The organism is Thermodesulfobacteriota bacterium (assembly GCA_035325995.1).
Taxonomy (GTDB): Bacteria; Desulfobacterota_D; UBA1144; order Nemesobacterales; family UBA2774; genus JADLGH01.
In genome coordinates, this window is record DAOKYU010000002.1 from 1 (window position 1) to 56,532 (window position 56,532).

Consider the following 56,532-nt stretch of genomic DNA (forward strand, 5'->3'; position numbering starts at 1 on the left):
GGCAGAGTTCCTTAAATCCTGTCCCCGAATTACTTAACATCTACAGCAATGACGGCACCGGCGACGACGCGTCATTGCAAGGGAGCGCAGTATGCGACCGCGGCAATCTCACGGATATAAGCATCGTTGCCGAAGCACCATTAAGCCACCTGACGGATTTTACAGTTAGTGAGACAAACTTGTCATATACCCCTTCAGAATTTGAAGACCCCCCTTCAAATAATGAAGCCCCGGGGGTTCAAAATTTGAACCCTAAGGAATACACAGTTGAAGGAAGGCTCAGAAAGGAAAACACAGTAAAAGAAGAAGCACGCAAAAAGACAAAGCGCGTGCATGAAGAAGCTGGCGCTTCTTCGTCTCCGCCCTCTCGATTAGATGATAATAGTGTAACGCTGCTCGACGTGGCGAATCACATGGATACCCTCTCGCCGGAGGAGCGTAGAAGATTCGACGCCGAGGCATTCAGGCTCGGAAAGCCCGGCGAGCCCGACCCGGGGGAGAACCTGTGGCAGAAGCGGCTCCTGCGTGTGAGGCATTTGAAGAGGCTCAGGGAGGGGGGATACGAATGAAACTTCTGGTATGAACCACACAAAATATATTAATGATATAATCTGCAATTATGATAGTTCATTTTCTTCAATCAATTATAGGATCGTCATTATTTCAGGGGCTTGTTGGTGCAGCCACCATTCTTGGTTTTATCGCTATTTTTTTTCAGATGCGTCGCGATTCTATCGATGTTAGAGTTTCTAGGACAATGGATTTAAAATAAAGATTATCACGACCTCATCATGTGGCCAAAAGATGGCAAAATACCTGTGAAGCATGAACTAGAGGATTATAGAAAGAATTATGAGAAACAACTTAACTTTCTGTATGAACTGGCAAGGTACTGGGGAAGAGGCTTGGTAGACAAGCAGATTCTAAAAGATGAATTGGCTGCGAAAATTGCTTTTGAAACTTTTAATTTGTTAGACGCAAACCAAAGATTTTATAAGGATGAAACACAATATGTTGACCGACTTAAAATATTAGTGGAAATGAGAGATGAAATTGTGATGAAAGATCCAATGAATTATAAGCTCGTGAAATTCTGGAAAAGTTTAGGGGTTAAAAAATATTATTATCCTTAGTGTGAATAATTGAGCAGTTATCTTTCCCTATTATGGTTCCCTATTGAACCAAAACGCGGACGCTGTAAAATACATTCCTTCCTGTTATTATTTCCAGGTAGTTCGTGACATGTTGTCAGCCCGGGTGGCGGAATAGGTAGACGCAAGGGACTTAAAATCCCTCGGGTTCGCGCCCGTGCCGGTTCGAGTCCGGCCCCGGGCATGCAATGCCATCGGAGCAGGGGGAAATCATGGATCAGGCTACTACCGCAGTTAATCCTTCCGAAGAAATTATAAATATCGGCCCATTGGAGATCAGGTTTCTCCTCACGGGCGGAGATTGTAACGGCAGCGTTTCGATGTTCGAGGTGCTCGTCCCGGCGGGGCAGAAGCTGGCGGCGCCCGCCCACAGGAACGACGCCTTCGAGGAAATCCTCTACGGCGTCGAGGGCGTGCTGACCTGGACGGTGGACGGCGTCCCGATAGAGGTCGGCCCGGGGCAGTCGTTATGCATCCGTCCGGGGGCGCTCCACCGCTTCGATAATTTCACCGGCGAAGACGTAAAACAGCTCGTCGTCATCAGCCCCGCGATACTGGGCCCCGAGTACTTCCGCGAAGCCGCCGAAGTTATCAACGCCGCCGGCGGAGGGCCGCCCGACATTGCCGCGATGCTGGAAGTCTTCAGGCGTCACGGAATGACCGTACCCCCGCCGCCGAGTAAATAGCGGGCCCTGCCGGTTCGAGCCCGGCCTTGGGGCATGCGTTTTGATAGAGACAAAAATCTTCCTGTATATGGTCAAAAGGGATAAACGTATCTTTACAAAACAGACCCGGTGTCTTATATTAATTGATATATCATCCCTTAGAGCTATCGGCTTTAAGGCCCCGGGTTGCCTGTGCTCCCGGGTTTTTTATTTAATGACTACACCCTCCCAAAACGTTTCGACAGAAGAACGAGTTATATTTCTTGTCGATGGTTTCAATCTCTACCATGCCCTGGACTCAATGAGTTCCAAGCGCTCGGTATTCAAGACATATAAGTGGCTGGATTTAAGAGCCCTGTGTAGCAAATTCACAACCAGCAATCAGATTATCGAAGGTATTTTTTACTTTACTGCTTTAGCTCCATGGTCTCCTACTAAACGCATAAGGCATGAGATTTATATTTCCGCTCTTGAGTCCACCGGAGTCAGAACTGTATACGGAGATTTCAGGAGAGTAACAAGGCATTGCCCGAGATGCGGCGACTACGAGACTTACGAAGAGAAGAAGACCGACGTTAATATTGCGATTCATTTGTTTAAGCTCGCCTCGAAGAATAAATATGACAAATTAGTCCTCGTCACGGGCGATAGTGATATAATCCCCTCGATCGCGGCTGTAAGGGGTCTCTATCCTGAGAAAAAAGTCGGAGTCGCGATACCCATTGGCCGTAGGGCCGAAGATTTGAAAAGCAACTGCGACTTCAATTTCAAAATCAAGGAAAAACATTTGGCAACCAGCATTCTGCCCGACAGTATTACTTTGCAGAATGGAAGAATAATCACACGTCCTGTCGAGTGGACCTGACGCACCTCTCTTCGTCCACATCCCTGGCGGCCCCGGCCCCAGGCGTCTTCTTTTAATTCCGTGAAAATTGTTTTATCTGCCCGAAGGCGGGTCGCACGAAGTGCGTAAAAGCCTGCGTGTCCCGGCGCTCCATGTGTTAATATGGTTTCGTGAATGTTGCACGTACCATTGTGTTTTTCCTCGTTCTCGTCGTCTTCCTCGCGGGCGGGGCGTTCTGGCTGAGGAGCGCGTATTTCGGCGGGGACGCGGCCACGGAGGACTTTCTCTTCCGGCCCGCGAACAGCCTCGGCGACCCTCTTTTCGGCGTCTTCGAGGGCCGCGCGCCGTGCGGGAACGAGGACTGCAGCGCTCTCAAGATCGGGCTCGCGCTCTACCGGGACGACGTGACATGGGTGCCGACGACTTATCGGCTCGTCCGCGTATACGTCGGCAAGAGCGGCGAGCAGCACGTGAGCGAGGGCGGATGGAAGGTCGAGGGCGACGTCGAGGGCTATCCCGACTCGATGGTTTACGAGCTCGATGCGAACGCGCCCGCCGAGCTCAGGTCGTACTGGGCGATAAACGACGACCTCATTCTCATCCTCGACAAAAAGGGGAGGCCGCGCGTCGGCGACGCCGCGTTCGGATACCTGCTCAACAGGACGCAGTGAAATTCTCCGGTAATGCCGTGACCCGCCATGAGTGAATACGATCCGATAGATCTACTATTCGGCGGTATGCGCCAGCTCGGCCCCGGCGGGGACGTTTACACCCTCGCCGTCCTGCGCGGGCTTCCCGAAAGGCGGTACGGCGCCGTCGTAGACGCGGGCTCGGGCACGGGGCGGCAGACTATCGCGCTCGCGCGGGGGCTCGGCACGGTAGTCCACGCCGTCGATTCGCACGGGCCCTTCCTCGACGAGCTCCGCCGACGCGCGTCGGAAGCGGGCGTCGGGCGCCTCGTCGAAACGCACCTGATGGACATGGCGGACATACCGCGCGCGTTCGGCAATATAGACCTGCTATGGTCGGAGGGCGCGGCGTACGGCATCGGGTTCGAGAACGCGCTCCGCACATGGGCCCCCGCGGTCGGCGCGGGCGGGTTCATCGTCGCGAGCGAGCTTACGCTCCTGGACGGGGACCCTCCTCCGCGCGCGGCGAAATTCCTCGCGCGCGTGTATCCGGCTATACAAACCGTGGAGAAGAATGTCGAGGCCGGCCAGGCCGCCGGACTGAGAGCCGCCGCTACCCGCACGCTCCCCCGCGAGGCGTGGACCCGGGGCTACTACGACGCGCTCGGGCCGCGCGCGGAGAGCCTGAAAAATCATCCCGACGCTTCGGTGCGCGAGATGGCCGCCGAGACGCTGGAGGAGATAGAGGTATTCGAATCCTCCGGTGGAAGTTACGGCTACGTCTTCTACGGGTTCGAGCGCGTGTGACGCAATCACTCGCAACCTGAAAACCTGGCGAACCGCGCAATGTGCGATACAGCGAGCGCAGCGATAGTGAAAGCGCCCTCCGTATCGAAGAGCGCTTATCTTTTTGTCGGAATTGAAGTCGGAATTACGAAATTGAAATTTGTGTGGCCTTAGCTGGAAATGATGCGTGACGTATTAACGGATGGAAATCAGTTGATGATGTTTTTCTCTTCTTCCCGTCCCCATTCTTCGTCCTCGTCCTCATCATCTTCGTCGTCCCATTCTTCGTCGTCCTCATCGAACAGGTCGTCGTCTTCGTCCTCGTCCCAGGATTCTTCGTCCTCGTCCTCGTCCCAATCTTCCTCGTCGTCATCCCAGTCATCGTCTTTAACAAGCAATTCAAGTTCGATGTACATATGAAATCTCCCTGGAGCAATAATTTATCTGAAACGATACATCCTGACATGGAAAAGTCAAGAGAGTTTCGGGGGCCTGAACACGGCGCTAACACGTTTGAATTTTTGTGAAAATTTTGCGCATCCCGACGGGCCGCGGAAACGAGCGAAGGGCGTGATTTTTCCGCGTGGCGGGCCGTATTCGAGGGGCCTCCGAATGCGTCAGCAGCCGCCGAATTTCTGGATGAATTCCTCGGCCTTGAGGACCATATCCTCGGAGCCGATGAAGATGGGGGTGCGCTCGTGGAGCTCCGTCGGCTGTATGTCGAGGATCCTCCGCGCGCCGTCCGTCGCCCTGCCGCCCGCCTGCTCGACGACGAAGGCCATGGGGTTGCATTCGTAGAGGAGACGGAGCTTGCCCTTGGGGGCTTCCGTCGTGCCGGGGTACATGAATATGCCGCCCTGTATGATGTTCCTGTGGATGTCGGCGACCATGGATCCGATGTACCGCGCCGAGTAGGGGCGGTTCGTCGCCTTGTCGATGTCCCTGCAGTAGCGGAGGTATTGTTTCAGGCCCTCGGTGAAGCTGAGGAAGTTGCCCTGGTTTACGGAGTACGTCTTCCCCGTTTTCGGGATGATCATGTTCGGGTGCGAGAGGCAGAACTCGCCGATGGACGGGTCGAGCGTGAAGCCGTTCACGCCGTAGCCCGTCGTGTAGACGAGCATCGTGGACGAGCCGTATATAATGTACCCCGCGGCCGCCTGCCGGCTCCCCTTCTGGAGGAAATCCTCGATGGTGAGCGGGCCGTCTTCGGGCGACACCCTTTTGTATATGGAGAAGATCGTGCCGACGGAAATGTTGACGTCGATGTTGGACGAGCCGTCGAGCGGGTCGAGCGCGACGATATAGTTCGCGACCTTCGATACCTCGTCGTGGAAGGTGATGAAGTCCTTGTTCTCCTCGGAGGCGACGCCCCTGCACTGCCCGCCGAGCTCGAGCGCGGCGATGAATCTCGTGTTGGCGAAGACGTCGAGCTTCTTCACTTCCTCGCCCTGGACGTTCGTCATCCCGGCGCTGCCCAGAATATCGACGAGGCCGGCCTTGTTCACCTCGCGGTTCACCACCTTGGCCGCGAGGCCGAGGTCGCGGAGCAGCCTCGACAGGTCACCCCGCGCGTAGGGGTATTCCGTCTGTTTTCGTATTACGAATTCGTCCAGTGTCTCGACGCCTATCATAGCGCCTTAATATTACCAAAATTCGGGGACTTGTGAAACGGCCCGTGCGCGCGGCGGTGAAAACGCGAGGGCGCTGGCCGGGGGCGCGGGTGCGTTACTCCGCACCGCCCGCGGTATTCGGCCCGGGGGATTCCCCGGGCGGCGCGGACGGTGAACCCGTGGGTGTACCCGGCGGTGCTCCGGGGAGCGCGCCGCCGCCGAGGATTTCCTTTAGGGCGTCCGAATCCGTGAGCCTCATCGCGGCCTCGAATCCCTCCTTCCGAATCAGCTCCCTCGCCTTTTCGACGCTCGCGCCGAGGTCTTCGGGCAAAAGCGCCTTGGCCACGCGCGAGCCTTCGTCGAGATGCGGGAGGACCACGGAATCCTCGAACACGGGATTATCTTGCGAATAGAAGAAGCCGAGGGCCGAGACGAGCATGAGCGCCGTCATCGCCCCGAAGACGGCCCCGAGCGCGCCGCCCGCGAGCCTGTTCAAAAGCCCGAGCCGGAGGGCGCCCGTCAGCTTCGCCGTTAGCCAGCCGATGAGCTGTACCGCAATATAGAACAGGACGACGAGCGCGGCGAAGCCTATGACGTTCGCCATGGGCTCGTTTTCCACGACGCCGCGCGCCGTGAGCTCCCGCCCGAGGGCGCCGTAGAACATGATCCCCGCTGCGAGGCCGGCGACGAGCGCGAGGACGGAGAAGACCTGGCTTATGAGGCCGCGCCGGATTCCGACGAGGGTGAAGACAGTGATTATCGCGAGGAGCGTGATGTCGAGCCAGTGCATGGGGGTGCGTGTAATTTTAGCTGATTATACCGCGCCGTGTCATCGCCGCACGCGATTGTTCGTGAGATAATTTTATCGTGAAATACCGCCCGGTTATATTTATTTTGACTTATATATGCAGTTCAGATAATTTAACAGGCGATGGATTTTTCCGAAATCATCTCCGTCGTAAATCCAGAGCTGGACGAGGTTGAGCAGGAGCTCGAGCTCAACATCAAGTCGCCCGTTCCGCTGGTCTACGAGATCTCGAAATACCTCCTCGGGAGCGGGGGCAAGAGGCTCCGTCCGTCCGTGGTCCTCCTCGCGAGCGGCGCGTGCGGGCTAACGGGGGGTGCGGAAAGGGTTTACGCCGGGGCGGCGCTGGAGCTTATCCACACCGCTACGCTCCTCCACGACGACGTCGTGGACGAGGCGAATCTCAGGCGCGGCAGGCCCGCGTCGAACGTCGTATGGGGGAACAAGGCCACGGTGCTCGTCGGCGACTTCATGCTGGCGAGATCGCTCGGGCTCATACAGGCGTGCGGGAGCCTCGAGCTCATAAAGGCCGTGACGGACGCGGCGGCCAGGCTCGCCGAGGGGCAGGTGCTTGAAGTGATGAGCGCCAGCAACATGCTCGAAGTGTCCGAAGAGGTCTGCTTCGGGATAATCGAGAACAAGACGGCGTCCCTCATCGAAAGCTGCGGGCGCGTGGGCGCGGTCCTCGCCGGGGCGGACGAAGGGGCGAAGAGCGCGCTTTCGGCGTACGGGTTCGACATAGGCGTCGCGTTTCAATTAGTCGATGACGCGCTCGATTATTCGTCCACCGAGAAGGAGTTCGGGAAGGGCGTCGGGCAGGACCTCGTCGAGGGGAAGATGACGCTCCCGCTCCTGTATTCGCTGGGGCAGTCCACGGAGGCCGAGAGGGAGAAGGCGGACGCTATTCTCTCGGACGGGGACGGATTTTCGGACGAGGACCTTGCGTTCGTAAGGGGGCTCGTCGATAAGTACCGCGGGGTGGACAGGACGATAGACGCCGCGAAGGATTTCATACACAAGGCCCGGACGGCCGCGTCCGCGCTGCCCGAGAACGGCTATAAAAAATCACTCCTCATGCTTGCCGATTACGTCGCCGAGAGGAAGAGCTAGGCTTCCTTCTTTTTCAGATCGTACATCATGACGTAGGCGTCTTCGCCCGTGTCGGAATAGTATTTCCGCCTCGTGTGAATGGTGCGGAACCCGAGCTTTTCGTAGAGCGTCCTCGCGCCGAGGTTCGACACCCTGACTTCGAGAATGGCTATGTTGAGCCCTTTGGCGGCCGCCTTGCCGAGGCAGCTCCGCATGATCTTTTCGCCGAGCCCCATGTTCCTGAAGTCCGGGTGCACCGCTATGTTCAGGATGTGTATTTCGTCGAGGACCGTCCACGTGAAGATGTACCCGACGACCATGCCGCCGAACCTGAGGACCTCGTTGTAGTATTTGCCCGAGAGTATCTCCCTTTCCAGCACTCGCCTCGGCCAGGGCGTGGGGAAGCTCACGTTCTCGATGGCCACGATGCCGTCGAGGTCGCTTAATTTCGTGCTGCCGAGCTCGTAGCCGGGGGCCTTTTCCATACTAATATTGTTTCAGACGGCGGGGCCGATGTCTATACGGGATTGATTAAGACCGGCACGCCGGTTCGTGTGTTTCGGGTCAGCTCCCCGGGCTCATCCCCCCTATGAGGATGCCGAGTATCTCCTGCGCGGCGACGGATATCACCGTGCCCGGCCCGAAGACGGCCGTGACGCCGGATTCGTAGAGAAATTCGTAGTCCTGCTTCGGTATGACGCCGCCGACTACCACCATTATGTCGCCCCGGCCGAGCTTCCTGAGCTCGCTTATTAGCCCGGGGACGAGGGTTTTGTGCCCTGCCGCGAGGCTCGACACGCCGACTACGTGGACGTCGTTCTCGACGGCCTGGCGCGCGGCTTCGAGCGGGGTCTGGAACAGCGCGCCGATATCGACGTCGAAGCCTAAATCGGCGAAGCTCGTCGCGATTATCTTCGCGCCCCTGTCGTGGCCGTCCTGCCCCATCTTGGCGACGAGTATCCTGGGCCTACGTCCCGCCTTCTTCGCGAACCTGTCCGACATCTCGCGCGCCTTCCGGAATTCCCTGTCCTGGGACATCTCGCCGGAGTAGACGCCGGATATCGAGCGTATGACGGCGACGTAGCGCCCGAAGACCTTCTCGCAGGCGTCGGATATCTCGCCCAGGGTGGCGCGCTTGCGCGCGGCGTCCACGGCGAGCTCAAGGAGATTTCCGTCGCCCGTTTCGGCGCACCTGGTTATGGCTTCGAGGGCGAGCCTTACGGCCTTCGCGTCGCGCTCCTTCTTCAGCTTCTTGAGGCGCTCGATCTGCGCCTTACGGACGAGCGTGTTGTCCACTTCGAGTATTTCTATGTCGGAATCCTGACCGGACTGGAATCTGTTGACACCGACGATGACGTCCTGCCCCGAGTCTATCCTCGCCTGCTTCCTCGCGGCGGCCTCTTCGATACGCATCTTCGGGAGGCCGGTCTCTATGGCCCTGGCCATGCCGCCGAGGGACTCTATCTCCTCGATGTGCGCCCAGGCGCGGCGGGCTATCTCGCCCGTCAGATACTCGACGTAGTAAGAGCCCGCCCAGGGGTCTATCGACTTGCAGACGTTCGTCTCTTCCTGGAGATATATCTGCGTGTTCCTCGCTATGCGCGCCGAGAAGTCCGTCGGCAGAGCTATCGCCTCGTCGAGGGCGTTCGTGTGGAGGGACTGCGTGCCTCCCAAGACGGCGGCGAGGGCCTCGACGCACGTCCTTACCGCGTTATTGAAAGGGTCCTGCTCGGTGAGGCTCCAGCCCGACGTCTGGCAGTGCGTCCTGAGCGCCATCGATTTCGGGTTCTCCGGGCCGAATCTTTTTATGAGCTTCGCCCAGAGCATCCTCGCGGCGCGCATCTTGGCAATCTCCATGAAGTGGTTCATGCCGATGCCCCAGAAGAACGAGATGCGGGGCGCGAAGTCGTCTATCTTCATCCCTGCGCTTATGCCGGCGCGGACGTATTCGAGGCCGTCGGCGAGCGTGTAGGCGAGCTCGATGTCGGACGACGCCCCGGCCTCTTCCATGTGGTAGCCGCTGACGCTGATGGAGTTGAATTTCGGCATGTTCCCGGCCGTGTACTTGAATATGTCGGCGATGATCCGCATGGAAGGCGCGGGGGGGTAGATGTACGTATTCCGCACCATGAATTCCTTGAGTATGTCGTTCTGTATGGTGCCGCTGAGATCGGCGTGCCTGACGCCCTGCTCCTCGCCCGCGACGATGTAAAAGGCGAGGACGGGCAGCACCGCGCCGTTCATGGTCATCGATACGGAAATCTCTTCGAGCGGGATCCTGTCGAAGAGTATCTTCATATCGAGTATGGAGTCTATCGCGACTCCCGCCTTGCCGACGTCGCCCACTACCCTCTCGTGGTCGGAGTCGTATCCCCTGTGCGTCGGGAGGTCGAAAGCCACGGAAAGCCCCTTCTGTCCCGCGGCGAGGTTCCGCCTGTAAAACGCGTTCGATTCCTCGGCCGTCGAGAACCCGGCGTACTGGCGTATGGTCCACGGGCGCGTCGTGTACATGGACGCGTACGGGCCGCGGAGATAGGGCGCGATGCCGGCGGCGTAGTGGAGGTGCTCCATTCCGAGGAGGTCCTTTTCGGTGTAGACGTCGCCGACCGGAATCTCCTCGGGGGTCATCCAGTCGCGGTTCGAATCGGTGGATTTCCCGCTGCCGTTTTTCTTCCTGTAATCGATGCCTGTAAAGTCGGGTTTCAAGACCTGTCACCTCTCACCGAATCTATTCCCGAAATCCGCTGGAATTTTTCGAGGGCTTCGGCGGCGTTAGAGTGCGCGTGAATGAAATCGTCTACGCCCGCCGCTCTCAGCTCTTCTATATGTTCTTTAGGATTTCCGGCGACGACGATATACGCGTCCGAATTACCGTCCTTTATAAGTTTGCAGATTTCAGGGGCGAGCTCCGGGTATTCCTTGTCGGAGCTGCAAATGACGATTATGCGCGCGCCGCTCCTGAGGGCGTCTTCCGCGCTGCTCTCTACAGTCTCGTGCGGCTCGCCCTCCACCACCCTGAACCCGGCGCATCCGAAGAAGTTGGTCGAGAATGTCGCCCGAGCGTTACGCATCGATACGCTCCCGATCGGGAGGAGATACACCGCCGGGGTCTCGCCCGTCTTCTTCGCGTGCTCGATCGTCTTCAGACGTAGCGACTCGAAAGCCGCCGCACCCCTGTAGGGCGTGAGAGGCGGGGCTACAGGCTCGGAGTCCCCTTCGGGCACTGCGTCGCCGAGTGTCGCTCCCTTTTTCGAGAGGCGCTCCTTCAACTTTGCGACGGACGAGAACGGCCCGCCCGGTTTCTTTCCGCGTTTGAGAGCGGTTTCGGAAACGGGGCCTGAAATGTCGGGCTCCTTTTCCGTCGTGTTAGGGTACTGGTTCACGCCGACGAAGACGTCGGCCCTCGCCGCAATGCGTGCGTCCCTTTCGGCCCTCGTCTTCGAAATGCGCTCCTGTATGAATCCGTTCTTGAAGGCCGCTACGAAGCCGTCCTGCTTCTCGACTTCGAGGAATAACTCGAGTGACGCCCCGGCTATCGAGTCCGTGAGCCTTTCTATATAATACGAGCCCGAAGCCGGGTCCCTGACGCGGTCGAGGTAGGATTCGTGCTTCAAGATGAGCTGTGTGTTCCGCGCCATGCGGAGGGTGAACCCGTCCGGCTGCTTGTACGCCGAGTCGAGCGGGAGGACGCTCACCGCCTCGCCGCCTCCTATGGACGCGGCCATGGCCTCGACCGTCCCTCGCAGCAGGTTCACGTAGGGATCGAAGACCGTCTTGTTCCACGAAGACGTGCGGGCCTCCAGCTTCATTTTCTTCGACTCCTCGCGCGCGGGCCCGTACCTGTCCATAATCTCGGCCCAGAGTAGCCTCGCCGCCCTCAGCTTCGCTATCTCCATGAAGTAGTTCGAGCCGACGGAGAAGGAGAACTTCGTCTGCGCCGCTATCGTGTCGGGGGAAAGGCCCCCGGACGTGAGGCGGCTCATGTATTCGACGCCGGACGCGAGGGTGAACGCGAGCTCCTCGACGGCCGAAGCGCCGGAGTCGTGAAAGACGCTCCCGTTAACGAGTATCGATTTGAGGTGCGCCGCGTGCTCCGCGAGATACGAGACAAGGATTCCGAGCTCTTTGAAAGATTCGTCTTCGCCGCCCGGGAAGCGCCCCGTCAGCGCGAAGCGTCCCAGAATGTCGGCCTCGATGGAGCCCGCGAGCTTCGAGATATCAGCGCCGCGCTTTTCGGCTTCGATGAGGAATAGCGCGAGTATGGCCGCCGCGCCGTCTCCGGCCCTGAAGTTGACGGCCACCTCTTCGAGCGGAATTTTCTTCAGGAGCTTCGTCATGTCCGAAGCCGTCCGGAGGGGGATGCCGTATATCGCGCCGCCCCTGACGTCGCAAATGAAAGTCAGCGAGTCGGCACCGTTTTCTATGGCGTCGAGCGCCAGCTTGTTGGCCTCGGCAGGGGATGGGGCCGTGACGAGCTCGTCTATCCGCCAGGGGTTCCTGCCGCCTGCCGCGCCCCTGACGTAGGGGAATTCGCCGGGCAGGGCGCCCGTCAGGTATTCGAGGCCGTCCATGTCCTCCGCGGTGTAAAAGGGCTTTACAGTGAAGCCCTCGTACGGCTTCCAGTCGAGGACGGAGACGTCCTTCCCCTTGAGGTCTTTCGTGATTTCCTTTTCCCAGTCCGAGGGGCTGACGGGCGGAAACTCTTCGAACAGCTTTTTCATAGCGTCTTCTTTTCCATATATTAATTTTTATTGAATACCGTTATTTATGATTATCACCCACGGGACTCAATAATAATAATTAAAACTCGGGTCCATGCAACCCGGCCTTCTTGACACCATAGGGTTATGCGGTAATCTTTAAAATTCCGCCCAATTGATATTCATTTTCAACTTCCCGGCGGGCCTTTTTTATGGGATTTACGGAGAATGAAGGCCTCCGGCGCGAGCACGAAATCGAGAGGGGTTAGATGAGAAAAACTGCTATAATATCCGTGGCCGCAGTCCTGCTGCTCCTTGTTTTCGCCCTGCCTTCGTACTCCTCCCCGCCCGAAGCCAAGAGGATACTCTCGCTCGTCGATTACATCGGGGGCGATTACCGTAACGCCGTAAGCGGCGGCGAGATAATAAACGGCGACGAATACAGAGAGATGCTCGAGTTCTCGTCCGAGGTGGGCGGGCTCTTCTCGGACATGGAGAAGGAGGGCGGGGACAGCGCCGGGCTCGGGCCCGACCTCGCCAGGCTGAGCGGCCTTATCAAGGACAAGGCCGACCCGGCCGAGGTCGAGAGGCTTTCGGCGTCGATAAAGTCGAAGATAATAACGGCGTATAATATAGTTCCGCACCCTCCCGAGCCTCCTTCCGTCGCCAACGGGGAGGCCCTTTACGGGGCGCAGTGCTCCCTCTGCCACGGCACGGCCGGGGCCGGTGACGGCCCTGTGGCAAGCGGGCTCAATCCGGCGCCCGCGAATTTCATCGATCCCGAAGTTTCGTCCGTCCTTTCACCCTTCAAGGTTTACAACACGATGTTTTACGGCATAGCCGGGACGGGGATGCCTTCGTTTCCACAGCTCTCGGACGAGGAAAAATGGGACGTCGCCTTCTACGTGATGTCGCTCGGGTGGACCGAAGCCGACGTTTCGAAGGGCGAAGCGGCCGCTTCGGGCGTGCCGGCCGACCTGGGGGATTATAAAACCCTCGCCACCCTCTCCAACTCGGAGCTCGAAGGGAAGATATCGGAGAGCGTGAAGAACCCCGGGGACGCCGCTTTTGTCCTCGCGTACCTGAGAAAGGGGGCCGCCGCCGAGGCCCCTTCGGGCAAGTCGCCGGTCGCGCTGACGAAGTCGCTCCTCGCGGAGTCGATGGACCTCTACAAAAAGGGGGAGACGGACGCCGCCTACAAGAAGGCGCTCGACGCCTATCTCGAAGGGTTCGAGAAGGTCGAGACGGACCTCTTCGTCAAGGACAAGGCGCTCGCGACGGGTATAGAGTCGCGGTTCGGCGAGCTGCGCGGCGCGATGAAATCCGGTAAGCCCGCGGACGAGGTGCTCGCCCTCGGGAGCGTCATCGACGGCGACCTGACCACCGCGGGGACGGTCCTTACGAGCGGGGATGCGAGCACTTATATCTCGTTCGTAAACTCTTTCGCGATAATAGTCAGAGAAGGGCTCGAGGCGATTCTCATAATCGCGGCGATAATAGCCTTCATGGGGGCTTCGGGCGCGACCCGGCAGATAAAGTACATACACTACGGCTGGATACTGGCGCTCGCGGCCGGTCTCGCGACGTGGTTCCTCGCGAGCACGCTCATATCCATCAGCGGCATGCAGAGGGAGCTCATCGAAGGCATCACCTCCATCGTTGCCGCCGTCGTGCTCTTCTACGTGAGCTATTGGCTCATATCGAAGGTAGACGTGCGCGTATGGAAGCACTACATAAAGGGGAAGGTCGAAAGGGCGCTGTCCACGGGGAGCGTCGTAACGCTCGCGAGCGTATCGTTCTTCGCCGTCTACAGGGAAGCCTTCGAAACGGTCCTCTTCTACCAGGCGCTGTGGCTCCAGGCCGGGAATTCGCGCCACGCCGTCATATGGGGGGCCGTCGCGGGCGCCGCGGTCCTGGTCGTCCTTTTCTACGTGATATTCAAGCTCGCGCTCAGGATTCCGCTGAAATACTTCTTCTCCTTCACGAGCGTATTCCTTTACCTCCTGGCCTTCATACTCATAGGCAAGGGCATAAAGGAATTCCAGGAAGCGGGGATCGTCGGCATCACGCCGCTCGGCTTCCTGCCGCAGATAGACGTCCTCGGCTTCTACCCGACGCTGGAGACGGCGGTCCCGCAGGCGGTGCTGCTCCTGGCGTTTCTCTTCGCCGTCTTCTGGATGTATTCCGTTAACGGGAAGAAGCGCCCGGACGAGGCCGGTATCCCGGCCGGCGTCAGGGACATGCGGGCCGCGCTCGGGCAGATGAAGAGCGACCTCGCCGAATGGAAGGGGCGCGAGGACGGGGACGAGCTCGGGAGGAAGATAGAGGACGCGATAGCCCGCGTAGGGGACCTCGAAGAGAGGCTCTCGGACCTCGGGAGCTCGGCGTCCTCCCACGCCCACCCGCAGGGGACGAAGTAAGGCGGTGGGTACATCATGTTCACATTAACATGACTGGGATAGTCTAAACCTCGCAAAGATTATCACTTTTATCGATGCAAAAAGCTATTGGCTTCTTACCTTCCCGGAGAGCCAGTAGACCTCTGGAATTTTGGAAAGCCGGTATTATTATATTCGGTACTATTATATATGGATTTGCATGTGGACACCGAAAACCGGATTTGATAATATGATAATTAGCCGGTTCGGTTGGGAGGCGGTTGTGAACCCGAAAAATATCAGACCTAAAATAGTGATCCTGGTAATTTACAAGATAAGTGATGGGCATTGGCGGGGATTTTGCAGCCCTTACGATGTATCTTGCAACGGCGCTACGAAAAAGGGAGTACTTGAATCCTTAAAAGAATTGGTCTCTCTCTACGAAGAGGGATTGGAGCAGTACGGTTATCCAAGGCATTTGAGCATTAAACCGCTATCCGACCCGGAGGATGAGAAGGTGTTGAAAAAAGCCCTTCAGCTTATAGCAGAAACAGAAAAAGAAAAACTGACGAAAGACTATTACAAATATCAGGAACAGGAGTGTAATAAGTTTACTATTAAAAATCAGGAACACAGTCTTTCAGGATACTACTACCATCAACAACCTGCAGCAGGCTAGGATTGCCCAAGCAAACCCAAATAGAGTTTAAAGTCGTAGTTTAAGTGTATTAGAAAGTGCGCCGCCGAGAAGTTCGCCAAGTTTAAAATAATTGAGAAAAGCGGGTCCGTTATTCGGTTTGAATTGTTTGAAAAGGGAATTATATACTTGACACACACAAATAACGTGTTAGAATATAATTATGAACAAACCAAGAAAGCAAGTCAACGCGCCGCAACCCAGTTCTTTTGAATTTTTCGAGCGATTCCCCGACGAGGACTCGGCGAGAGAATACGTAGAGTCGGCAAGGTGGCCCAATGGAATTATCTGCATACACTGTGGCCATGATGAAGTTTATAAAATCCGCAAAGGAAAGCTATATACTTGCAAATCATGCAGAAAGCAGTTTACAATAAGAACAGGCACAGTAATGGAGGATTCTCATATTGCCATTCGCAAATGGTTATATGCGATGTATCTCGTTAGTACCGCCCGAAAAGGAATATCCTCAATACAGTTATCGAAAGAGCTTGGCATCACCCAGAAATCAGCTTGGTTTATGCTTCACAGAATACGAGAGGCTTGTCATATGGATGGACAAATTAGCGGCGTAGTCGAAGCGGATGAGACTTATATCGGCGGCAAAGAAAAAAACCGTCATAAGAACAAAAAGCTTGGTTTGGGACGTGGCCCGGTAGGTAAAACCGCCGTATTTGGAACGTGTAGCCGCGATGGAGAAGTGAGAGCTATGGTTATCGAGGACACCGAGGGCGAAACGATTCAAACTGCTTTATCAAAAAACGTCGCGCAAGGCTCGAAGCTGTACACGGATGAACATAGATCGTATAAAACGGTTAATGGTTATCGGCATGAATCTTTAAATCACAACATTGGCGAGTACGTCCGTGGGGAAGTTCATACTAACACCGTAGAAAGCATGTGGGCTCTAATAAAGCGCGGGCATTATGGAACCTTCCACCAGTGGAGCAAGAAACATTTAAATAGGTATATCGACGAATTTTGTTTTCGCCTGAACACAAGGGGCCTTCCCGCTTTTGATAGGAAGCCCGGAAATTGCGGCATAACGTTCTCTAGGGCACTCGTGGTAGGCATGGAGGGGCGTAGGCTGAAATACAAGGACTTAATACAATGAAGCGAGAGGAATATCCCACTTTCCCAGCAATGGTGCGGAGCGTGGTAAAATCGAAAAACCCTCCCCCGTTTTTACACGGCATCACAAGATACGTTGATATGTTCTGTGGCATTGGGGGATTTCATTTGGCGGCGTCAGCATTTGGCATGGAGTGCGTATTCGCTTGCGATATAGACGAAGAGGCTCGTCGAACTTATGAGCACAATTTTAACATTAGGCCAGAAAGCGATATTTCCCGCATTAAACCGAACAACGTACCGGATCACGACATCTTCTTCGCCGGTTTCCCTTGTCAACCATTCTCGATAATAGGGAACCGTCAAGGGTTTAGCGATATTCGCGGAACTCTGTTTTTTGAAATCGTTAGAATACTGGAAGCTAAAAGGCCGCGCGCCGTACTCTTGGAAAATGTGAAGCAATTAGTATCGCATGATAAGGGACGCACCCTAGAGCGAATTGTTCAGGAGCTGGAAAATTTAGGCTATCACATTTCATGGAAGATTTTAAATGCATTAGATTACGGGTTGCCCCAAAAACGTGAGAGAATCTTAATCGCAGGCACTTTAGACGATTTTACGGATTTCACGTGGCCGGAAGGCAATAAGCCGATGAAGCCTTTAAGTGAAATATTGGAGAAAGACCCCGACCCCAAACATTTCGTAAGCGAGCGGATTCTGAAACGCAGACAAGCCGCGCATACGAGCAAGCACAATCCTGGCATTTGGCATGAGAACAAACAGGGCAATATATCGAGCTATCCCTATTCATGCGCTTTAAGGGCCGGAGCGTCATATAATTACTTATTGGTGAATGGAGAAAGAAGGCTAACTCCCCGAGAAATGCTCCGCTTGCAAGGATTCCCGGATTCTTTTGAAATTGTTTGCAACGATACTCAAGCCAGAAAACAGGCGGGTAACGCCGTACCCGTCCCGCTAGTCAAAGCAGGTATTGAAGGAATATTGAATGTCATCGGAGCCTCCAAAACTCAAAGGAAAAAACAAAGCGCGCAATAGTCCGTACCCGCTAGGCGAGTTCCCCGATGATGTAGTTAAGGGAATCGGAAAGCTTATCGTGCATCGCTTGGCGATAGGGCATGCCGATATTAATGGAGATGATTTCGCGGGAATATTCGCCAAATCTATTAGCGGCGAGCATAGAAACAAGCCATTAGGGGTTACGGACGTAATATGGAATGGATGTTCATGGTCGGTAAAAACAATCAAGAGCGTAAAGCCATTCACTCAACCGCAAGTCAGGCTGATAGCTGGCCGAAACTCTCCCACTTATTCCTATGGCGCAACTAACCTAACAGAAGATATTCAAAAAACGGGCAGGCAAATCTTAAGCATTTGGAATGAACGAGTCAACCAATCTTTAAATGAACATGACGACTTAAGGATTGTAGTGTTAATGAGGAACATGGATACGCTAGAGTTTACGTTGTTTGAATTTGAAGCTGGTCGCTACGTTCCTTCTAACTATACTTGGCAAGAAAATAGGAACAACAATTTCGAGGGTTTTGACGCGAAAACGGGCGAGCATTGCTTTACTTGGCAACCGCATGGCTCTCAGTTCACTGTTTTCAAATCTGTTCCTGCATCGGCTTACAGGTTCCGCATCACCAAACATCCGGGTCTTATCGAGCCCCAGCATGTTTTAAGGCTGATTCAATTTAACGATGACTGGATAGAGCGTGTTACGTGAATGAGTTCAAAGTCTCACATGTCGAAAGTGAGGGCGAAAAACACTACCCCCGAAATAAAAATCAGACAGATTTTGTGGAAGATGGGCAAACGGGGTTATCGCCTGCATCGCTCCGACTTGCCGGGAAAGCCCGATATCGCTTTTATCAAGCGGAAGAAAGCCATTTTTGTACATGGCTGTTTTTGGCATGGGCATAATTGCCGCGCGGGTAGAAATACTCCCGGCACAAACACTGATTACTGGGGGCCTAAACTCGCAAGAAATCAGGCGCGAGATAAAAAACACGTTAGTGAGCTTAAATCCCTGAATTGGGATGTCCTTATTATTTGGGAGTGCGAATTGAAAAACCGGGAAGCCGTCGAAAAACGAATCAAAAACTACCTATGTGTGTCAAGTATATAATTCCCTTTGAAAATGATTCCGATGATGTACCAACTGCAATGTGGGTAATGCACAGGTCCAAATATATTTATACGGATGATTTAAAGAAGGCTTGCGCCAATCTGAAAGTTACTGAAAAAGAGTTGTTGGGATATTCCTGAGTCCTCATTAGTTCGCGGCCTATTTTCCCGGGGGCGTTTTCTTGTCCGTATTTCCATAACCATATAGAATTATCTGATGAACAGGAAGGCCGTAATAATCCTCTCGGGGGGAATCGACAGCACGACGCTGCTGTACGATACGGCGGCGAAGGGCTACGAGGTTTCGGCCCTCACATTCATCTACGGGCAGAAGCACGAGAGGGAGATAAGCTCGGCGCGGGCCATATGCGGGCGTATGTCAGTCCCTCACATGGTCGTCGATCTTTCGGGGCTGAAGCCGCTCCTTTCCGGCTCGGCGCTGACCGACCCGGGCGTCGATATTCCGGACGTGCCGGAGACGTCGGAGCACTACGAGACGCTGAAATCGACTATAGTCCCCAACCGTAACGCCATATTCCTCTCGATAGCCGTCGGGTACGCGGTGAGCTCGGGGGCGGGCGCCGTTCTCTTCGGGGCGCACCATTCCGACAGGGGCGTCTATCCCGACTGCAGGGCCGAATTCGTCGAGGCGTTCCAGGCGGCGGAGAGGCTCGCGACGGACATGCCGGAGCTTCGCATAGAGGCCCCCTACGCCGGGTTCGACAAGTCGGAGATAGTCCGGCTCGGGGCCGGGCTCGGGGTGCCGTTCGGGCTCGCCTGGAGCTGCTACAAGGGCGGGGAGATACACTGCGGGGTGTGCAGCTCCTGCAGGGAGCGCAAGAGGGCGTTCGCCGAGGCCGGGGTCCCCGACCCGACGGGGTACAGGGCATGAAGATAAGCGAGATATTCTTCTCGCTCCAGGGCGAGGGGATAGAGATAGGGCTCCCTACCGTGTTCGTCAGGCTCTTCGCGTGCGACCTCCGGTGCTCGTGGTGCGACACGATGTACGCCGTCGAGGGGAGGGATTTTAAGGACATGACCGTCGAGGCCGTCATGGAGGAGATAGCGTCATACGGGTGCCGGAGGGTATGCATCACGGGGGGCGAGCCGCTCATCCAGGCGAAGGAGGCGGCGGCGCTGGCGGCGATGCTTACGGCGGAGGGATACTGCATCGTCCTCGAAACGAGCGGGCACAAGATGCCACCGCCCGAGTTCTGGGGGGAAAACACGGTCATCAGCATGGACTGCAAGTGCCCCGGGTCGGGGATGGAGGGGCGGATGGACTTCGGCCTCTTTTCGAAGCTCCGTCCCGGGGACCAGCTCAAGTTCGTCATAGGCGGCGACGCCGATTACGAATACGCGAAGAAGGTTATTTCCGACAATGAAATCAGGGCTAATATCATATTCCAGCCTGTGGGCGGAGAGGGGCTCGGGGCGCTGACGGACCGCGTCCTCGCAGACAGGCTCGGCAGGGTGCGCGTCCTGCCGCAGCTCCACAAAATTCTGTGGGGGAACAAACGTGGTGTATAATAAATAGTTCCCGGTACGGGAATCCGCCTTGTTGTTTTTAATGGTCATTATGTTATAATCCGCAAGCGGTTTTGCACATTTATTATGTATGGGGAGTGAATAGATGCAGAGGTTGATAATGGAAGAGATAAGGGAAAAATACGACTACGAGCCTTTCGCAGACACCGAAGAGTACAGACAGGTGAACGGCGATTGTATATACAGCTGGGTCGAGCTGATGAAAAAGAAGGGCACGAACAGTATCGATGCCATCCTCGACATCGCCACCGGCGCGGGCACCATGGTTCAGATCGTATTCGATTACCTTCCCGAGAGCTGGCGCAAGGCAGCCGTGATGTGCCTCGACCAGTCGGGCGAGGCCCTTAAGCTCGCCCAGTCGAAGCTCGAAAAGACCGTCGAAAGGCTGAAGCTCGTTCACTCGTTCGTCGAGGACATGACCCTCGACGACAGCAGCATCGACTTCGCCGTCTGGGGCAACGGGATACATTATCTGTCCGAAGAGGACCAGCTCGACAGCATCAAGAGAATAAAGCAGGCGTTAAAACCGGGCGGGTTTTTCTTCTTCAACACGGCGTTTTACGAAGAGGCCAGGCCCGTCGAGACGCTGCCCTTTTACCGCACGCAGGTCAAGACGGCCGTTCAGTATCTAAGGGAGCGCGGCGTCAGCAGGCTGAAGGACGATTCGAGGACCGAGGCTTCGAAGTTCCTCCCGAAGGCGTATTACGAGGAGCTCGTACAGAGGTCGGGCTTCAAGCTCGTCGAGGTAAAGGAGTTCGCCGTGGACATGAAGCGCGAGGCCTGGGAATACATAAGCTCCTTCCAGCAGTACGCGGCGGGGGCTCTCAGGGGCTACCCCGTGGACGAGGCCGTCCGCGCGATGAGAGAGGCCGTACAGCCCGCCCTGGAGCAGCACGGCGAGAGGGACAGCGACGGAAACCTCTATATCACCCGCAAGTGGCTCGCCATAAGCTCCCAGGTCTGAGAAGGGCTCGTTTCCACCCGAGACAGAATTCTCCCGCGTCACGCAGGACGCATATAAAGCTCCGCCGTTACCCGGCACAAGCCGCCTATTGCTGAGAGTCCTCCTCACCCTTTATCCCTGTTTTGGTTTCGGTTGCTTTCGAGCGGTACTGGATGAGCTACTGTGCAGCCGGCGAAGGACGACCGAATGCTCACTTGCTCGCATCCGTTCCGCGCTGGGGAGAGGGGAATTAAAAAGAAAAGCAAAAGACTGGATTCCCGACCCGGCTTCGCCCGTGGGCTACGCCGCGGCAAGTACAGGCTTGTTGTTGAGGAAAGTAAGTTGCGCGCTGTACTAGATAAGCGTTTGCGCTTCAAGGCCGGGGTGTCCGATTCCTCGCTCGCTCGCAATCGTTGGGAATGACAGAAACTGAATGGATTCCTGCTATTTTGTGTTGAGCTGCTTTAGGGCTGTACCGGATGGACTTCTGTGCAGTCAGCCTGAGGCGTCCAATTCCTCACTCGTTCGGAATCGTTGCGGGGAATGACAGACTGGAAAACTTCTCCGCTGAAAGTTAAGTTGAATTCTCCCATAACGCAAGCCGCACAGGCTGCGTAAAACCCCCTCCTCGCGAAAGCGGAATTCCCCGGATACATATCATGATTTGAAAGCGTGGGAAAGGGGCGGAGCCCCGCACGAAGCGTGGAATTCCCGCGCCGCGGCTTTTCGGGCGTAGCTGCCGTTCACGCGTTCCCGGGGATGCACCGCGGCCAAAGCCGCGACGTCTTCTCTCCGGGCCGCACGCGCATGACTCTCCCGCCGGAAGGCACAGCTCTCCCGTTACGGAATTTCCCTCTTTAATCCGGGATTTCGGATATACAGCCCTGATTACATCAGGTTGTAGTAGTCGAGGCCGAGGTGCGTGATGAGCTCTTCGCCCTTCAGGTACCTGAGGGTGTTCTTCAGCTTCATGAGCTGAATGAAGAGGTCGTGCTCGGGGTAGAGGTCTTCGCCGTGCATAGGGCTCTTGAAGTAAAACGAGAGCCATTCCTGTATGCCGTCGAGACCGGCCCTGCTCGCGAGGTCCAGAAACAGCACCAGGTCGAGCACTATCGGGGCCGCAAGTATGCTGTCCCTGCAGAGGAAGTTGACCTTTATCTGCATCGGGTAGCCGAGCCAGCCGAATATGTCGATGTTGTCCCAGGCTTCCTTGGCGTCGCCCCTCGGAGGATAGTAGTTGATCCTTACCTTGTGGTAATAATCCGAATATAATTCGGGGTAGAGCTCGGGCTGGAACATGTATTCGAGGACGCTCAGCTTGCTCTCTTCCTTGGTCTTGAAGGAATAGGGGTCGTCGAGCACCTCGCCGTCGCGGTTCCCGAGTATGTTCGTCGAAAACCACCCGTGAAGGCCTATCATCCTGCTCTTGAGGCCCGGGGCGAGGATCGTCTTCATGAGCGTCTGACCTGTCTTGAAGTCCTTGCCGGCGATCGGCAGGCCGTTCTTCTTCGCGAGGTCCATCATCGCGGGGAAGTCCACCGACAGGTTGGGCGCGCCGTTGGCGTAGGGCACGCCGCACTTGAGCGCGGCGTAGGCGTAGATCATGCTCGGGGCTACGTCGGGATGGTTCTCCCTGAGCCCCTTTTCGAAAGCGGTGAGGGACGCGTGCACGGGCGACTGCTTTATGTAGACCTCTGTGCTCCCGCACCACACCATGACGAGCCTCGAAACGCCGCTCTCTTTCTTGAAATTCTCTATGTCTTCGATGAGCTGCCTGGCAAGGTCCATCTTGGTCTTGCCTTTCTTGAGGTGCCTGCCGTCGAGATTCTTGACGTAGTCCCTGCTGAATACGGCGGGCATCGGCTTCAGCCGCTCCAAAGGCTCGCGGAGGGCCTCGACCTGGTCCTTTTCGAGAACCCCGGCCTTTATGGAAGCCTCGTAGCAGTTATCCGGGTAGATGTCCCAGCCCGCGAAGACCAGATCGTCGAGCCCGGCGAGCTCGATGAAGTCCTTAATGAGGGGGGACTTCTTTTCCGTCCTCTTGCCGATCCTTATACGGGCCATCTGGGTGAGGGAGCCGACGGGCTTTCCGAGCCCGCGCCTTATGGCCTCGACCCCGGCGATGAAGGTCGTGGCCACCGCACCGCCCATCCCCGGTATGAGAACCCCCAGCTTGCCCGAGGGTTTCTGTATCTTTTTTTGCTTTTTCGTGGATTTCTTTTTAGTGTCCGCCAAGGCGAAAATTACCTCTTCGAGAACTGTGGTCCCTTTCTCGCTTTCTTGAGTCCGTACTTCTTCCTTTCGACCATACGCGGGTCTCTCGTGAGCTGCCCTGCGACCTTGAGAGGCTTTCTGTAGGTGTCGTCGGCCTGGAGGAGCGCCCTCGCTATGCCGTGCCTTACCGCGCCGGCCTGGCCCGTGAGCCCACCGCCCTTTACATCGACGAAGACGTTGAACTTGCCCTTCGTCTGCGTCGTCTGAAGGGGCTCGAGCGCGTGGAGGAGCCACGATTCCCTCGGGAAATATTCGGCGGCTTCCCTGCTGTTTATGGAAATCTTGCCGTCGCCCGGGCGGAGCCATACGCGCGCGGTGGACGTCTTCCTTCTTCCTGTTCCGTAATAGTTCACTTCGGCCATTTCGTCCGTCAAACCTCCAGATTTTCAGGCTGCTGCGAGACGTGCGGATGCTCGTTCCCCGCGTAAACCTTTAGCCTGCTTATGAGTTTATCCTGCATTTTGTTCTTGGGAAGCATTCCCCAAACGGCTTTCCTGATTATCTCGCCGGGCTTTTTCTTCATGAGATCGTCGGCCGTGATGGACTTTATACCGCCCGGATACCCTGTGTGCCAGTAGTATTTCTTCTGTTCCCACTTCTTGCCGGTGAATTTCACCTTGTCGGCGTTGACTACGATGACGAAGTCGCCGATGTCGGCATGCGGGGTGAACTGGGGCTTGTCCTTGCCTCTCAGTATCGTGGCAATTTTGGTTGAAAGCCTGCCCACAGTCTTGCCTTCACCGTCTATGATGTACCATTTTTTCTCGAAATCTTCACTTCTCGCCATGTAGCTGCTCATTTTCACGCCTCAAACCTTTGGGATTAAACAGTGAAATTTACCGTCTCCACGCCGATTGTCAAGCAAAAGCCGCCCCTCGCCGCCGGTTGGTCTCGGAGCCGGTCAGGTGCTATAATCATCCGAGAGTGAGGTGACATGAAATCGGACGATAAATCTTACCATACCAGAACGCACGGGTGGAAGCGCGCCTTCGGGAAAAAGCTCGAAAACATACTCGGAAAGGGCGGGGTCGTTTCGTCCGGGGACGAGCTCATCGCCTACGACGCCGACGCGCTTACGGGGATGAGGATAATCCCGATGTTCGTCGTGCTGCCGAAGAGCGCCGCCCAGGTGTCGGCCGTCCTCGGGCTCTGCTACGAAGAGGGCGTCCCCTTCGTCCCGAGGGGGGCGGGGACGGGCCTTTCGGGCGGGGCGCTCCCGACGGAAGAGGGAGTGGTCGTATCCCTCTCGCGCATGAACAGGATACTCGAAGTGGACATAGCCAACGAGCGCGTCGTAGTCGAGCCGGGGGTCGTGAACATCGCGGTCACGAACGCCGTCTCCCCCTACGGCTACTACTATGCCCCCGACCCTTCGAGCCAGGTCGCCTGCACGATAGGCGGGAACGTCGCCGAGAACTCCGGGGGCGTGCACTGCCTGAAGTACGGCGTCACGACGAACCACGTCCTCGGGCTCGAAGTCGTCCTGCCCGGCGGTGAGATAATAGAGACGGGCGGGAAGACGCTCGACAGGCCGGGGTACGACATCACGGGGCTCGTCGTCGGGTCCGAGGGCCTCCTCGGCATAGTGACCAAGGTCGTCCTCCGTATAGTGAGGAAGCCCGAGACGGTGAAGACGTTCCTCGCGGCCTTCGACAGGATAGAGGACGCCGGGGCGGCAGTTTCCGGCATAACGGCGCGGGGCGTGATCCCGGCCGGTCTCGAAATCATGGACAACCTCTGCATACGCTCGGTCGAAGAGGCCGTCCACGCGGGGTATCCCGTCGATGCCGGGTCGATACTCCTCGTCGAGCTCGACGGGCCGTCGGCGGGCGTAGAAGCCGAGATGCCTATAGTCGAAGATGTGCTCCGCGAGAATAACGCGACGCTCATAAAGACGGCCAGGGACGCGAAGGAGAGAGACCTCTTCTGGAAGGGGCGGAAGAACGCCTTCCCGGCGATGGGGAGGGTGAGCTCTCACTATTACGTCCAGGACGGCGTCATACCGAGGAGCAAGCTCGCCGAGGTGCTCGGGAAGGTCGAGGAGCTAAGCCGCGAGTACGGCCTTAAAGTGGCGAACGTCTTTCACGCGGGGGACGGGAACCTCCATCCGCTGGTCCTTTACAGCGCGGCGAACGAGGGCGAGCCCGAGCGGGCGCACGAGCTCGCGGGGAAGATTCTCCGGGCGTGCGTGGACGCAGGGGGGAGCATCACGGGCGAGCACGGCGTAGGGAACGACAAGAAGATATACATGGCCGAGATGTTCGCCGAGGAAGACCTCGACGCGATGAACGTCGTCCGCTGCTCGTTCGACCCGAAGGGGCTGTCGAACCCGGGGAAGGTATTCCCGACGCCGAGGACGTGCGTCGAGCAGGGGGCGAAGCCTTACGCGGAGCACCCGCTTCAGAAGGCGGGCATGGGGGAGATGTTCTGATTATTGCCTCGATTTGAATTCTTGCCGAATGCTATGTATTAAAATCCTTATAACATGGGCGACAGCGCGATACTGAAAACACTTGCCGGGATCGTGGGCGGGGAAAACGCGGTCCCGGGCGACGGGGCGGCGGAATTTTCCGTGGGCGGCGTAGCCCCGCGGATAGTCCTCTTCCCCGGCACCGTCGAAGAGGTCTCCGAGATTATGAAGGCGGCGTCCCGCGATTCGCTCTCGGTGATACCTATGGGCTCGAACACGAAGCGCGGGCTCGGCGACGCCGTCCGGGGGGCGGACGTCGCACTCTCCGTCAAGAGGCTGAATAGAATCCTCGAACACGAATCGGCCGACCTCGTCGCGACGGCCGAGTGCGGCATGACCCTCGCGGCGCTCCAGGAAGGGCTCGGCGGGAAGGGACAGTTCCTCCCGGTCGATCCTCCGCACGTGAAAGAAGGCGCGACGCTCGGGGGGATAATCGCCTCAGGCGACAGCGGCCCCGAGAGGCTGAGATACGGCACCGCGCGCGAGCTGCTGATAGGCATGAAGGCCGTCCGCGCCGACGGCACGGTCTTTAACGGCGGGGCCAAGGTCGTAAAGAACGTCGCGGGGTACGACCTCCCGAAGCTCTTCGTCGGCTCGCTCGGGACGCTCGGGATTCTCGTCGAGGCGACGTTCAGGCTCTATCCCGTCCCCGAATATTCCCGGACGTGCATAGCGGGGTTCGGCTCGCTCGAAGACTCGCAGGCCGCCGTCCACGCGCTCTTAAATTCGGACCTCGTCATGACCTCGCTCGAACACCTGACCCCGGCGCTCGCCGGGGCCGCCGCTGGGCGCGCGGACGTGTTCATGAAGCGCGGCTCCTATCACCTCGCCGTCCGTATAGCCAACGTCGAGAAGGCCGTCAGGGACCAGATGGAGCACGTGACGGCCATACTCGGCGGCCACGGCGCGGAGGCGTCCGTCGTCGAAGGCCGCGACGAGGATTCCTTCTGGAGCGTAATAAGAGAGTTCCCCGGAGGCTCCGCGGAAGAGGGCAGGGCGGTACTGAAGGCCGGGGTAGTCATAAGCGAAGTCCCGTCGGTGTTCAAAGTTATAGAGATGCTGCGTGAAGGCGGCGTAGAGGCGCTCGCATCGGCCCGCGCCGGGAACGGGATAATCATGATAGAGCTCAGGGGCGGCGACCAGGCGCTCGCGGGCGCGATAGATTCCCTCCGCATGGTCGCGGAATCGGGCGGGGGGACGCTCGTGATAAACGACGCCTCGCCCGGCGTGAAGTCCGCAGCCGGCGTGTGGGGGGACCTCGGGTCGGGCTACGGCCTCATGAAGAGGATAAAATCCGGGTACGATCCGCTCGATATCCTTAACCCCGGAAGGCTCGTCTGAATATTATTCCCGCTCAAAAAAACGCTTGCGGCGCTCCCTTCGCTTTGTTAGCATAATTGGACTTCGGGTAAATATCCCCGTTTACCCCGCTGCGAAACGATTAACACGGAATGATCAGGAGAAAAGACAGCGAAGGTTGGATACTCGTATCCCAGCACGACCACGCGGTGCTGGCGGGGGAGATAATCGCCCTCTGGGGGAACGGCGCTTTCATGCGGCCGAGGCCGTTCGATGAGGTCGTCTTCGCCGTCGCCGAGCACGACTCGGGCTGGAGGGAATGGGACTCCCGGCCGAAGATAAACCCGGAAAACGGTTACCCGGCGAATTTCATGGAAATGGAGCCCGGGGACCAGTACGAAATCTGGAAGGGCTCCTACCTCGGCCCCGCGCGGGGGCATCCGTATGCATCCTCGCTCATCGCGCTTCACTTCGACAGATTCAACGAAAAGTCGCTCGGCAAGAATCCGGAGAACAGCAAGGCGAAGCTGCTGGAACGCGAAATCGACGAGTTCGTGTCCGGCAATCTCGGCGTGGATCCGTCGGGGGATACGAGCTCCCTCCCTCCCGACGTGAAAATCAACCTCCGCTTCGTACAGGTGGGCGACATCATATCCCTCACGCTCTGCCACGGGTGGGAGGAGATGGAGATAAAGGACGTCCCCGTCGATTACGAGGGCGGCGCGGCGCTAGTTAAAATGGCATCGGCCGACGGATTTAACTTCACGATGGCCCCGTACCCGTTCACGGAGCCAGTTATAAAGTGCGGCGTCCCGGCCCTCCGCCTCCCCCGGAAGTCGTTTACGAGCGACGGCGATCTCAGGCGTGCGCTCAGGGACGCAGAGCCGCTCGCCCTTGATTTCACCATAGGAAAAGGCTAAACATTTAGAATATGGAAAGCGCCGCCTTCAAAGCCTTCGACGACGTGGACAGGCCGAGCCCGGGGCTGATAGACGACTGCGTCCACTGCGGCTTCTGTCTTTCGGCGTGCCCGACCTACCTCGAAACCGGCAGCGAGCTCGACTCGCCCCGGGGAAGGATCTATCTCATGAAAACGGCGGGCGAGGGGAAGATACCGCTCGCGGGCTCGCTCGTCACTCACCTCGACAAGTGCCTCGGCTGCCTCGCGTGCATGCCGGCGTGCCCGTCGGGGGTGCAGTACGGGAACCTCATCGAGGCGGGCCGCTCGCAGATAGAAAGGCGCTACGAGAGGCCGCTGTTCCAGAGGCTCTTCAGGTCGCTCATATTCTCCCTCTTCCCGTATCCCGGGCGTCTCAGGCTCATGACGCCGTTCTTTTATCTATACGAGAAGCTCGGCATACGTTACCTCGTCGAATCTTCCGGCGTACTCGGCGCGGTTTCGCAAAACCTCGCACAGATGGAGGAGATGCTGCCGAAGGTGAATTCGCTCCTCCCGCCCGGGCCGCTGCCCGAGGTCGTCCCCGCCAAGGGTAAAAAACGATTCAGGGTAGCGCTCCTCACGGGGTGCGTGCAGAGCGTTTTCTTTGCGAGGACTAACGAAGCGACGGTGAGGGTGCTCGCCGAGAACGGCTGCGAGGTCGTCATCCCCCGGGGGCAGGGGTGCTGCGGCGCACTCTCGGTGCATTCGGGGAGGCTTTCGGAAGGGAGGGAATTCGCCCGGGGCCTCGTAGGGAAATTCGAGGGGCTCGACGCCGACTTCCTGATTATAAACTCGGCCGGGTGCGGCTCTACGATAAAGGAGTACGGCTATATCCTGAAGGACGACCCGGAGTACGCCGCGAGGGCCGGGGCTGTTTCGGCGAAGGCGAGGGACGTGATGGAGTTCCTCTCCGAGGCCGGGCTCGCTGGGGAGCTGAAAAACCTGAACATAAAGGTCACCTACCAGGACGCGTGCCACCTGGGCCACGCGCAGGGGATAAAGGAGCAGCCGAGGAGCGTCATAAGGCAGATACCGGGGATAGAATTCACGGAGCTCGTAGAGTCGGACGTCTGCTGCGGGAGCGCCGGTATCTACAACCTCGTCCAGCCGGATATGTCGAAGAGGCTCCTTACGCGGAAGACGTCGCACGTCGCCGAGACGGGGGCTGAATACATCGTCGCGGGGAACCCGGGGTGCCTCCTCCAGATCGAAAAGGGCATAAGGCAGAAGGGGCTAGGCATGAAAACCGCCCACCCGGTGGAGCTCCTCGACTGGTCTTACAGGGGCGGGAAGGACTAGCCTTACTCTCCCCAGCCTATCCCGCGCGACTTTACGTCTTCGAGAAGCGCATTCAATTCCTTGTCCTCCGAAACCCAGAAGCTGCCCGATAAATCTGCCGGCATTTTCGGGTCCGGCAATTCGCAGACCTTCAGCACTTTTTCGCAGGGAAGGGTTTTCATGTCCCCGTCCGTGAGCTGCATGCAGGAAAGCGCAAAATCCTCTCCCTCCGCCGCGAATGCCGACCACCTGCCTGGGCCGATCTCGGACGTCCACCCGGCGCTCGCGCCGACGTTCTTCACGGGATGCGTCACCTGGAACGCCGCGCCCGAGACGTTCTGGAGCAAGAAGATGCCCTCCCTGTCGGCTGAGCCCGCGTTCAGAATCACCTGCCCTGCCTTCCTGCCTGAACCCCGTCCCGGCGCATCCCGCGGGCGGCGCGTTTTCGCCTCCCCACGCCGGCGAAGTGTGGAAATGAAGGAATGTCGAAAGAACCAGAAGTGCCGTTGCCGAAACGGCTTTTATACTCATGCCTCGCCTCCGTATCGTTTCTTCACACAACTAAAATAGCATAGGAAAACTTCATAAGTTATCATATTTCAAAAAACGCCGGAGGCCGGGGGATGAAAACCGCCTTAGTACTTTCCGCTCTTTTCGTATTCCTTTTCTTTTCGTCGTGCGACGACGTCGAGGATTTTTTCACCGGGCCGGTGGGCCCGCTCATCGACGCCGGGGTGCTGGAGTCGCAGGACTATAATCTCGTGACGCCGTATTACGGCATGCAGGTCGCGATATCGGGCGGCGTCAGCGCGGGGACGAATCACGTTCTCAACCTCCTCGACAACAGGGCGAGACAGTTTTTGAACTGCCTCTTCGTAGACGGCGAGCGGCTAGGCTTCGAGGACGTCCCGCTCGAAAACGGCACCGTCGTCCCGCCGCTGTCCCAGCTCCGCGTTTACGTCGTCCCCAACCGGTTCGAATGCGAAGCCGAGGGCAGGAATGTCTGCGGCGGCGTCTATTACGGGGACCTCGACGCCATAGCGATAGCCGAGGGCGGGTTCGAGGGGTGCGGGGAATTTTCCGTGTGGAAGCACGAGCTAGGGCACAGGTACGGCATGGCGTCCGACCACAGTAACCAGGGCGATTTCGAGCCCTGCATAAATCCACAGAACTGCAATCCGGGCGACATATTCGATTAAGCTTCTTTCCTCAGCGGGCGGGCTTCGCGCGGCGGGGCCTCGACCCGAGCCATATGACGGCGTTCACGGCGGCCGTGGAGAATACCAGCAGCGCGACCGTGTGCTTGAAGAAATCCCTCGGCATGAGATAGAACGAGAGGTCGAAGCGGTTATTCATCCAGAGATTGTTCTTGAAGAGAAGCGGGTGAAATACGTCCTTCCAGAACGTCCCGAAGAACGGGAGAACCAGTAACAGGCTCAATATTATCGCTATGTTTATAAGCGCGCAGCGTGACGCGCGCCTCCTGTCGAACGTTAGCGCGAGGAGCACGGCCGCCGCGGCCCCAGCGGCCAGCATCTTGTCGAACATGCCCCTCACTTCTTCGAGGTGAAGCTTCTCTTTCTTCGTCCTGAAACTGTCGAGCCCGCCCTGGTGCCTGAAATACGCCGCGAGCTCGTCCATCCCCCTGTAGGCGTTATCGACCCCTATCATTTCGCAGCGCTCGTGCCAGCGGCAGTTGAGCTTCATCCACCCGGACGAATAGAACGTGAGCGACATGGGGACGTAAAAAGTCAGGTAAAAGAGAGAGGCGAAGAGGACGAGTCCCTTCACTCTGTGGAGGAAAGCCTTCGGGCGCGCGGGTTCTTCGGGCATGGTGTCGTCGGTCATTATTATACCCTTTCCGGGCCCGGCCGGGATTCGCCTATGATTCTTTACGCGGCGAGATCGCGCTCCTGATTATGAGGTAGCCGGCGATCGCCGAGACAAAAGAGCCGGCGAGAATCCCGAGCCGCGAGGAGACGCTTGCGCCCGCCGTCGAGCCGTCGAAGGCGAGGGCGCTTATGAAGAGGCTCATGGTGAAACCTATGCCGCAGAGGACGGCGGTGCCGTAAAGAGAGCGCCACGTCGCCCCCTCGGGCAGCCGGGCGAGGCCGAACCTTATCGCGGCCCACGCGAACCCGAATACGCCGAGCTGCTTTCCGAGGAAGAGCCCCAGCGCGACCCCCGCCGGTATCGGCCCCATGAGGCCCGAGAGCGTCATTCCTTCGAGCGACACGCCGGCGTTGGCGAATGCGAACACGGGCATGATGAAGAAAGCGACCCACGGGTGGAGCGTGTGCTCGAGGTCGCGAAGCGGGCAGGGCTCGCCTTCCTTCGTCCGCATCGGGATCGTGAACGCGAGCACGACGCCCGCGAGCGTCGCGTGGACGCCCGACTTTAAAACGCACACCCATAGAACGGCGCCGACTATAATGAAGGCCGCTATTCTCTTCACGCCGAGGAGGTTCATGGCCACGAGCACGGCGATCATCGCCCCGGCGAGGCCCAGCGAAAGAAGCGAAAGCTTCCCCGAATAGAAAATAGCGATTATGACTATAGCGCCGAGGTCGTCTATTATCGCGAGGGTCAGCAAAAAGAGCTTCAGCGACAGCGGCACCCGGCTCCCCAGAAGGGCGAGCACGCCCAGGGCGAAGGCGATGTCCGTCGCCGCCGGAATGGCCCAGCCGCTCATCGCGCCGGGATTGTTGAAGTTAAAGAATACGTAGATAAGCGCGGGCATCGCCATGCCGCCGACGGCGGCTATGCCGGGGAGCGCCACCTGGTCCAGGCTCGAAAGCTGGCCGTCCAGGACCTCGCGCTTTATTTCGAGCCCGACCAGGAGGAAGAACACCGCCATCAGCCCGTCGTTTATCCACAGGAGGAGTGGCTTCGCTATTTCGAGCGCCCCGAGCCTCACCTCGAACGGCGTTTCTATGAGAAGATTGTACAGCCCCGAGAGCGGGGAATTGCTGAGCGCGAGCGCGACGGCGGCAGCGCCGACGAGGATTATTCCGCTCGCGGATTCGAGCTCGAGGAAATCACGGATTGCGTTGGCTGCACGGGTTGATATCGACATGGCGCTTGACCGTAGAGGGCAAAAGTATACGATACGCCGCCCCGATATCCAAAAAAATCGCCCCCCGGCTGCAGCGTGCCGGGTGCGTCCGCCGCGCCGCTTTGTAGAAAAATATCTTATGTGTTAATATCCTGAAACCGGGGTAAAACCGGCCCCGGGCGGAGCCTCGATTGGAAATCGGATTCTTCACAATGCCCCTTCACCCGGCGGGCTCGGACCTGACCGAAACGCTCGACGCGGACCTCGACCAGATAGTCACGCTCGACGGGCTCGGGTACAGGGAAGCGTGGATAGGCGAGCACTTCACGGCGGGGTGGGAGAACCTCGCGGCCCCGGATCTCCTGATAGCCAAGGCCATACCGCTCACGAAGAACATAATCCTCGGGACGGGGGTGTCCTGCCTCCCGGACCACGACCCTTTCGTCCTCGCCCACAGGATAGCGGTGCTCGACCACCTCGCCAGGGGGAGGTTCTACTGGGGCGTCGGCGCGGGGAGCTTCATCGGCGACTTCGAGGTGTTCGGCATCGATCCGAAGACGGGCGAGCAGAGGGACCTCACGAACGAATCCCTCGAATTCATACTCAATCTCTGGAACGACCCGAAGCCGGGACTCTACAAGAACAAAAGGTGGAAATTCAGGGTGCCGAATCCCGTCGCCGAGGTCGGACTCGGCGTGCACACGAAGCCCTATCAGAAGCCCCACCCCCCGATAGGCGTCGCCGGTATCACCGCGGGCTCGGGGACTCTGCGCATAGCGGGGGCGAACGGCTGGATACCGATGAGCATAAACTTCATAACGAAGGACGTCCTCCGGACGCACTGGAAATCCGTCGAGGACGGGGCGCTCGAAACTGGCAGGACCCCCGACAGGCGCATGTGGAGGGTGGCCCGCGACATCTACGTCGCCGAGACGACGGAAGAGGCCAGGAGGGACGTCAGGGAGGGGACGCTCGCCCGTGACTTCACGGAGTACTTCTTCAAGATGGTGCCGAGGATAAGGGGGAACCTCGACATATTCAAGATGGACAAGACCATGGCCGACTCGGACGTTACGCCCGATTACCTCCTCGACAACCTCTGGATAGCCGGGAGCCCGGACGACGTCGCGAGGCAGATAAGGGAGCTCTACGAGTACGTCGGCGGGTTCGGGGTGCTGCTCGTTATGGGGCACGAATGGAAGCCGCGCGGCAAGTGGGTGAAGTCGATGGAGCTCCTCGCCGGGGAAGTCATGCCCAGGCTGGCCGATCTCGGGTGACCGTTCCGGCGGCCGCCGGGCGCTCTCCGGCCCGCATCCGCGCCGGAGGAAATCGGAACTTAAATCATGAGACGCGAATACTGGTACCTGATACTCGCGGGGATATTCTACGGAACGATAGCCCCGGGCGGTCAGCTCCTCCTGGGCAGGGGGCTCTCGCTATTCGAGACGGCATTTTACAGGCCGTTCATAGTCGGCCTCATTCTCCTCCCGGCGGTCCTGGCGAGAAGAGACCTCATGCCGGGGCGGGGTGCGCTCGGGCCCCTGGCCGTTTACGGCCTCGTAGGGGGGCTGCTGGAGCTCGCCCTCTTCGCCGGGCTCGCGCTGGGCGTCCCGGTGGCGATAGCGGTGCTCCTCCTCTACACGCAGCCCGTGTGGACGATCTTCATCGGGCGGCTGGCGCTCGGCGAGGAGATTACGGGGCGGAAGCTCGTCTCGGCCGTGCTCGGGCTCGTGGGGCTCGCGTGTCTTCTCCAGTCGTGGGAGGCCGGGGCGGGCCCGGCCTCTTACATCGGCATCGCGTGCGGGCTCCTGTCGGGGATCCTGCTATCGCTGTGGGTCGTCCTCGGGAAGAGGATTTCGGTTACGGGGCAGCACTACGTTACGACCACGTTCGGCTGGTCGGCGTTCGCGAGCGCGTGGCTCCTTCTCCTCCTCCCGCTCATGAAGCTCCTCCTGCCGGGGGACGAATTTTCGGGCCTCGCGTTCGCGCTCCCGGCCGGGGACTGGCTCGCGCTCGTAATCGTATCCGTGCTGGGCGGTGCGGTGCCGCACCTGCTCTTCTACCGGGGCCTCCGGGGCGTGCCCGCGTCGGTCGCGGGGATAGTGCTTTTGCTGGAGCCCGCGAGCGCAACCGTGCTCGCGTGGGCGTTCCTGGTGCAGCACATCGGGTTCTACACGCTCCTCGGGGGGGCGTTCATACTGCTTTCGAATTACATCGTCGTGAGGAGGGCCGGGGGGAGCGGCGGGGTGCAGTGACGTTCCCCGAGGTTTAATCGGCGGTTCTTACGGGCGTGGCGCTGTGGACGGCGTCGCCCGAGTTGACTATCTTGCTTACGCCTTCCGTTTCGATCACGGCGAGGCCGTTCACCCTGAGTATCGTCCCGAAGAGGGCGAGGAGGTCGTCCCTGGTGAGCCCGCCCTCGGGCGTGACTATTTTTATCCCGGCCGGCTTGACGGAGCTGTCTATGACGTAGACCTCCCCGTTTATTTCGCTCACGGTCTCCACCAGGTCGAAAAGGCTCATACCGTTCTGGAGCTGGACGACGCTGTCGTCCGAAGAAGCGCCCGCCGTTCCGTACAGCCGCTCGGTACGGGTGCGCACGTGTCCTTCGGGCGGGAACATATCGACGGGCACGGCCGCTATGTCGAGGGCCGCGAAACCCAGAAGAAAGAAGAAGCACCTGTATAGCATCTCGTCAGCCGCCCGGCGAGGGCATGTGAGCGCAGGCGGCGGTTAAAGATTAACATACGCGCCGCCGCGTCAAAATTTTTTCAGAGGCCGCCCGAAATATCGGCGATACGCTTTAGTCTCCCGGACCTCTTCTCTTTCCGTTCGAGCGCCTTCTTCCAGAGCCTTTTCTCCTCGGGGGTTTCGGGCTCGAATATCGGGACGGGACGGGGCTTGCCGTCGGGCCCCAGGTGAACGAATGAGAGAAAGGCGGTGCATGTGTGCCTCTGCTCGCCTGTGAGGACGTTTTCGGATATGACCTTTATGCCGACTTCGAGCGAGGACGTCCCGACGTAGCTTATGCCCGCCTTGAAGACGATTATGTCGCCGACCCTTATGGGCGAGTAGAAGAAAAGCTCGTCCACCGACCCCGTGACAAGGACGCCCCTTACGAACCTTATGGCCAGTATGGCGGCCGTCTCGTCGATGTCGTGCATGAGCTTCCCGACGGACATGAAGCTCCCGTAGAAGGTGTCTTCGGGGAGAACGACCTTCGTCGTTTCGAGCCTCATCCTGACTATCTCGGTTTCGTCGATGATGTTCCGGGCCTGCTCGTCGCGGCGCTCCAGTTTCGGCACGCGCTGCTTTTTGCGCTTCTTCGCCTCGGCGTGGACGGCCTCCTCTTCTTCGTCGGCGGGGGTTATCTTTTCGGCGATTTTTTTAGGCTCGCCGTTCTCGTCGACGGATATGAAGGCCAGGTGCGCGAACGTCGTGAACTTCCTCTCGCCCGTCCTCGGGTCTTCGGAATGGACCGCGACGGCGACTTCGAGCGAGCTCGAGCCTATGTATTCGATGGTGCTGTCGAGGATTACTATCTCGCCTACCTTGACGGGGTTGACGAAGTCGATGCTGTCCGTCGCGCCGAGGACGGTTATGCCCCGCGCCGTCCGGGAGGCGTTGATGCTCCCCGCGAGCATTATCCATTCCATGAGCCTCCCGCCGTGGAGCGTGCCGTGCGTGTTGGCGTGCTCGGGGGAAACGAACTGGACCATCTGGTGCCGTGTGTCTTTTATAGAAGGCATGGACTCGGGAATTATAGCATGCCGGCCGCGGTTAGACTATCCCGTTTGTGGGCCGCCGGGGTTTTCTGTCGGCAAAGTTTCCCAATAAAAACAGGCGGATTCAGGCATCGCATGGCGCACCGGGGGACGATTCTCGTCACGATTTCTTCTGTGCGGGGCCTTTCTGTGACATTTTTTGCCGGGTTTTTCGCGGGTCGAGCCCGGCGCGGAAGACCCTGGTGGAGAAATATATTAATGATTACGATGAATTGGACGGTATAAATTAGAATTATCTTTTAGCGGCATGATATTTGTAAGTAGGTTTTATTGTCTACGCCGCGCGAATTCACTTAATATTGTCCGTGGCGGAGACGGAAGAGGTAAGCCAGGCATGGATGCGGAGAAGGTAAATTTATTCATCGTAGAGCAAGGCTCGCCCGAAGGATACGAAATAGACCGCCTTCTTTCCAAGGCGGCCGGGCGTATCTCTTTCAGCGTTTCGAGGGCGTGCTCGCTCGCGGGCGCGGTAAGGCTTCTTTCACGTAAAGAGGCGGACATTATCCTTCTCGATTTGAACCTCCCCGATTCTTCCGGCCTCGAAACATTCGCCGAGCTGTCGGACCTCGCCCCGGAGACGCCCGTCATCGTGCTATCGGATTCGCTCGACGAGTCCGAGGCGGTAGGGGCCGTGCAGATGGGGGCGCAGGATTATCTCGTGAAGCGGGACATCGCCGGGGATCACCTCGTAAAGTCGATACTCTACGCCATAGAGCGGCAGAGGATGAACGTTCAGCTCAGGAACCTGTCCACGACGGACGACCTTACGGGGCTCTCGAACAGGCGCGGCTTTATCCAGAAGGTCGGCCGCGAGCTCAAAATGGCCGAGAAGATCGGGAGGAGCTGCATGCTTTCCTTCCTCGACATCGACGGCCTGAAGGAGATCAACGACACGTACGGGCACGGCGAGGGAGACAGGGCGCTCAAGGTGTTCTCCGGCAAGCTGAAAAAGATATTCGGCGAGGGGACGATAATCGCCCGTATAGGGGGGGACGAGTTCACGGTGTTCGCTCCGGGCTCGCCCGAGGCGCGCTTCAAGGCCGAGCTCGAACGGCTGAAAAAAAAGCTCGACGTATATAATCTCAGCAAGCGGAATCCGTACACGTTATCCGTGAGCGCGGGAGTCGCTTCGTTCGACCCCTCCGTCCCGTGCTCGATAGACGCCCTTTTGTCGAAAGCCGATCTGTCGATGTACAGGGACAAGGAATCCAGGAGAACCGGCGCGCCCTTCTGGACGATGCGGCATCATTATAGCCCTGGGCCTGTGAACCTGTAGAAAGTGGGATGATCTTGCAGTAGAATTTATCGCGATGGCCGACGAAACGATAAGAATATTACTCATAGAAGACAATCTGGACTATGCCCGGCTTATAAAGCGAATCCTTACCAAAAAGTCCCCGGACGCCATGAACGTCGAGCATTACGACACCTTCGCGGGCGGGTTCGACAGGGCGCAAAGGGGCGGGATAGATCTCATACTGCTCGATCTCGACCTCCCCGACAGCGGGAACATCGACACGCTCCAGGCCGTCAAGGGGGCGACCGAAGTCCCGATCATAGTCCTCACCGGCACGGACGACGAAAATCTCGCGCTCAAGGCGGTCCAGATGGGCGCGCAGGATTATCTGATGAAGGGGCAGGTGGACGCCAGGCTCCTCGTCCGCTCCATTAGATATGCGATCGAAAGAAAGAGGGCCGACGACGCCCTCAAGAGCACGGAAGAGCGGTTCAGGCTGATGATCGAAAACGTGCTCGACCTCATTACGATCCTGGACGTTGACGGCACGATGAAATACGTGAGCCCGTCGCACCGCCGCATCCTCGGATACGAAGACGAGGAGCTCCTCGGAAGGCGCGTGTTCGATTTCGTTCATCCCGAGGATTTCCCCCGCGTCTTCGACGTGTTTACCGAGGGTCTTCAGAACGCAGACCGCCTTTATTCGGCGGAATTCCGCGTAAGGCACAAGGAAGGCTACTGGCTTACGATAGAGTCCATCGGCAAGCTCTGCCCCGCCGAAATGGGGCTCGGCGTCGTCGTGAACTCGCGCGACGTGACGGAGAGGAAAAAGATGGAGGAGCGGCTCCGGAGCCTGTCCATAACGGACGACCTCACCGGGCTTTACAACCGAAGGGGGTTCCTTACGTTCGCCGACCATCACATAAAGGCAGCCGAGCGGAGGAAAGAGCAGTCTTTATTGATACTTATCGACATCGACGGCTTAAAGCAGATAAACGACGCGTTCGGCCACAACATCGGCGACCAGGCTATCATAGACGCCGCCAACGCCATAAAGCAGACGTTCCGGAATTCCGACGTGACGGCCAGGGTGAGCGGCGACGAGTTCGTCGCTATCACGTCCGACTCGGACGGGAAGGCCGCGGAATCGATAAGGAAGCGGCTTTACGAAAATATAGACGCGCACAACGCCAAGGGCATGAGGCCCTACAGGCTGTCGATGAGCATCGGCATAGCCAGCCACGACCCGGGTACGAACGGGTGCATCGACAGGCTTCTCTTGAAGGCCGACGAGCTCATGTATTCGGAGAAGAACAAAAAATACGAAAAAACGCCGAAGGGTAATGTCATTGATATGAGCAAGTATAGCTAGCGGTCCCGCCCGCAAGCCTTAACCCCGTTTCTCCCCCGAGTTTCTCACTCCGGTATTTCTCACGGACTTTCTCAATCTTACTCAACCGTCTCCATTATTAATGATTGCTCTTCCGCTACGGGTAAAAGTTTGTCATTTTGCGGCACGAATGTTACGGAATTTGTAATTGCCCGGCGTGCAAATATTGCACAAGGCTCCCCAAATAGTTTTTGTTTTAAAATGGTTAGGGAATGGGAAATTCGGGTGGTATGATTCTTGCAAATATGTTTTGGTGACATTTGATTAGCGGTTGGGGGGTATTCAATACGGAAGGGAGAGGGTAGATATACATGACTGCGTTGCCTGTAGAATTACTGCTGATTGAGGATAACGAGAGCTACGCGAAGCTCGTCGTCAGGAACCTCAGGAATGCGGAACATATACAATTCAACACCAGAACCGCCGGGACGCTCGTCGAGGGGATAGAGATGCTCGAAGAAAAGCCGGCGGACCTTATACTGCTCGATCTTTTGCTGCCGGACTCGGGCGGCCTCGATACCTTTAAAAAGATCCACAGCAATTTTCCGGGGATACCCGTAATAGCTCTCACCGCGGTCGCCGACGAAGACAGCGCCGTTAAGGCGGTCCAGCTCGGGGCGCAGGATTACCTCGTCAAGGGCGAGGTGGACAAGGACCAGGTCACGCGTTCGATAAGGTACGCGCTCGAGAGGCAGAAGGAAATCAACCACAGGAAAAGAATCGAGCGCGAGCTCTTCGAGGAAAAAGAGCGCCTCGCCGTGACTCTCAGCTCCATAGGGGACGGCGTCATAGCTACGGACACCGGGGGCAGGGTGGTGCTCATAAACGGCATCGCCGAAAGGCTGACGGGGTGGCTCCGCACGGAGGCCGTCGGAAGGTTCATAGACGAGGTGTTCTTCATAGTCAACGTCGAGACGGGCGAGATAAAAGAGAACCCCGTCAGCAAGGCTATAAGGGCCAACAGCGTCGTCGGCCTCGAAAGCGGCACGGTTCTCGTCACGAAGCAAAGGGAAGGATGCCGGTACGTTTCGGCGAGCAGCTCTCCCATAAGGGACAGGGACGGCATAATCATCGGCGTCGTCCTGGTCTTCAGGGACATCACCGAGCTGAAAAAGCTCGAAGAGGAGCTGCTCAAGGTCCAGAAGCTGGAATCCATCGGGGTCCTGGCGGGCGGCGTCGCGCACGACTTCAACAACCTCCTCACGTCCATCATGGGGAATATCTCGCTGAGCTCGCTTCCCGACATCTCCGACGGCAAGGTGAAGCAGAGGCTCCTGGAAGCGCTCCGCGCCTGTCACAAGGCCAGGGATTTGTCTTCACAGCTCCTGACGTTCTCGAAGGGCAAGTCGCTCGAAAACAAGGAAACTACGAACCTCGAAAAGGTGATAAGGGATACGGCCGCTTTTACCATGAGCGGGTCGAACGTCGATTTCCAGTTCGTCGTCAACGACAAGGTGTGGGCGGTCGAGGCCGACGAGGCGCAGATAAGCCAGGTCATAAGCAACTTGATAATAAACGCCGCACAGGCCATGACGAACGACGGGAAGATAACCATAACGATCGAAAACGTGGATGCGAAGAACGAAAAGGGGATACCGCTCACCGAGGGGTATTACGTAAAAACGACCATTGCGGACCAGGGGATCGGAATACCCAGGGAATACACATCGCGTATATTCGATCCCTACTTTACGACGAAGCAGTCGGGCAGCGGGCTTGGTCTTGCGACTTCGTACTCGATAATAAAGAACCACGGGGGATATATAACGGTGGAATCCGAGCTGCACGTCGGGACGAAATTCTACGTATATCTTCCGGCGAAGGGGGATACGGTGACGACGGAATCGAAAATCAACGCGGTTATCAAGCGGGGGAGCGGCAGGGTTCTTATAATGGACGACAAGATGGAAGTGCGCGAGGCGGCGGGGGAGATGCTCGCGCACATCGGATACGAGGTCGAATTCGCCAGGGACGGCGGCGAGCTCCTCCGGGCCTACAAGAGCGCCAAGCAGGAGGGGAAGCCTTTCGATACCGTTATAATGGACCTCACGGTTCCCGGCGGCATGGGCGGAAAGGAGGCCATAGAAAAGCTCCTCAGGTTCGATCCCGAGGTGAAGGCCATAGTGTCGAGCGGGTATTCGAGCGACCCGATACTCGAAAAGTACGAGAAGTACGGGTTTAAGGGCGTCCTGCCCAAGCCCTACGAGATGGAAAAGCTGAGCGACGTGCTGCACTACGTCCTTTCGCAGAGGAACAACTAGCCGTTCCCGAATAACCGGTCCTTACTTCCTCCGCTTTCCGGATTTCAGCACCTGGCCGGACAGGTCTATCGCCTGGTCCACCATGACCCTCAGAAGGTCGAGCCCGCCCTGCCAGAACCCGGGGTCTTTTATGTCCACTCCGACCCTTTCGAGGAGTACGTCGGGCGACTCGCTCCCTCCCGAGGACAGGAGCTCGATATATCTCGGCACGAACCTGTTGCCCTCGTTCAGATACATGTTGTAGAGCGCGAGCACGAGCAGCTCGCCGAAGGAATAGGCGTAGCAGTAAAAGGGCGAGTGTATGAAGTGCGGTATGTACATCCACCAGACCCTGTAGTTATTCGTCAGCTTTACGGACTTTCCGAACATCGGCTGGTTGGCATTGGCCCAGAGCTCGTTTACGTCGTCCTGCGTGAGCTCGCCTTTCGTCCTCCTGGCCGCATGGAGGCTTTCCTCGAAGCGCGTCAGCACTACCTGCCTGAACACCGTCGCGAATATGTCTTCGAGCTTGCTGCAGATAAGCGCGAGCCTCGTCTTCGGGTCCTCTTCCGTTTCGGCGAGCTTGTGGAAGACGAGCATTTCGGCGAAGACGCTCGCAGTCTCGGCTGTCGTCAGCGGGGTGTTCGACTGGAAGTAGCCCTGCCTGCGCGAGAGGTACTGATGCACTCCGTGGCCGAGCTCGTGGGCGAGCGTCATCACGTCGCGGAGCCTGCCCGTATAGTTCATGAAGACGTAGGGGTGAGCGCCCGGGACGGTGCCGTGGCTGAACGCCCCGCCCCGCTTCCCGTCGCGGAGCTCGGCGTCTATCCAATTCTTGTCGAAAAACTCCTTCGCTATGCGCGCCACCCTGGGCGAGAAATCGCCGAACGAGGATAGTATGACGTCTCGTCCCTTGTCGTATCTTATGGTCTTCGATTCGCTGAACACGGGGGCGTAGCGGTCGTAGTCGTAAAATTCTTTAAGGCCGAGGAGCTTTTTCTTGAGCTTGTAATAAGTCTCGACCATGTCGTAGTTCTTCTCGCAGGACGTCATGAGCGCCCCGACCGTTTCGGCGTCGATCTCGTTGTCGAGGTGCCGCGACTGCATCGGGTCGGTGAAAGCCCTCAGGCGGTCGTTGACGTAGTGGTCCTGTACGAGTGTGTTGAATATGAACGTGAGGACGTGCGCGTTGTCTAGGAGCCCTTTCGTCAGCCCCTCGGCGCCGGCCTTTCTCTTCTCGCGGTCGGGATCGTAGAGGAGCGCCAGGGTCTCGGTCTCGGAGAGCTCCTTTACCTTGCCCTTGAGCCTGACCGTGAAACGGACGTTGTTGAGCACCTCGTCGAAGAGCCGCCTGAACGCTCGGGACCCCGTGTTGGCCTTCTCGTCGAGTATCTTCTCCTCGGGCTCCGTCAGCCTGTGGGGCTTGTAGCGCCTCTCCTGCTCCAGGAAGTGGCGGTAGTGGTCGAGCTTCTCGTCGGCGAGGAGCTTCTTCATCCTGGTTTCGGGAATCGCCACGAGCTCCAATTCGAAAAAGAGAAGGTGCTTTCTCGCCTCGGTCGCCTTCTCCTGTATCTTCTGGAGGAACGCGCCGTGCTCGGGCTTCCCGGTGTCGGCGGCGAATACGAGATAGGCGAAGGAGAGGAGCCTCCCCGAGAGCTCGCTCAGGGCCTCGAGCTCCTTCGTCGCCTTTAAGAGCGCCCCGGCAGTGATGGAGCGGGAATTTATCCTGCCCCTGTATTTCTTCTCGTAGGCGCGGGATTTCGTGATGAGCGCCGAGAGGTCCCTCTCTATCCGCTCGTCGCCGAGCCCCGAGTAGAGGTCCGAGAGGTCCCACGTGACGCCTTCGGAGCCTGTTTTGAGATGCTTCGCCGTTTCCGCCATGATTGCCTCCTGTTGGTTCGGTGATTTTTCGCGCGCCGCCGTTTCCGTCCGCCCGCATTCCACGAGCGCTCGAAACGACGCGCCGCCGCTAGCCGAGCTTTTCGAGCTCTTCCCGTACGATACTGTTGACGAGGTTTCCGTCGGCCTTGCCCCTGACCGCGGGGATGACGAGCTTCATCACCTTGCCGAGGTCCTTTATCCCGGCGGCGCCGGACTCGCCGACGGCCTTTACGACCTCGGCCCGTATCTCGTCTTCGCTCATCTGGGCGGGCATGTATTTCATGAGGACTTCTATTTCCTTCTTCTCGGCGTCGGCCGCTTCCTGCCTGTTCACCTTCTCGAACTCGGCGGCGGCGTCGCGCCGCTTCTTTATCTCGGCGGAGACGACGCCTATAACCTGCTCGTCGCTGAGAGCCTGCTTCTGGTTCTCGATTTCCCTGTTCTTTATCGCGGCCTCCAGCATCCTCAGGACAGACAGCTCTAGGCTGTTCTTGCTCCTGAGGGCGTCTTTCAAGTCCTGCGGAATCTGCTCGCGTAAACTCATCGTGTTCTCCGTTGTGCTCTTTCGCTCTGTAATCGTAAGGTACGGGATTAATTATACCTATCCCGGTAAGTATATCAGGCGCCGGGGCAGGGTCATTCGAGGACGTAGATACCGGGGAGGTTCCTCCCGGCCTCTGCGTAGTCGGTGCCGAAGCCGACGATGAAGCCATGCTCCAACGCGAACCCGGCGTAGTCCGCTTCTATCGGAACCTCGCGCCTTTCCTTTTTGTCCACGAGCGCACAGAGGGCGAAGGACGCCGGGTTTTTCGACAGCAGCAGTCTTTGCACGAAGCTGCTCGTGACCCCGGTGTCGAGAAGGTCTTCGACGAGGATGACGTGCCTTCCCGAAGGCTGTATGGACGGGCCCATGAGGAGCTCGAGCGCGCCGGGCGACATGCCCTCCCTGTAGCTCGACGTCTGGACGAAATCTATTTCGACCTCGCAGTCCATCTCCCTGACGAGGTCGGCGAGGAAGATGAACGAGCCCTTCAGGATTCCGACGACGATGGGATTCTTCCCCCCGTAGGCGGCGGTGAGCTCCCTTCCTATCTCCTTTATTCGCGCGCGTATCTCTTCGGCGGATATTATGAGGCGGGGTATCTTTCCTCCGATCTCGTAAGTCACGGCGTTTATTTTATCCGATATTTCGGGGAGTGTGATATTGCGAGGACGGTTCCTGCCGCGGCCCGGTTTACTCCGGGGATTGACTAAGCCCCCTGATATTCTATATTCTTGAGCGACTTGTCCGTACACGGATATTTTTTTCGGTATACCGATAATAATCTTTTAACAGGAGCGTAATAGTTTTGAGCTTTCAGGACCCCGAATCACAGCTTTCGACAATAAAACGAGGGACGAGCGATATAATCTCCGAAGCGGAGCTTTTGGCGAAGCTGAAAAAATCCGCCGAAAAGAATACGCCGCTCAGGATAAAGGCGGGGTTCGACCCGACGGCCCCGGACCTTCACCTCGGGCACTGCGTCCTTCTCCGGAAGCTCCGTGATTTTCAGGACCTCGGGCACACTGTCCTCTTCCTCATCGGCGACTTCACCGCGATGATAGGCGACCCTTCCGGGCGCTCGGAAACGCGCCCCGCGCTAAGCGAGGACGAGGTCGGGGCCAACGCCCGGACGTACGAGAGGCAGGTGTTCAAGATACTCGACCGGGAGAAGACGGAGGTCGTTTTCAATTCCGACTGGCTAGGGAAGCTTAGCGCCGCCGACCTCATCCGCCTCTCGACGCTCGAAACCGTCGCCCGCATGCTGGAAAGGGACGACTTCAGCAAGCGCTACGCCGCGGGGACGTCGATATACATAAGCGAGTTCATGTATCCGCTCATACAGGCGTACGACTCGGTGCACATGAAGTCGGACGTCGAGTTCGGCGGGACGGACCAGACGTTCAACATACTCCTCGGGCGGCAGCTCCAGAAGCACTTCGGGCAGGAGCCGCAGATAGCGATACTGCTGCCGATACTCCCCGGGCTCGACGGCGTCAGGAAGATGTCGAAATCGTACGGCAACTACATAGCCGTCGACGACACGGCGGTCGATATGTACGGAAAGGTCATGTCACTCCCGGACGACGTGATGTGGCTCTACTACGAGCTTCTGACGAGAAGGCCGGAAGAGGAGATCGAGGCGCTTAAAAAGGGGCACCCGATGGATGCGAAGAGGTCGCTCGCGAGGGAGCTCACCGCGTGGCTCCACGGGGACGAAAACGCAAAGGCCGCGGCGGAGGACTTCGATACGAAGTTCTCGGACAGGCAGTTCCCCGATGACGCGCGCGAGCTCGTCCTTTCCGCCGGCGAGAACATCACCGTCCTCGACCTCGTCGTCAGGGCCTCGCAGAAGGTCCCCAGCCGGAAGGAGGCCAAGAGGCTCATAGCGCAGGGCGGGGTGAGCGCGGACGGCGAGAAGCTCACCGACGCGAACGCCCACGCGCCCGTAAGGGACGAGGTCGAGCTCCGGATAGGCAAGAAGGAGTTCGTGAGGGTTATCTTTAAGGGGTAGAAGCAAGCCTGCCTGTAAGCCGAATTCTGTCTTGAGCAGCCATTCATCTGGGACGTTCATTACTGAACGCCTCTAGCGACATACCCGGAAGCTTCGACGGGCCGCCATATTTTTCACGAGGAAAAGCGCTTCCCTATTTTGTCTTTCACCGAGCGGGGTTTACAATGCCGCCAGCCGTCACCGGCCGGCGCGGTAGTCTCTTACACTACCTTTTCACCCTTACCGTGCCCTCCGTGAGAAGGGCGTTGGCGGTATGTTTTCTGTTGCACTTTCCGTTGCCTCGCGGCACCTGGGCGTTACCCAGCGCTCTGCCCTCTGGAGTTCGGACTTTCCTCCGGCACGCGCCCGAAAGCGCACGCCGGCGGCTGCCCGGCCTGCTTGCTTCTACTGCTTAAAGATATTCATCGATAGCCTCGTTCGCAAGTCTGTCGGCCTCGCGGTTGTACTCGCGCCTGACGTGGCTGATGGATACGGATGCGTACTCTTTCAGGAGATTTTTGGCCTTTTTGTGAAGCTCGGCGATGCCGGGGTGCTTCACCTTCCAGAGGCCGTTTATCTGGTTCGCGAGCAGCATGGAGTCTGTAAATATCCGGATTTGCCTGTTTTTAAGGTCTTTTACGGATTCGAGGGCCGTGATCAGCGCCGTGTATTCGGCCTGGTTGTTGGTGGCCGTGCCGAGGTACTTCTTTATCTCGCGGAGGGTTTTCCCGCCCTCGGTGATGAAGACGCCGATGCCGGATTCGCCCGGATTGCCCCTTGCCGCGCCGTCGATGAATATATCCACGCGCGCGCCGGAGCCGTCTTTGAAAGGCAGGCTATTCTGGCGTTGCGGCACTATTGAGTTCGTCTTCCGTGTAGAGGATTTTCTGGCAGTTGGGGCACTGTATGAACCGTGTGTGTGTGAGCACCTCGTTGAAAAGCTGGGACGGTATCTTCATGTTGCATCCCGTGCAGACTTCGGCCTTCGCCAGCGCGATCACGCCGCCGTTTCTCTTGCTGATTTTCTTGTATATGGGCATGAGCTCGGGGCTGATGCGGGACGCTATTTTTTCCTTCTCTTCTTTCTTCGGCTCGTAGAGGCTCTTTATCTCTTCGAGCTTTTCCTTGTATTCGCTTATCTTCTCGCCGTATTCGGCTTCCTTGGCGGCGAGGTCTTCCTTGCCGGTGGCTATCTCGGCCTCGACCTGCTCTAGCCTGGCCATATGCTCGAGGACCTTGTCTTCGATCTCCAGGTTTCTTCTTTTCGTGTCGGCTATTTCTTTCTGAAGGGCTTCGTATTCTTTGTGGGTCTTGATTTCGAAGAGCTTTTGCTCGGCTTTCTTGATGAGATCTTCGTTGCTTGAAACTTCGAGCTCCAGGTTGGCTTTTTCCTTCTGGAGTGTCTGGCTTTCGCCCTGCAGGCCTTCGAGGCGCTTTTTAACGGTTTCCAATTCTGATTCGAAATCCGAAATTTTCTTTGGATAGTCGTTTAAATTCCGTTCCAGCTTGCTCAGCTCCAAATCAATGCGCTGGAGCGTATCGAGAACGACGAGCTGTTCCCTCATCTTTTTCTCCTTCTTTTAGTGGGTTTGATCCTGAGTGGAATAAATGGAATGTATAAGGGTTGTACTATAGCGGGGACTTGGGTCGAGGCTGTTATTGCGAGGTTATGTATTATCTCGACTTCCATCTTGAGTCAAAAAACAAAGGCTTAATGTGTGGGCCCACCCGGACTCGAACCAGGGACCAACGGATTATGAGTCCGTCGCTCTAACCAACTGAGCTATGGGCCCTCAAAAAATTGTTTAGTGAATTTAGTATTCTAGATGAAAATAGCATTTTGTCAAATCAGCCGTGTGTAAGCCCGCAAAATTCCTCGTAATACCCGGAAGAAGGCCCCCCGCCCGAAGTTGCCGGCGTTCGGAATTTAAACGGGTGTCTCATTTTCGCTGCCTTTTTTATCGCCGCGGCGGTCAGTTTTTCGAGACATAGTTCTTCGTCTTCATTATCTTGTAGTACCCGAGCACCTTCGTTATGTAGTCCGTCGTTTCGGGGTAGGGGGGGATGGTGAATCCGTGCTTTATGACGGCGCCCTTCCCGGCGTTGTAAGCCGCGAGAGAGAGCTTCATGTCCCCGTCGAAATATTCCATCAGGTCTTTCAGGTACCTCACCCCGCCTTCTATGTTGGAGATGGGGTCGAAGGGGTCGTCGACGCCGTAGTCGCTGGCCGTCGCCGGGATGAGCTGCATCATGCCCTGGGCGTTCTTCGGCGATACTGCGTTCGGGTTAAAGTTGGACTCGGCCTTTATGACGGCCTTTACGAGGTAGGGGTCCACGTCGTGCTTTACGCTCGCGGTCATGATTTCGTTGTCGTAGTCGGACGAGAAATTAGCCGAGAGGGCGAATGCATCTTCCTTTTCGCCAGGCCGGACTATCCTGTATTTGGCCAGCGCGGCCGGGCCCGTGAAGACCACGGTGGGCATTTTGTTGTTGCACTCTATCGTCTCGATCATGCCGCTCGCCCTTTCGAGCAGGACCACGCAGTTGGCGACTTCGACGACCCTGACCGTCTCGTTGTAGACGAGATCGAGCACTTCGCCCGCGACGTAGTTGGCTATCTCCCCCGTTACCGGGTTCTTGACGAGGGCCTTCGATATGTTGCCGTTCACCACAGTGCCGAGGAGGTCGAGGCGGAGGTCGGACTTGGAAACGTCCACGGCCAGTATCTCGTTGCCGCCCGCGGGCCGTTCGGTGTAGGACTTCTCTTCCGAATAGACGTTTTCGGTGTTTACAGCGGATACGTCTTTGCCGGTGATGACGAATCCTGTAAGAAACAGGACTATGAAGAGGGGAGTTCTCATCGGGCTGACTATAATATTAGTCGTTATAATTCCAGCATATACGATAAATACATAAAAGTAAATATTAAATTTTGGGCTCGACCCCGCCTTGGCGCTCCGGGGGATATTCGGGCAGGGCGCAATCACGCTCGGGCCCTGCGCAGGATACGCAGGGCGGGACGTTTCTGGCTGTAATATGCTTCGGACTGCCGGAGGTTTACTTTACGGGGTAGAACTTGTACGACTTCACGTCCTTTCCGTCCTGGGACTTCTTTACCGTGCCCACGGTCACTCCCATTTTCTGCCCGATCTTGAGCCCCTCGGGATCGTCCGTCTCGACCTGCGCCATGACCCTTACGCCCTCGGGGAAGTCAACCAGGGCGAGAGCATACGGAACCGGGAATTCCGGGAGGCTCCTTCTTACCACGGTGAAGGAATGGAGCTCGCCGAACGGGCTGAGGAGCTTTTCCTCGACGTCGTCCGAGAAGCTGACCGGGTCGGCAAGGTATTTCGGGAAGGTCCAGTTGTCGGCTTCCTTCGAGTATCCGGCGACGAGCCTTACCTCGCCCGAGCCTTCGACTTTAAAGAGTTCAGGGAATAGAACCTCATCGTTTTCAGTGATCTGTGCCATGACTTAGTCTCCTCTGCGATTTTTAGCAGACTATATATTACATTTAAAAAATTTTTAGTCCAGCCGGGCGAATGGCGTTTGTAAACCGCCGGAAAGCTTAGTAGAATAAATCCGCGTGGGGCAATTTCCGGCAAGGGCACTTACGATAGCAGGGTCCGATTCGGGGGGCGGCGCGGGCATCCAGGCCGACCTCAAGACCTTTACGGCGCTGGGCGTGTACGGGATGTCCGTCGTCACGTCCGTGACGGCGCAGAACACCGTTTCGGTGCTCGCCATAAACGACCTTCCGCCGGAATTCGTGGGGCTCCAGATCGACGCCGTCCTGTCCGACATAGGGGCCGACGCCGTCAAGATAGGGATGCTGTCCAATGCCGGTATAGTCTCGGTCGTCGCCCGGAAGCTCCGCGAGCACGGGCAGGGGAACGTCGTCCTCGACCCGGTGATGGTGTCCAAGGGCGGCTCGGTCCTCATGGAAAGCGCGGCGCGCGAGGCCATCAAGAAGGATCTCTTCGGGCTGGTGCGCGTGATAACCCCGAACATCCCCGAGGCCGAGGTAATCACGGGGCTCCGCATAGACTCGGTCGCTGCAATGAAGGACGCCGCGCTGGCGATAAGGGAGCTCGGCCCGGAATGCGTCGTCGTAAAGGGCGGGCACCTCGCGGGCGAGCCGGACGCGGTGGACATATTTTTGGACGGCGAGGGGTTTTTCGAGCTCAAGTCGCCGAGGGTGGACACGAAGAACACGCACGGGACGGGCTGCACGTTCTCGGCTGCCGTATGCGCGTGCCTGGCGAAAGGAGCGTCTCCCGTAGAAGCGGTAAGGGCCGCGAAGGAGTACGTGACCGGGGCGATAGAAAGGTCTTTCACGCTCGGCTCGGGGAACGGTCCATTAAATCACTTTTGGAAAACGGAAGAAGGAGAATAGCTGGCCATGGCTGAGATAATTGACGGAAAGGCCGTATCGGCGCACGTGAGGAAGCAGGTCGCCGACGGCGTGAAGGAGCTTTCGGAATCCGCGGGGATAGTCCCAGGGCTCGCTGCGGTCCTCGTCGGGGACGACCCGGCGTCGGAGATATACGTAAGGAACAAGCGGAAGGCGTGCGAGGACGCGGGCATGTATTCCGAGGAGCACAGGCTCCCGAAAGAGACGACCGGGGAGGAGCTCCTCGCGCTCGTCGAAAAGCTGAACGCGGACGACAAGATCCACGGCATACTCGTACAGCTCCCTCTCCCCGGCCACATAAACGAAACGAGCATACTCCGGGCCGTCACGCCTCTCAAGGACGTGGACGGGTTCCATCCCTATAACGTCGGCCTCCTCGTCGAGGGGCATCCGAGGTTCATCTCGTGCACGCCGCACGGGATAATGAAGATGCTCGAATACTACAATATAGACGTCAAGGGGAAGGAGGCCGTGGTCGTCGGGAGGAGCAACATTGTCGGAAAGCCGGTGGCGATACTCCTCCTCCATTCGCACGCGACGGTGACTATCTGTCATTCGAGGACGAGGGACCTCGGTGAGGTCACGAGGCGGGCCGACATACTCGTGGCGGCCATCGGGCGCGCGAGCTTCATCACGGCCGACATGGTGAAGGAAGGGGCCGTCGTCATAGACGTCGGCATCAACCGTAACGAGCAGGGGAAGCTCGCCGGGGACGTGGACTTCGAGGCAGTAAAGGAAAAGGCGTCCTGGATCACGCCCGTCCCGGGCGGGGTAGGGCCGATGACGATATCCATGCTGCTATGGAACACGCTCGAATCGGCGAAGTCTTTTGCCGCGGGGAAGGGTTAGCGTGGGCACGCGGCAAGGTGGAGATTTGAGGAGGATGTATTGGGAATTAAATACATCCACAAAAATAAATCCCCCTGTTTTACTTTGATTTGGGTCCGGTACCGGTACTGGATTCACGTTGAGAAGATAGCTGAGAAGATAAGAGAGGGCTTCCGGTTCCTGCACTCGCTCGGCACCGTTGGGAATGACAAACATTGGGAACGGCGTCTGATTCCTCGCTTGCTCGAAACCGTTGTTCGAGATGACAAAGTAAAAGATGAGATTCTGAAACAAGTTCAGAATGACGGAAGGGTGGTGTCGCGGCTGTGCGCCGCGACGTCGGATTCATGCACGCGTGGCGTGCTGGATTCCCGATGTATAGGCAGGTCTCGCTCGGTACCGGATAAGCGTTTGTGTAATAAATCAGCGGCGTCCGATTTCTCACTCGTTCGAAATCGTTGGGAATGACAAACTATAAGGATGGCGGAAGCGGGTGCCTGCGGACGCTGTCCGCGGCTGTGGATAACATGCCTCTCGACGCGAGAAAATTATCCACAGTCTTTAACCCTCTGAGCCTAAAATACTTCGTAACTCTCCGCCGATAAATGCATATACTGAAAAAAGCCTGTGCATGGATCGGTGGATAATTTTGCGGGCAACAAAAGCGCGCCTGTTAATAACCTGTGGGCTTCTGTGGAAAAATTGCAGACGGCGGGGCTGTTTTAACGACCTTCTCCCCGTCTTCGAGCATGCCGAGGAGCCCCGACACCGTGGCCCCGAGGACGGGGTGGACGAGCCCGGGGCTAATCTCCGCCAGCGGCTCCAGGACGAAGCGCCGGAGGTGCGCGCGGGGATGGGGTATGGTGAGCGCGTCCGTGTTAATTATGAGCCCGCCGTAGAATACGATGTCGAGGTCGATCGATCTTTCCCTCCACCTACCGCTCCTGACGCGCCCGAGCGTGTCCTCGATCGACTGGAGCTCGGCGAGGAGCTCTTCCGGCGGGAGGTTCGTTTCTATACAGGCGGCGCAGTTGATGAAATCGGGCTGGTCCTTCGGGCCGACGGGCTCCGTCTCGTAAGCCGACGAGACGGCCGCCACCCGCGCGAACGCGGACAGCATCGACACCGCGAGCATGCAGTTCGCCGTCCTGTCTCCGAGGTTCGATCCAATGCTTATCCAGGCCCTGGCCACGGGGTAATGTTAATCGAGATTCCTTTGACTATCCAGCCGCCGTTAATTAGTCTTGTGAAAAGGGAGGTGAAGTTATGCCGCTGCTAAATGAAAAAGAGATAGCCGAGGGGCTCGGGGGGCTTTCGGGATGGGAGCTCAAGGGAAAAGAAATCGTCAAGGCCTTTAAGCTCAAAAACTTCGTCGAGGCCGTCGGCTTCGTGAACGAGGTCGCGGTCCTGGCCGAGAAGGCCGACCATCATCCCGACATACTGATTCAGTACAGGAACGTTACCCTTACGCTTTCGACCCACAGCGCCGGGGGGCTTACTGAAAAGGATTTCAATCTCGCAAAGGAGATAGACGGGCTGTCGTAAGGGTCCGTCTCAGGAGCCCTTTTTCTTTTCTATTACCTCGTAGTCCTCGGTATCCAGGATTATAGTCGTCCTGCCGTTTTCCTGCGTGGTGTGGACTTTTTTCTTCTTTTTTCCGAACGACGAGACGAACCTCGCCGCGCCGAATACTATTACGGCGATGCCTATGGCTATGCCGATTACGAGTCCGAAAATAGCGAGTAGTGCGAATAAGGCTAGCCCTATGATAATGGCCAGGGGGAGGAGGTATGCAGGCGGCTTGCCCTGGCTCCCTCCCTGGTAGAAAAATATTCTTCTGTTGGGATTCATTTTTTGCCTCCGTTAAAGACGCAGGGTCCCGAAAGAACCGGCGTCCGGCGTACATATAGTTTACCACGAGTTGGGTTCGGCCGTGGTCAGACCGGCACGGGAACGTTCCTGAGAACTTCCTCTATCGTCTCTTCCTCTCCGCCCTGCCCGCCGATGCGCTCGTCTCTCAGGACTACGCGATGCGCCAGCACGGGGACGGCCATTTCCTTCACGTCGTCGGGGATGCAGTACGTCCTTCCGTCCGTGAGCGCATGCGCCTGGGCCGCGCTCTTGAGCGCTATGGCCCCCCTCGGGCTGACCCCGAGCGTGAACAGCTTCCGGTTCCTCGTTTCGCTTATTATCGCGAGTATGTAGTCGAGTATGGAATCGTCGAGCCTGACCTTTTCGGACATGACCTGGAGGGCGAGGATGTCGTCCCTCGATATGACCGGGCGTATATCGCTCCAGGTGTTCGTAGGGCCGAAGGACGAGAGTATCTCCTTTTCGCTCTCGGGGTCGGGGTAGCCGATGCTTATCCTGACGGCGAACCTGTCGAGCTGGTTTTCGGGGAGAGGGAACGTGCCCTTGTACTCAAAGGGGTTCTGCGTCGCGATTACCATGAACGGCGCGGGCAGCGTGTACTCGACGCCGTCTATCGTCACGCGGGCCTCGTTCATAGCTTCGAGGAGCGCGCTCTGTGTCTTCGGTGTCGCCCTGTTTATCTCGTCGGCGAGGACTATATTCGCGAATACGGGCCCGGGCTTGAACTTGAAATCCCCCGCTTGCCGGTCGAGGACAGAGACGCCGAGGATGTCGGACGGCAGGAGGTCGCTCGTGAACTGTATGCGCTTGAACGAGAGCTCGGTGGACCTCGCGAGGGCCTGGGCGAGGGTCGTCTTCCCCACACCGGGGACGTCCTCTATCAGCATGTGCGAGCGGGACAGAAGGGCGATGACTGCCGTCTTCACTATGCGGGGCTTCCCCCTAACGACGCCGCCGATGTTTTTTTCGAGGCTCTTTATCCTTTCCGTGAATTCGAGTGAGTCCAAAACGAATCCTAGGCGTTGGCGCCGCAGCACTTCTTGTACTTCTTGCCGCTGCCGCACGGGCACGGGTCGTTCCTTCCGACCTTGGCGGTGTTCCTGACGGGCTGCTTTTTCTTCTCTCCCTCTTCCTCGCCCCGGCTCAGCGTCATGTGCTGCTGTTCGGCGCGCCTCCTCCTTTCGAGCCTTTCCATGTCTGTCTCGCTCACGGGCTGTACGCGGAAGAGCTTTTCGCATATGTCGTTCCCGAGCCGCTCCATGAGTCCGGTGAACATGTCGTAACCCTCGCGCTTGTATTCCTGGAGCGGGTCCTTCTGGGCGTAGCCGCGGAGTCCTATGCCCTCACGCAGATGGTCCATGCTGAGGAGGTGGTCCTTCCAGAGGTAGTCGAGGGTCTGGAGCATTATGTAGCGCTCTATCTGCCGCATCATCTCGGGGCCGAACTCCTCTTCCTTGGCCTCGTAGAAAGCCCTCGCCTTATCGCCTATCGCTTCGGCTATCAGGCTCCGTCGCTCGCCGTTCGCGGTGAGCTCGGAAACCGGGACGTCGATGTTGAACGTGCTCTTGACGGCTTCTCTAAGCTCTTCGAGCGCTTCGTCGTCCGGCACGCCCTTTTCGGGGATCGTCTCGGCCACGAGCACCTCGATTATATCGTCGGCCATCTCGTAGAGGTTTTCCTTGAGGTTGTCGCCGCCGGCGAGGAATTCCCTCCGCTTCCTGTACACGACCTCGCGCTGCCTGTTGAGGACGTCGTCGTAATCGAGGAGGTGCTTTCGGATATCGAAGTTCCGCCCCTCGACCTTCTTCTGCGCGTTTTCGATGGAGCGGGTTATCATCTTGTGCTCGATGGGCTCGCCTTCCTCCCATCCGAGCTTGTCCATGATTTTCGTAATTGTCTCCGAGGCGAAGATTCGCATGAGGTCGTCTTCGAGCGAAACGAAGAACGTGGACGAGCCCGGGTCGCCCTGTCTTCCGGACCTTCCCCTGAGCTGGTTGTCTATCCTTCGGGATTCGTGCCTTTCGGTGCCTATGATGTGAAGACCGCCGAGGTCGAGGACGCGCTTCTTCTCGTCCTCGCAAATGGCCTTGGCCTCGAGCATGGCGGACTCGAACTGCTCGGGCTCGGCGTCCTGCGGCTCCGCCTGGAAGTTCTTTTTGAGTATGCTCCTCGCGAGGGAATCGTGGTTCCCGCCGAGTATGATGTCGGTGCCTCGCCCGGCCATGTTGGTCGCTATCGTGACGGAGCCTATCCTCCCCGCCTGGGCCACGATCTCGGCCTCGTTCTCGTGCTGCTTGGCGTTGAGCACCTTGTGCGGGATACGCTGCTTTTCGAGGAGCTTGCTCAGCCTCTCGGACTTTTCTATGGAGGTCGTGCCGACGAGTATAGGGCGGCCCTTCTCGTGCTGTTCCTGTATCTCGCCGGCGACGGCGTCGAACTTCTCGCGCTCGGATTTATATATGAGGTCGTTCCTGTCCACCCTGACCATCGGCCTGTTGGTGGGGATGACGTTCACGTCGAGGTTGTAGATGTTCTTGAACTCGAAAGCCTCCGTATCCGCCGTACCTGTCATGCCGGCGAGCTTCCTGTACATGCGGAAATAGTTCTGGATCGTTATCGTGGCGAGGGTCTGGTTCTCGTTCTCGATTTCGACCCCTTCCTTGGCCTCTATCGCCTGGTGGAGCCCGTCGCTCCATCTCCTCCCGGGCATGAGCCTTCCGGTGAACTCGTCTACGATTATGACCTTGCCGTCCTTTACCATGTAATCGACGTCGCGGTGAAAGAGGTTGTGCGCCCGTAGGCCCTGTATGACGTGATGGAGGAGCTCGATGTTGGCCGGGTCGTAGACGTTGCTGACGCCCAGCGCGCGCTCGACCTTGTTCGAGCCCTCTTCGGTAGGCGTTACCTGGCGGGTCTTTTCGTCGAGCGTGAAATCGACCTCGTTTTTGAGGTTCTTGACGACGCCGTTTATGTCGTAGTAGAGCTGGGTCGAGTCCTCGGAAGGGCCGGATATGATGAGCGGCGTCCTAGCCTCGTCGATGAGGATGCTATCCACCTCGTCGACTATCGCGAAGTTGTGCTCGCGCTGGACGTAGTCGCTGAGCGAGAACTTCATGTTGTCGCGGAGGTAGTCGAAGCCGAACTCGTTGTTCGTGCCATAGGTGACGTGCGCCCTGTAGGCTTCCTTACGCGTGCACTCGACGAGCCTCGTCTTGAAGGCGGCCAGGACGTCGAGGTTCCTTTCGGGCGGTATCTCCATGTCCCTGTATTCGTTCGGCCACACGCTCTGGTTCTTCTCGATGGCTTTCTCGGCGCGGGCCGGGTCTTCCCATTCGACGAGGTAGGATATCTCGTGGTTTATGACGCCGACGTCTATACCGAGGAGCTTGTATATGGGCCCCATCCACGTCGCGTCGCGCCGGGCGAGGTAGTCGTTTACGGTGACGAGGTGCGCGCCCAGCCCGGTAAGCCCGTTCAGGTAAAGCGGCAGGGCGGCCACGAGGGTTTTACCCTCGCCCGTTTTCATTTCGGCGATGCGCCCCATGTGAAGCACGAGGCCGCCTATGAGCTGGACGTCGAAGGGGCGCATGCCGAGCGTCCTCCGCGACGCCTCGCGCGCGAGGGCGAACGCCTCGGGCATGATCCCCAGGAGCTCGTCTTCGAGCCTTTTGAACGCCGCGTCGTCGGGCGACTCGCCGCTGCCGTTAAGGGTGTTCCTGACCCTTTCCTGAAAACCCTGCGTCTTTTCCTGAAAATCCCTGTTGGAAAGCTCCCTGTAATCGTTTTCGTGCTCGACGACCGGGTTGAGAAGGCCGGCCAGCCTTCTTATTTCCCTGTCGTTCTGGGAGCCTATTATTTTCTTCATTATGTATGAAATCATTTCTTGTAATAAACCTCCGGGTTACCCTGAGAAAATATAAAAGTATATGTGTAAAAACCCCCTATCACAAATTAATCTAACCGCCGGTGGA

55 protein-coding genes, 2 tRNA genes and 1 other RNA gene are annotated in these 56,532 nt (G+C 57.8%); 31 read left to right on the top strand and 27 right to left on the bottom strand.

Annotated elements, in window-relative coordinates:
• From PKC29_02860 to PKC29_02890, 7 genes are all read left to right on the top strand, one after another.
• The coding region (locus tag PKC29_02860; protein HML94353.1) for a hypothetical protein at positions 1-569 on the top strand (569 nt) is incomplete at its 5' end.
• 222 nt (positions 570-791) lie between these two features.
• Complete coding sequence (locus tag PKC29_02865; protein ID HML94354.1) at positions 792-1,133, top strand: hypothetical protein; 342 nt, start codon at positions 792-794, stop codon at positions 1,131-1,133.
• Positions 1,134-1,251: 118 nt separating this feature from the next.
• Positions 1,252-1,335, top strand: a tRNA-Leu gene (locus tag PKC29_02870).
• Positions 1,336-1,363: 28 nt separating this feature from the next.
• A complete protein-coding gene (locus PKC29_02875) occupies positions 1,364-1,837 on the top strand; it encodes a cupin domain-containing protein (protein ID HML94355.1) in 474 nt (157 codons plus the stop codon).
• A gap of 40 nt (positions 1,838-1,877) precedes the next feature.
• The gene (locus tag PKC29_02880) at positions 1,878-2,681 is read left to right on the top strand and encodes an NYN domain-containing protein (GenBank protein HML94356.1); all 804 of its coding nucleotides are present in this window, start codon (positions 1,878-1,880) and stop codon (positions 2,679-2,681) included.
• A 149-nt stretch (positions 2,682-2,830) separates the two neighbouring features.
• The gene (locus tag PKC29_02885; protein HML94357.1) at positions 2,831-3,331 is read left to right on the top strand and encodes a copper resistance protein NlpE N-terminal domain-containing protein; all 501 of its coding nucleotides are present in this window, start codon (positions 2,831-2,833) and stop codon (positions 3,329-3,331) included.
• Between the two features lie 27 nt (positions 3,332-3,358).
• A complete protein-coding gene (locus tag PKC29_02890) occupies positions 3,359-4,096 on the top strand; it encodes a class I SAM-dependent methyltransferase (protein HML94358.1) in 738 nt (245 codons plus the stop codon).
• 188 nt (positions 4,097-4,284) lie between these two features.
• On the opposite strand, the gene PKC29_02895 is transcribed toward PKC29_02890, so the two are convergent.
• From PKC29_02895 to PKC29_02905, 3 genes are all read right to left on the bottom strand, one after another.
• Entirely contained in the window at positions 4,285-4,491 is a 207-nt protein-coding gene (locus PKC29_02895) for a hypothetical protein (GenBank protein ID HML94359.1), read from the bottom strand.
• Positions 4,492-4,692: 201 nt separating this feature from the next.
• Positions 4,693-5,706, bottom strand: coding sequence for a class 1 fructose-bisphosphatase (gene fbp, locus PKC29_02900; GenBank protein HML94360.1), 1,014 nt, complete (start codon positions 5,704-5,706; stop codon positions 4,693-4,695).
• 94 nt (positions 5,707-5,800) lie between these two features.
• The gene (locus PKC29_02905; GenBank protein ID HML94361.1) at positions 5,801-6,475 is read right to left on the bottom strand and encodes a CvpA family protein; all 675 of its coding nucleotides are present in this window, start codon (positions 6,473-6,475) and stop codon (positions 5,801-5,803) included.
• 141 nt (positions 6,476-6,616) lie between these two features.
• Here PKC29_02905 and PKC29_02910 point away from each other — a divergent pair, with 141 nt between their 5' ends.
• Entirely contained in the window at positions 6,617-7,600 is a 984-nt protein-coding gene (locus tag PKC29_02910; protein HML94362.1) for a polyprenyl synthetase family protein, read from the top strand.
• Here the strand turns inward: PKC29_02910 and rimI are convergent.
• The 3 genes from rimI to PKC29_02925 form a co-directional block, all read right to left on the bottom strand.
• The gene (rimI, locus tag PKC29_02915; protein ID HML94363.1) at positions 7,597-8,064 is read right to left on the bottom strand and encodes a ribosomal protein S18-alanine N-acetyltransferase; all 468 of its coding nucleotides are present in this window, start codon (positions 8,062-8,064) and stop codon (positions 7,597-7,599) included. The genes PKC29_02910 and rimI overlap by 4 nt on opposite strands.
• Before the next feature lie 79 nt (positions 8,065-8,143).
• On the bottom strand, positions 8,144-10,264 hold the full coding sequence (gene scpA, locus PKC29_02920; GenBank protein HML94364.1) for a methylmalonyl-CoA mutase: 2,121 nt from the start codon (positions 10,262-10,264) through the stop codon (positions 8,144-8,146).
• 17 nt (positions 10,265-10,281) lie between these two features.
• Entirely contained in the window at positions 10,282-12,300 is a 2,019-nt protein-coding gene (locus tag PKC29_02925) for a methylmalonyl-CoA mutase family protein (protein ID HML94365.1), read from the bottom strand.
• A 248-nt stretch (positions 12,301-12,548) separates the two neighbouring features.
• Between PKC29_02925 and PKC29_02930 the strand changes: the two genes are divergently transcribed.
• From PKC29_02930 to PKC29_02970, 9 genes are all read left to right on the top strand, one after another.
• Entirely contained in the window at positions 12,549-14,699 is a 2,151-nt protein-coding gene (locus PKC29_02930) for a cytochrome c/FTR1 family iron permease (GenBank protein ID HML94366.1), read from the top strand.
• A 241-nt stretch (positions 14,700-14,940) separates the two neighbouring features.
• Positions 14,941-15,336: a hypothetical protein gene (locus PKC29_02935; protein ID HML94367.1), complete on the top strand. Its 396-nt coding sequence runs from the start codon at positions 14,941-14,943 to the stop codon at positions 15,334-15,336.
• A gap of 181 nt (positions 15,337-15,517) precedes the next feature.
• Positions 15,518-16,468, top strand: coding sequence for an IS1595 family transposase (locus PKC29_02940; protein ID HML94368.1), 951 nt, complete (start codon positions 15,518-15,520; stop codon positions 16,466-16,468).
• Positions 16,469-16,497: 29 nt separating this feature from the next.
• Positions 16,498-17,481, top strand: a complete 984-nt coding sequence (gene dcm / locus PKC29_02945) for a DNA (cytosine-5-)-methyltransferase (GenBank protein ID HML94369.1) — start codon at positions 16,498-16,500, stop codon at positions 17,479-17,481.
• Entirely contained in the window at positions 17,432-18,172 is a 741-nt protein-coding gene (locus PKC29_02950; GenBank protein ID HML94370.1) for a hypothetical protein, read from the top strand. Before dcm ends, PKC29_02950 begins: the two co-directional genes overlap by 50 nt.
• Positions 18,173-18,574 carry a very short patch repair endonuclease gene (locus PKC29_02955; protein HML94371.1) on the top strand — a complete coding sequence of 134 codons (402 nt, stop codon included), beginning with the start codon at positions 18,173-18,175 and terminating at the stop codon, positions 18,572-18,574.
• 216 nt (positions 18,575-18,790) lie between these two features.
• Positions 18,791-19,465, top strand: a complete 675-nt coding sequence (queC, locus tag PKC29_02960; GenBank protein HML94372.1) for a 7-cyano-7-deazaguanine synthase QueC — start codon at positions 18,791-18,793, stop codon at positions 19,463-19,465.
• On the top strand, positions 19,462-20,103 hold the full coding sequence (locus PKC29_02965; protein ID HML94373.1) for a radical SAM protein: 642 nt from the start codon (positions 19,462-19,464) through the stop codon (positions 20,101-20,103). The genes queC and PKC29_02965 overlap by 4 nt, the downstream gene beginning before the upstream one ends.
• Before the next feature lie 103 nt (positions 20,104-20,206).
• Complete coding sequence (locus PKC29_02970; protein ID HML94374.1) at positions 20,207-21,085, top strand: class I SAM-dependent methyltransferase; 879 nt, start codon at positions 20,207-20,209, stop codon at positions 21,083-21,085.
• Positions 21,086-21,952: 867 nt separating this feature from the next.
• On the opposite strand, the gene PKC29_02975 is transcribed toward PKC29_02970, so the two are convergent.
• The 3 genes from PKC29_02975 to rplM are packed head-to-tail and all read right to left on the bottom strand — an operon-like array spanning position 21,953 to position 24,137.
• The gene (locus PKC29_02975) at positions 21,953-23,299 is read right to left on the bottom strand and encodes an inositol-3-phosphate synthase (protein ID HML94375.1); all 1,347 of its coding nucleotides are present in this window, start codon (positions 23,297-23,299) and stop codon (positions 21,953-21,955) included.
• Between the two features lie 8 nt (positions 23,300-23,307).
• On the bottom strand, positions 23,308-23,700 hold the full coding sequence (gene rpsI / locus PKC29_02980) for a 30S ribosomal protein S9 (protein ID HML94376.1): 393 nt from the start codon (positions 23,698-23,700) through the stop codon (positions 23,308-23,310).
• Between the two features lie 8 nt (positions 23,701-23,708).
• A complete protein-coding gene (gene rplM, locus PKC29_02985) occupies positions 23,709-24,137 on the bottom strand; it encodes a 50S ribosomal protein L13 (protein HML94377.1) in 429 nt (142 codons plus the stop codon).
• Between the two features lie 135 nt (positions 24,138-24,272).
• Here rplM and PKC29_02990 point away from each other — a divergent pair, with 135 nt between their 5' ends.
• From PKC29_02990 to PKC29_03005, 4 genes are all read left to right on the top strand, one after another.
• Positions 24,273-25,769, top strand: coding sequence for an FAD-linked oxidase C-terminal domain-containing protein (locus PKC29_02990; protein ID HML94378.1), 1,497 nt, complete (start codon positions 24,273-24,275; stop codon positions 25,767-25,769).
• A gap of 54 nt (positions 25,770-25,823) precedes the next feature.
• The gene (locus PKC29_02995; GenBank protein HML94379.1) at positions 25,824-27,149 is read left to right on the top strand and encodes an FAD-binding oxidoreductase; all 1,326 of its coding nucleotides are present in this window, start codon (positions 25,824-25,826) and stop codon (positions 27,147-27,149) included.
• A 110-nt stretch (positions 27,150-27,259) separates the two neighbouring features.
• Positions 27,260-28,027 (top strand): DUF3891 family protein, encoded by a 768-nt coding sequence (locus tag PKC29_03000; GenBank protein ID HML94380.1) that lies wholly within the window; start codon positions 27,260-27,262, stop codon positions 28,025-28,027.
• Positions 28,028-28,038: 11 nt separating this feature from the next.
• Entirely contained in the window at positions 28,039-29,346 is a 1,308-nt protein-coding gene (locus PKC29_03005) for a heterodisulfide reductase-related iron-sulfur binding cluster (GenBank protein HML94381.1), read from the top strand.
• 2 nt (positions 29,347-29,348) lie between these two features.
• Here PKC29_03005 and PKC29_03010 read toward each other — a convergent pair whose 3' ends face one another.
• Positions 29,349-29,714 (bottom strand): hypothetical protein, encoded by a 366-nt coding sequence (locus tag PKC29_03010; GenBank protein ID HML94382.1) that lies wholly within the window; start codon positions 29,712-29,714, stop codon positions 29,349-29,351.
• A gap of 234 nt (positions 29,715-29,948) precedes the next feature.
• Between PKC29_03010 and PKC29_03015 the strand changes: the two genes are divergently transcribed.
• The gene (locus tag PKC29_03015) at positions 29,949-30,524 is read left to right on the top strand and encodes a hypothetical protein (GenBank protein ID HML94383.1); all 576 of its coding nucleotides are present in this window, start codon (positions 29,949-29,951) and stop codon (positions 30,522-30,524) included.
• A gap of 10 nt (positions 30,525-30,534) precedes the next feature.
• On the opposite strand, the gene PKC29_03020 is transcribed toward PKC29_03015, so the two are convergent.
• Together PKC29_03020 and nhaA are read right to left on the bottom strand one after the other, a co-directional pair.
• Positions 30,535-31,173 carry a DUF1461 domain-containing protein gene (locus PKC29_03020; GenBank protein ID HML94384.1) on the bottom strand — a complete coding sequence of 213 codons (639 nt, stop codon included), beginning with the start codon at positions 31,171-31,173 and terminating at the stop codon, positions 30,535-30,537.
• A gap of 34 nt (positions 31,174-31,207) precedes the next feature.
• Positions 31,208-32,401 (bottom strand): Na+/H+ antiporter NhaA, encoded by a 1,194-nt coding sequence (gene nhaA / locus PKC29_03025; GenBank protein HML94385.1) that lies wholly within the window; start codon positions 32,399-32,401, stop codon positions 31,208-31,210.
• A 170-nt stretch (positions 32,402-32,571) separates the two neighbouring features.
• Here nhaA and PKC29_03030 point away from each other — a divergent pair, with 170 nt between their 5' ends.
• Both PKC29_03030 and PKC29_03035 read left to right on the top strand, forming a co-directional pair.
• Positions 32,572-33,657, top strand: a complete 1,086-nt coding sequence (locus tag PKC29_03030; protein ID HML94386.1) for an LLM class flavin-dependent oxidoreductase — start codon at positions 32,572-32,574, stop codon at positions 33,655-33,657.
• Between the two features lie 66 nt (positions 33,658-33,723).
• Positions 33,724-34,635 carry a DMT family transporter gene (locus PKC29_03035; GenBank protein ID HML94387.1) on the top strand — a complete coding sequence of 304 codons (912 nt, stop codon included), beginning with the start codon at positions 33,724-33,726 and terminating at the stop codon, positions 34,633-34,635.
• 13 nt (positions 34,636-34,648) lie between these two features.
• On the opposite strand, the gene PKC29_03040 is transcribed toward PKC29_03035, so the two are convergent.
• Entirely contained in the window at positions 34,649-35,071 is a 423-nt protein-coding gene (locus PKC29_03040; GenBank protein ID HML94388.1) for a hypothetical protein, read from the bottom strand.
• An 80-nt stretch (positions 35,072-35,151) separates the two neighbouring features.
• Positions 35,152-36,129 carry an acyl-CoA thioesterase gene (locus PKC29_03045; protein ID HML94389.1) on the bottom strand — a complete coding sequence of 326 codons (978 nt, stop codon included), beginning with the start codon at positions 36,127-36,129 and terminating at the stop codon, positions 35,152-35,154.
• A 370-nt stretch (positions 36,130-36,499) separates the two neighbouring features.
• Between PKC29_03045 and PKC29_03050 the strand changes: the two genes are divergently transcribed.
• The 3 genes from PKC29_03050 to PKC29_03060 all read left to right on the top strand — a co-directional run bounded on the left by PKC29_03050 (position 36,500) and on the right by PKC29_03060 (position 41,053).
• Positions 36,500-37,441, top strand: coding sequence for a GGDEF domain-containing response regulator (locus PKC29_03050; GenBank protein ID HML94390.1), 942 nt, complete (start codon positions 36,500-36,502; stop codon positions 37,439-37,441).
• A 34-nt stretch (positions 37,442-37,475) separates the two neighbouring features.
• Positions 37,476-38,774 (top strand): diguanylate cyclase, encoded by a 1,299-nt coding sequence (locus PKC29_03055; protein ID HML94391.1) that lies wholly within the window; start codon positions 37,476-37,478, stop codon positions 38,772-38,774.
• Between the two features lie 329 nt (positions 38,775-39,103).
• Positions 39,104-41,053: a response regulator gene (locus tag PKC29_03060; GenBank protein HML94392.1), complete on the top strand. Its 1,950-nt coding sequence runs from the start codon at positions 39,104-39,106 to the stop codon at positions 41,051-41,053.
• Between the two features lie 21 nt (positions 41,054-41,074).
• On the opposite strand, the gene PKC29_03065 is transcribed toward PKC29_03060, so the two are convergent.
• The 3 genes from PKC29_03065 to hpt all read right to left on the bottom strand — a co-directional run bounded on the left by PKC29_03065 (position 41,075) and on the right by hpt (position 44,080).
• On the bottom strand, positions 41,075-42,913 hold the full coding sequence (locus PKC29_03065; GenBank protein ID HML94393.1) for a M3 family oligoendopeptidase: 1,839 nt from the start codon (positions 42,911-42,913) through the stop codon (positions 41,075-41,077).
• 88 nt (positions 42,914-43,001) lie between these two features.
• A complete protein-coding gene (locus PKC29_03070) occupies positions 43,002-43,457 on the bottom strand; it encodes a GatB/YqeY domain-containing protein (GenBank protein HML94394.1) in 456 nt (151 codons plus the stop codon).
• Positions 43,458-43,549: 92 nt separating this feature from the next.
• Positions 43,550-44,080 (bottom strand): hypoxanthine phosphoribosyltransferase, encoded by a 531-nt coding sequence (gene hpt / locus PKC29_03075; GenBank protein ID HML94395.1) that lies wholly within the window; start codon positions 44,078-44,080, stop codon positions 43,550-43,552.
• A gap of 182 nt (positions 44,081-44,262) precedes the next feature.
• Between hpt and tyrS the strand changes: the two genes are divergently transcribed.
• The gene (gene tyrS / locus PKC29_03080; GenBank protein ID HML94396.1) at positions 44,263-45,468 is read left to right on the top strand and encodes a tyrosine--tRNA ligase; all 1,206 of its coding nucleotides are present in this window, start codon (positions 44,263-44,265) and stop codon (positions 45,466-45,468) included.
• Here the strand turns inward: tyrS and rnpB are convergent.
• The 6 genes from rnpB to PKC29_03110 all read right to left on the bottom strand — a co-directional run bounded on the left by rnpB (position 45,468) and on the right by PKC29_03110 (position 48,918).
• Positions 45,468-45,849, bottom strand: an RNA gene (gene rnpB, locus PKC29_03085) — RNase P RNA component class A. The genes tyrS and rnpB overlap by 1 nt on opposite strands.
• Before the next feature lie 10 nt (positions 45,850-45,859).
• Positions 45,860-46,303, bottom strand: coding sequence for a ribonuclease HI family protein (locus PKC29_03090; GenBank protein ID HML94397.1), 444 nt, complete (start codon positions 46,301-46,303; stop codon positions 45,860-45,862).
• Entirely contained in the window at positions 46,284-47,012 is a 729-nt protein-coding gene (locus tag PKC29_03095; GenBank protein HML94398.1) for a C4-type zinc ribbon domain-containing protein, read from the bottom strand. The genes PKC29_03090 and PKC29_03095 overlap by 20 nt, the downstream gene beginning before the upstream one ends.
• A gap of 154 nt (positions 47,013-47,166) precedes the next feature.
• Positions 47,167-47,240, bottom strand: a tRNA-Ile gene (locus PKC29_03100).
• 180 nt (positions 47,241-47,420) lie between these two features.
• Entirely contained in the window at positions 47,421-48,308 is an 888-nt protein-coding gene (locus PKC29_03105; GenBank protein HML94399.1) for a lytic transglycosylase domain-containing protein, read from the bottom strand.
• A 196-nt stretch (positions 48,309-48,504) separates the two neighbouring features.
• Positions 48,505-48,918: an OB-fold domain-containing protein gene (locus PKC29_03110; protein ID HML94400.1), complete on the bottom strand. Its 414-nt coding sequence runs from the start codon at positions 48,916-48,918 to the stop codon at positions 48,505-48,507.
• 115 nt (positions 48,919-49,033) lie between these two features.
• Between PKC29_03110 and thiD the strand changes: the two genes are divergently transcribed.
• Together thiD and folD are read left to right on the top strand one after the other, a co-directional pair.
• On the top strand, positions 49,034-49,843 hold the full coding sequence (thiD, locus tag PKC29_03115) for a bifunctional hydroxymethylpyrimidine kinase/phosphomethylpyrimidine kinase (GenBank protein ID HML94401.1): 810 nt from the start codon (positions 49,034-49,036) through the stop codon (positions 49,841-49,843).
• Between the two features lie 6 nt (positions 49,844-49,849).
• Positions 49,850-50,710, top strand: a complete 861-nt coding sequence (folD, locus tag PKC29_03120) for a bifunctional methylenetetrahydrofolate dehydrogenase/methenyltetrahydrofolate cyclohydrolase FolD (protein ID HML94402.1) — start codon at positions 49,850-49,852, stop codon at positions 50,708-50,710.
• A 652-nt stretch (positions 50,711-51,362) separates the two neighbouring features.
• On the opposite strand, the gene folK is transcribed toward folD, so the two are convergent.
• Positions 51,363-51,881 carry a 2-amino-4-hydroxy-6-hydroxymethyldihydropteridine diphosphokinase gene (gene folK / locus PKC29_03125; protein HML94403.1) on the bottom strand — a complete coding sequence of 173 codons (519 nt, stop codon included), beginning with the start codon at positions 51,879-51,881 and terminating at the stop codon, positions 51,363-51,365.
• Positions 51,882-51,955: 74 nt separating this feature from the next.
• Between folK and PKC29_03130 the strand changes: the two genes are divergently transcribed.
• A complete protein-coding gene (locus tag PKC29_03130) occupies positions 51,956-52,234 on the top strand; it encodes a 4a-hydroxytetrahydrobiopterin dehydratase (GenBank protein ID HML94404.1) in 279 nt (92 codons plus the stop codon).
• Positions 52,235-52,243: 9 nt separating this feature from the next.
• On the opposite strand, the gene PKC29_03135 is transcribed toward PKC29_03130, so the two are convergent.
• The 3 genes from PKC29_03135 to secA all read right to left on the bottom strand — a co-directional run bounded on the left by PKC29_03135 (position 52,244) and on the right by secA (position 56,426).
• Positions 52,244-52,540, bottom strand: a complete 297-nt coding sequence (locus tag PKC29_03135) for a DUF308 domain-containing protein (protein ID HML94405.1) — start codon at positions 52,538-52,540, stop codon at positions 52,244-52,246.
• A gap of 86 nt (positions 52,541-52,626) precedes the next feature.
• Entirely contained in the window at positions 52,627-53,568 is a 942-nt protein-coding gene (locus tag PKC29_03140) for a MoxR family ATPase (GenBank protein ID HML94406.1), read from the bottom strand.
• Positions 53,569-53,576: 8 nt separating this feature from the next.
• A complete protein-coding gene (gene secA, locus PKC29_03145) occupies positions 53,577-56,426 on the bottom strand; it encodes a preprotein translocase subunit SecA (protein HML94407.1) in 2,850 nt (949 codons plus the stop codon).
• Positions 56,427-56,532 lie beyond the last annotated feature (106 nt).

What these genes read in the sequence shown, in the direction of transcription:
- PKC29_02865 (HML94354.1), top strand. Translation starts at nt 792, where the DNA reads ATGTGGCCAAAAGATGGCAAAATACCTGTGAAGCATGAACTAGAGGAT.
- PKC29_02875 (HML94355.1), top strand. Translation starts at nt 1,364, where the DNA reads ATGGATCAGGCTACTACCGCAGTTAATCCTTCCGAAGAAATTATAAAT.
- PKC29_02890 (HML94358.1), top strand. Translation starts at nt 3,359, where the DNA reads ATGAGTGAATACGATCCGATAGATCTACTATTCGGCGGTATGCGCCAG.
- PKC29_02895 (HML94359.1), bottom strand. Translation starts at nt 4,491, where the DNA reads ATGTACATCGAACTTGAATTGCTTGTTAAAGACGATGACTGGGATGAC.
- fbp (HML94360.1), bottom strand. Translation starts at nt 5,706, where the DNA reads ATGATAGGCGTCGAGACACTGGACGAATTCGTAATACGAAAACAGACG.
- PKC29_02905 (HML94361.1), bottom strand. Translation starts at nt 6,475, where the DNA reads ATGCACTGGCTCGACATCACGCTCCTCGCGATAATCACTGTCTTCACC.
- PKC29_02910 (HML94362.1), top strand. Translation starts at nt 6,617, where the DNA reads ATGGATTTTTCCGAAATCATCTCCGTCGTAAATCCAGAGCTGGACGAG.
- rimI (HML94363.1), bottom strand. Translation starts at nt 8,064, where the DNA reads ATGGAAAAGGCCCCCGGCTACGAGCTCGGCAGCACGAAATTAAGCGAC.
- PKC29_02925 (HML94365.1), bottom strand. Translation starts at nt 12,300, where the DNA reads ATGAAAAAGCTGTTCGAAGAGTTTCCGCCCGTCAGCCCCTCGGACTGG.
- PKC29_02930 (HML94366.1), top strand. Translation starts at nt 12,549, where the DNA reads ATGAGAAAAACTGCTATAATATCCGTGGCCGCAGTCCTGCTGCTCCTT.
- PKC29_02940 (HML94368.1), top strand. Translation starts at nt 15,518, where the DNA reads ATGAACAAACCAAGAAAGCAAGTCAACGCGCCGCAACCCAGTTCTTTT.
- dcm (HML94369.1), top strand. Translation starts at nt 16,498, where the DNA reads ATGGTGCGGAGCGTGGTAAAATCGAAAAACCCTCCCCCGTTTTTACAC.
- PKC29_02950 (HML94370.1), top strand. Translation starts at nt 17,432, where the DNA reads ATGTCATCGGAGCCTCCAAAACTCAAAGGAAAAAACAAAGCGCGCAAT.
- PKC29_02955 (HML94371.1), top strand. Translation starts at nt 18,173, where the DNA reads ATGAGTTCAAAGTCTCACATGTCGAAAGTGAGGGCGAAAAACACTACC.
- queC (HML94372.1), top strand. Translation starts at nt 18,791, where the DNA reads ATGAACAGGAAGGCCGTAATAATCCTCTCGGGGGGAATCGACAGCACG.
- PKC29_02965 (HML94373.1), top strand. Translation starts at nt 19,462, where the DNA reads ATGAAGATAAGCGAGATATTCTTCTCGCTCCAGGGCGAGGGGATAGAG.
- PKC29_02970 (HML94374.1), top strand. Translation starts at nt 20,207, where the DNA reads ATGCAGAGGTTGATAATGGAAGAGATAAGGGAAAAATACGACTACGAG.
- rpsI (HML94376.1), bottom strand. Translation starts at nt 23,700, where the DNA reads ATGGCCGAAGTGAACTATTACGGAACAGGAAGAAGGAAGACGTCCACC.
- rplM (HML94377.1), bottom strand. Translation starts at nt 24,137, where the DNA reads ATGAGCAGCTACATGGCGAGAAGTGAAGATTTCGAGAAAAAATGGTAC.
- PKC29_02990 (HML94378.1), top strand. Translation starts at nt 24,273, where the DNA reads ATGAAATCGGACGATAAATCTTACCATACCAGAACGCACGGGTGGAAG.
- PKC29_02995 (HML94379.1), top strand. Translation starts at nt 25,824, where the DNA reads ATGGGCGACAGCGCGATACTGAAAACACTTGCCGGGATCGTGGGCGGG.
- PKC29_03000 (HML94380.1), top strand. Translation starts at nt 27,260, where the DNA reads ATGATCAGGAGAAAAGACAGCGAAGGTTGGATACTCGTATCCCAGCAC.
- PKC29_03005 (HML94381.1), top strand. Translation starts at nt 28,039, where the DNA reads ATGGAAAGCGCCGCCTTCAAAGCCTTCGACGACGTGGACAGGCCGAGC.
- PKC29_03015 (HML94383.1), top strand. Translation starts at nt 29,949, where the DNA reads ATGAAAACCGCCTTAGTACTTTCCGCTCTTTTCGTATTCCTTTTCTTT.
- PKC29_03020 (HML94384.1), bottom strand. Translation starts at nt 31,173, where the DNA reads ATGACCGACGACACCATGCCCGAAGAACCCGCGCGCCCGAAGGCTTTC.
- nhaA (HML94385.1), bottom strand. Translation starts at nt 32,401, where the DNA reads ATGTCGATATCAACCCGTGCAGCCAACGCAATCCGTGATTTCCTCGAG.
- PKC29_03035 (HML94387.1), top strand. Translation starts at nt 33,724, where the DNA reads ATGAGACGCGAATACTGGTACCTGATACTCGCGGGGATATTCTACGGA.
- PKC29_03040 (HML94388.1), bottom strand. Translation starts at nt 35,071, where the DNA reads ATGCTATACAGGTGCTTCTTCTTTCTTCTGGGTTTCGCGGCCCTCGAC.
- PKC29_03045 (HML94389.1), bottom strand. Translation starts at nt 36,129, where the DNA reads ATGCCTTCTATAAAAGACACACGGCACCAGATGGTCCAGTTCGTTTCC.
- PKC29_03050 (HML94390.1), top strand. Translation starts at nt 36,500, where the DNA reads ATGGATGCGGAGAAGGTAAATTTATTCATCGTAGAGCAAGGCTCGCCC.
- PKC29_03055 (HML94391.1), top strand. Translation starts at nt 37,476, where the DNA reads ATGGCCGACGAAACGATAAGAATATTACTCATAGAAGACAATCTGGAC.
- PKC29_03060 (HML94392.1), top strand. Translation starts at nt 39,104, where the DNA reads ATGACTGCGTTGCCTGTAGAATTACTGCTGATTGAGGATAACGAGAGC.
- PKC29_03065 (HML94393.1), bottom strand. Translation starts at nt 42,913, where the DNA reads ATGGCGGAAACGGCGAAGCATCTCAAAACAGGCTCCGAAGGCGTCACG.
- PKC29_03070 (HML94394.1), bottom strand. Translation starts at nt 43,457, where the DNA reads ATGAGTTTACGCGAGCAGATTCCGCAGGACTTGAAAGACGCCCTCAGG.
- PKC29_03095 (HML94398.1), bottom strand. Translation starts at nt 47,012, where the DNA reads ATGAGGGAACAGCTCGTCGTTCTCGATACGCTCCAGCGCATTGATTTG.
- PKC29_03105 (HML94399.1), bottom strand. Translation starts at nt 48,308, where the DNA reads ATGAGAACTCCCCTCTTCATAGTCCTGTTTCTTACAGGATTCGTCATC.
- PKC29_03110 (HML94400.1), bottom strand. Translation starts at nt 48,918, where the DNA reads ATGGCACAGATCACTGAAAACGATGAGGTTCTATTCCCTGAACTCTTT.
- folD (HML94402.1), top strand. Translation starts at nt 49,850, where the DNA reads ATGGCTGAGATAATTGACGGAAAGGCCGTATCGGCGCACGTGAGGAAG.
- PKC29_03130 (HML94404.1), top strand. Translation starts at nt 51,956, where the DNA reads ATGCCGCTGCTAAATGAAAAAGAGATAGCCGAGGGGCTCGGGGGGCTT.
- PKC29_03135 (HML94405.1), bottom strand. Translation starts at nt 52,540, where the DNA reads ATGAATCCCAACAGAAGAATATTTTTCTACCAGGGAGGGAGCCAGGGC.
- secA (HML94407.1), bottom strand. Translation starts at nt 56,426, where the DNA reads ATGAAGAAAATAATAGGCTCCCAGAACGACAGGGAAATAAGAAGGCTG.